The following is a 57,671-nucleotide window of genomic DNA, read 5'->3' as shown; positions in this document are numbered from 1 at the left end:
GGAATTCGAGGCGATTAATGCAAAAATCCAAGTCAAAACTGCTCTGCCGTTCATGTGATCTGGTGGTTCAGCTGCCTCCTTATCGCAAGGGCTTTCACTGTGTCTGCCCTCAGTGCCATTCCCTGCTTCGCTCGGGCTCCAAAAGCACTCTGGAAAACCTGGCCGTAGTTTCCATTGCCTCGGTCATCATGCTTTTTACCTCACTGACTCTGCCTTTTATGAGCATTTCCTCGTATGGCATCAGTCAGTCCATGTCACTTACCTCCATTGTCACAATTTTGAGCCGTGACTGGTCCATCCTGCTCTATCTGTGCATTCTCTTTACCTTTTTCTGTCCCCTGGTAATGCACCTTATTGTCATAGGCATAGTCTTTTTCAGGCTGCAGGTGACCAGACGCATAGCCAATATCTACATGTTCTGTCACCGCTTCTGCATGGTGGATGTGTTTATTCTGGGCGTAGTAGTAAGCCTGGTAAAGCTGGTGGCACTGGCCAAAGTGGACTTCCATGCAGGTTTTTATTCGGCCATTCTCTTTGCCATGCTCATGGTGTGGTGTTACAGCCGGGGCAGTCCTTACCGTATCTGGAATCTTCTGGAGCGCAATGATACTGAGCTGCGCCATGCCCATATTGGCATGCGCGGTATCGATCAGGGGCTTATCATGTGCCGTCACTGCGGCATGGTTTACAAAAGACGCAACCGTACGCTCAGCGCCAGTGAGCTCAACTCCCTGACCAGCGCTGACGACCGCTATCTTTATCAGGGAGAGGTGGAGTGTCCGCGCTGCCATCACTCCAATGACTACCGTGCGCCGAGCTGCTATCAGAAAACAATTGCTCTGCTGCTGGCTGCCGTAATTATCTACGTGCCAAGTAATGTTTATCCCATCATGGTCACTGACTACCTGGGAACAGCAACAGGCTCGAATATTATCGATGGTGTGATTTCACTGTGGCAGATGAATTCATACTTTGTGGCCATGGTTATTTTCATTGCCAGTATCTGCATTCCCATGCTCAAGATCCTGTGCATACTGTGGCTGCTTTACGTGTCCCATTACGGTTTCCGCCGCAATCCGGGAAGATTCAACAAACTCTACCGCGTCATTCTCTTTATCGGCCGCTGGTCCATGATTGACGTATTTGTGGTCATTATCATGTCTACGGTAGTGCGCATGTCCGGCCTGCTGACCATAAGCCCGGGTATGGCCATTATCTTCTTCAGTTTCACTGTACTGCTGACCATGATTGCCGCCGAGGAATATGATGAGCGCCTGCTGTGGGATCATGCCCTTGGTACCAGGCCACAGACCCTGTTAGATGACAGAGGTCATGTGATTGCAGATGATAATCCGGCTTCAGCTGCAGTATCTGCCGCTAAAACTGCAGCGGCCACAGCCACAGCTGCTGCCGCATCAGCCACAGCAGCAGCTGCATCTGCAGCCGTCACGGCCGCTGGCAGTGCTGCACAGGCAGCCTCAGCAGCCGTGCTCAGCCCCGGTCAGCGCCAGTCACTGGTACGTGCCTGGGAGCTTCTTCAGGGCGCCAGAGGCGCAGCTGACGCACAGACCTCTGATCCTGCAGCGCCCGCCCCTGCATCTGCTCAGGCTGCCGCTGAATCATCAGGTGCCGACAGGGCACCAGCTGCCACAGCAGCTGCTGACAGGGCATCAGCAGCCTCAAAAGCTGCAGATCAGGGCGCAGCTGCTGCCTCATCCACTGCAGATAAGGCTGCCCGGCAGGGCTCGGACTCAAAGTCTGACGGGCAGGATAAGAGCAACAGATAAACTCAGTAAGCCGAAAAACGTAGCCAGCCCGCAGTCAGGCCGCCAGAACTTCAGGCAAGACCATGGCAGGCGGCCGGGCAGATATAAAAAGGGCGCTGCAGCCTTACTGCAGTAAACAGAATTTATGGGCACTGTATCAGGTAATAGATCATGGCCAACTCTCAGAAAAACATAGTAACCAATGCCGTAGCTCAGGAAGTGGGCAGCTCCAGCACTGCTCAGGAGCAAAAGCCTAACCGCTTCTCCCTTATCTGGGTGGTGCCTCTGATTGCTCTTTTGCTTACCGGCGTGCTGATCTGGAACAGTACTTTTAACAATGGTCCTGTCATTCACATTACCCTGCCAAGTGCTGACGGTATCGAAGAGGGCAAAACCCTGATTAAGACCCGCTCGGTAACCATTGGTGTGGTAACTGATGTGGTGCTCTCTCCTGATTACCGCAATACCATTCTGACCGTACAGATGGACCGCAATACCGAGGACATGCTGCGTGCTGACACCCGTTTCTGGGTGGTCAAGCCACGTATTGAAAGTGCCGGTATTTCAGGCCTCGACACCCTGCTGTCAGGCTCATACATTCAGCTGTCCATGGGCACTTCAGATGCTTTCAGCACCGAGTTTACTGCCCTTGATGCGCCTCCTGTACGTCAGGCCAATGAAGAAGGCGTGATGATTTCCCTTTATTCCAATGATTCACGCAAGCTCAACAATGGCGATATTGTTACTTTCCGTGGCTTTAATGTAGGTGCCATTACTGATACCCGCCTTGATATCGACAATCAGCAGATTCAGTACCGCGCCTTTATCCGCAGCCCTTATGACCGCCTTGTCAATCTCAACACCAAGTTCTGGATCAGCTCAGGTATTGAGCTTGATATCAACATGGCCGGAGCCACTTTACGTACCGAATCACTGGACAACATGATGGTAGGCGGCATCACCTTCGACAACTTTGTCGACAATATGGATATCAGCTCCTCAGTACCGGACAATACCTCCTTCCGTCTGTTTACCAAACGTGCTGATGCCCGTGTTTCGGCCCTGGAAAACTCACTTATGTATGTGGTCATGCTTGAGGACTCCATCCACAGCATCAGACCGGGCTCACTTGTGTACTACCGTGGCGTCAAAGTAGGTGAGGTGGTAAGAGCCCCGTGGTTTGAAAACGGCTCTGATGTCTTCACCGCCAAGGCCCTGCCGGTTCTGATTTCCATAGACAGCAGCCGCAACAACAAGGAAGAGATAGCAGCAATTTTCAATAAAAATCTGAAAAAATCGGCTCTTTGTGCCCGTGTGGGATCTGCCAACATGGTTCTTAGCAACAATCAGATCGATCTGACTGTTGATCCCAAGAACAAGTGCACCTCATCGCGAGATATCTTCAAAATCAAGGGCACCACTACTCACAACGGCATGCTGACCTATAACAGCTATAATGTGATACCGCTGATCCCAATGCAGTCACTGAGCGCCCAGTTTGATGCTTTTATGGCCAAGATGAACGAGTTTGACGTAGCCGGTCTGTCTACAGAACTGCAAAACAGCCTGCGCGCCTTTACCTCAGCCATGAATGCCTTTACCGGCTCCAATGATGCCGTACAGCGCACTCAGGTAATTTCCAAGCTGGCCGATGCCTTTGCCAACTTCAACAATTCAGTAAAGGGCTATGGACCAGATACCAAACTCTATAAGTCACTGCATCAGAACCTCAATAACATAGAGCAGATCCTCCAGGATCTGGCTCCGGCCATGACCGAGGCAGGTCAGAGCCCGGCCTCCATACTCTTTGGCAGCCCGGCCGACCCGGTACCACGCGCCGCTGACAAATAGCCCACAACCAGCAGGCTGCCCAGCCATGGCCGCCACTGCCACAGCTACGGCATCCACTGCTACAGGAGCAGCAGCCGTACCGGCCACCGCGCATGCAGTGGCGGCCGGCGCAGTATCTGCGCCAGCACAGGCTGCAGGGCCGGCGGCCCCGTAAGCCTGGCCGCTTTTATTTCAACAACTGCGCAGCCTGCACCTGCAGGCACGTTAACAGGATTAAGGTAATGACTCTTACCACTTTAAGCTTCAGAGCACGCACTGCTGTTCTGGCTGCGCTGTGCAGCACCTCTGTAATGCTCTGTGCCTGTACCATGGGCGGTGAGCCGGTGCATTTTGACCGCTACAGCCTGACTCAGGATGTGCAGCCGGCTGCCTTTCAGTCCGGATACGATATAGAAGTTACCCTGGCAGCTCCGCTCACTCAGGGCGGGGTTGTACTGCAGATGAGCGATGTATCGCTGCGTCCGGCACGCAACTACCGTTACAGTGCAGAGCTGGACAATGAGCTGAGTGTGCTTTTTGCCGACCGTCTGCTCAGCAGCGACAAGGCCCGGATGCTCAGGGACTTTAAGATCAGAATCTTTGTTTCCAAGTTCCAGGGAACCATGGACGGTCACGCCCTGACGGCCATGTCATTAAGAGTACTGGACGCTCAGGACCAGTGTGTTTATGAGAACTCCTGCTCTGAAGACAGCTCCATGAAGGAAGACGGCTATGACGCCCTCGTTTCCGAGCTCAAGGCCAGCTACATCAGAATGTGCGACAAGGTTCTGGACGACCTGCCAGACCTCACTGCTCCAAAGTCAAAGCAAGCAAAGCCTGCAAAGCCAGAAAATGAAGCAAAGCCAGAACAGCAGGAGAAGGCATAGTCCGGCAATCAGCAGGACGCAATCAGCAGGACAGACAATAACTCCCGGATTTCACCCTGTAAAAAACAGTAAGGGCCGTACTGCCACCAGCGCATTACGGCCCTTACTTTATCCACACTAAGCACAGCAAAACCAGCTACACAAAAGCCCGCCACTCCTCACCATCCAGCGCCCACCAGGCTCTGACGCTTAGCCACAGCGCTGCACATCCATACCATAGTCATGCAGTCAGCAGACTAAGTCGCAATCTCCCTCATCACTACATAATCACGGCCGCATCACAGCCATCTCAAAGACGGCCCTGAGCGTTTCACTGAGCAACGCTCAAGCCAGCACACTCATACACATCCCAACAGCCACAAAAACCGCTCCAGCAGCGACCTGGAGCCTGCAAACGGCCATGACAGAGTCACTCTGCATCCTGTCACCCTGTCACCTGCAGCCAGCACATGGTCACCACAATGCCCTCCTGAGTCTCAATCACACTGGCCCATCCCCAATGGGCATACGGCAGCACCTCCTTCAAAAGCTCCTCTGCACGGTCATACTGCCCACAAATTCCAGCAAAAACACCCTCCAAAAAAACGTACCCGGCACAGGGTCAGATAATCTGTAAAACTTATGAGCACCTCGATCGATCACGGAATAGCTTTCTTACACTGTTTGTAAATTTTTCATATTGATGGATATTTAGGATAATAAGTATATCATACACCAAATTAACCTGAAATCAGGCTATAGACGCTAATACTGTTATTTTATGTGTAAATAATAAAAACCTGATAAATACAGGTAATAATGGTAATTATTGATGAATATAGCTGTATACATAAAATCATGCCATTACGGCATATATGACGTATCTAGATCAAGTCGAAATACAGGTGCAGATACAGCGAAGATCCCTACGGTGACCGCTCGGGAAGCGGACGTCAAAACAGGCCCTAAGAGCTTAAAACCACGGCAATTTCAACGAAAATGGGCCCATTTTCGCGAGAAATGCCGTGACTTTAATAATATCTAAGATAAAGAATATGTACGCCAGAGTGCTATAAAGGGCAGTTACAGTAATAAGACAATAATTTAGTCAAATCATATAACTAGATACAGATATCATAAGTGAATATCGATATAATTAAAAGTACACTATATTGATCTTTTATAGTTAAAGTCTGTGTATAATAAATATGACCAAATTTTTGTCAAAAATACCATGATCAGCCTGTGTAACATCTTTTATATCAGTCTCACCGATCTCCAAAATTTCAAACTCAATGATTTACATGGATGTATTGTATCTAGAGTGCTTAATTAATCCCTTATGAATCAGGTTTTAAAAGTCAGCACCATTGAAAAACAGTAAAATTGCTAATTTTGAGTTTCCCACAAGCTCTGACACCGTAACCTGCCCAGGGCTCCCCTCTGGCAGCTACATATCTTGCAGCCCGACTACAGCTCCTTGGGAGAACCTGGGGATCGCCAGGGCAAATCATGCTGCAGCCGTCATGGTGATCTTAAGGTGCCATACAGCGCTCTCAGACGACGCTGGGAGCCCTGCAGGCATCAACCTGGTGATTCCCAGCGACAGCACCTGCGCATGCGCTACAGCGCAGCTAAAAGCTGCCCTATGGTGGCGAACAGGCACCCTGGCATCGCCGCATGGTAAAAGACAGCTTTTAATATCTAGATCTGTTTTTAAAACAGCATATTTATCGTGCTTTCCGTGATTTTGCAGACATGTAGATATGCAAAAAGCAGCAATACTGAGTACTTTGGTGGGAAATCAAAGGAAATACAGTTGTTGCACTGTGCTCAGCCGCGATGAGATGCGACACATGGCCAGGAGCACCAGCCATGCCGAAGCTGGCAGAAAGGACGTGAAGGAATGCCTGCAGCAAGAGCGCCCAGCCTGGAGAAGCTGAGCTCAGGACTACGAACTCTTTCTCCAGTTACCACTTGAATCAATGAATGCTCTTTAGTATCTAGATCTATTTTATAAACATGATATTTACCGTGTTTATTTGAGCTTTTGCATCAGGCGCATATGCGAAATCTGCTGCTTTGCCATACTTTTCCCTACAGGGCTGGAAAGGGGGCTGCCCAGCTGCATTGAGAGGAGCCAGCAAGCCCATGGCGACCATCATACGGAGCCAGGGCATTACCCCAGGTGCGAGGACATACGCAGCAGGAGAGTTCAGCCAGGAAAAGCAGGAATACGAATTCCTTCTCCTGTCACCACTCGAATCAGTGAACACTTTTTAGTATCTAGATCCATTTTATAAACATGATATTTATCGCATTTGTTTGAAGTTTTGCATCAAGCGCATATACGAAATCTGCTGCTTTGCCATACTTTTCCCTGCATGCCTGGAAAGGGGGCTGCCCAGCTGCATTGAGAGGAGCCAGCAAGCCACTGGCGACCATCATATGGAGCCAGGGCATGAGACCAGGTGCGAGGACAAACGCAGCAGGAGAGCTCAGCCAGGAAAAGCAGGAATACGAATTCCTTCTCCAGTAACCACTCGAATCAGTGAATACTCTTTAGTATCTAGATCTATTTTATAAACATGATATTTATCGCGTTTGTTTGAGCTTTTGCATCAAGCGCATATGCGAAATCTGCTGCTTTGCCATACTTTTCCCTGCAGGGCTGGAAAGGGTGCTGCCCAGCTGCATTGAGAGGAGCCAGCAAGCCCCTGGCGACCATCATATGGAGCCAGGGAATGAGGCCGGATGCGAGGACATACGCAGCCATAGTGCTCAGCCGGGAAAAGCAGGTATACGAATTCCTTCTCCTGTCACCACTCGAATCAATGAGCGTTTTTTAGTATCTAGATCTATTTTTAAAACAGCGTGTTTATCGTATTTTTGTGAACTTTTGCATCAAGCGCATATGCGAAATCTGCTGCTTTGTCATACTTTTACCTGCAGGGCTGGAAAGGGCGCTGCCGCGCTGCATGGAGAGGAGCCAGCAAGCCCCTGGCGACCATCATATGGAGCCAGGGCATGAGACCAGGTGCGAGGACATACGCAGCAGGAGAGCGCAGCCAGGAAAAGCAGGGATACGAATTCCTTATCCAGTAACCACTCGAATCCATGAGCATTTTTTTAGTATCTAGATCTGTTTTTAAAACAGCGTGTTTATCGTATTTGTGTGAAATTTTGCATCAAGCGCATATGCGAAATCTGCTGCTTTGTCATACTTTTCCCTGCATGCCTGGAAAGGGCGTGGCAGGTGTCAGGAGGGAGGTCGGATTTTAGGAGGACATGAGGTGGGGGAGTGGCTGTCGGCCGAGGCCGACAGCGCGGGTTATTTGTCTGAGGCAGGTTCTTTGTCTGAGGAGGGTTCTTTGTCAGAGCTGATTTCCTGAGTCTGGGGCGGCTCCGGCTTGAGATAGGTAAGGGTTGCAGTAATGGTGTTCCACAGCAGTTCTGTACTCTTCTGTATGCTGTTGATCTCCACTACAGCGCCGGCTGACGGTGGCGCGAAAAGCTGGGCCAGAGGAGAGCTGTGTTTAATCCATACCGGGCCATGCAGTGAGTCTTTTTCATCTGTGCCACTCCCTGCCTGGCTCACTGATGCTCCAGATGTACTTGAGTCTTTGTTAAGACTTACTTTGTCCATAATATCGAAGATGCTTTCTTTGAACTCATTATTACCATGCTTTGCCATGGTGACAGCTTTCAAAGGGTCGACAGGGCGACTTTCAACGCGTCCCTGCAGGGCAATAACCATGGAAATGGGGCGCGTGTCATTAATGTCTTTGAAAATCACTTTGTGCTCATCCTGTACCGTTTTGAGAACCGTTCCAGGGGGAATACTGTTGTACCTTTCTACTGGCGGCTGGGGCTGCTTGCTGGTAACAGCTGAGGTCATGTTGATGACATATTTGTTAATCAGATCAGGCAGATAGTTTCTGATGATGTTATTAGCGCGTGAGTACTTTGAGTCCAGCACCACATAGTCATCATTGAGCTTTTCTGCCCAGTTATCGCTGCTGCGGGTAACCCGCATGACAAAGTCAGGATTGAAAAAGTTCAGATCCGCCCCATTGGAGCCCGTGGTGGAGCCATTGTTGTCAGTACGGAAAAGGGGCAGGCCGTTTTCAAAGTATGAGCCTGATATCACCGGCTGGTAGTACAGGTTAATGACTGTTCTGTACTTGAACAGGCGATAGGTATTTGCTGTGCTGTAATCAGGCTCATTGTTCTTCTGATGGAGCAGATACTCATAGCGCCACGATGGTGTGTATATATCTGCCTTGAAGCCCTGCTCCATGAGCATGCTCAAAATGGTGTACAGACAGTAGTACTCAAAGATACGGTCAATTGTAGAGCGTTCATGTATTACAGGTACAGGAGTACATGCAACCTCATAGCCGGTAAACCACTGGTCCATAAGCCTGTATATCCTGGAGCATGCTTCTACCTGAGTGTATGCAGGCCTGCATGCAGGTATCTTATACATAAGAGCCGGTTGGCTGCCAGTAGCCTGCTCAAGGGTGTCGAGTATCTTTTCAAGGCGCAGTACTGCCGATTCAAGAATGGCAATATCGGCGCTGAAGGTTTCATTACGTAGACGCTCTACAATAGCGTAAGGAGAGTTCAGTGCCTCAGCGGATGCGCCCGTATTCTCCATGTACCGGCCATCAGCTTCTGTGCTGTCAGTGTCATCAGCAGCTGAGGCGCTGCCATCTCCAGTACAGGCGTCACCTCCAGTATCGGAGTCATCTCCAGTACAGGCGCCGTTTGAGGTTTCTGAGGCTTCTTCTTTCAGGCGGTACTGAGCCACTGCTTTGAGGTTATTCCTGCTGACGGTAAGCACACTGAAAACAAAGCACATGATCTCATGGCAGGCATCAGCAAGAGCACTGTTATCAGCACCGTTTGAGGCGCTGTCTGTGCTGTCACTGGCAGCATCGGGCTGCGCGTTGTCTGCGCCTGCTGTATCGTCCTGCGCGCAGGCTGAAGCCAGTGCGGCAGCTGCAATGCTGTGAGCTGAGCGCTTATTTTTGAGCTCAGACAACTGCAGCATCTGCACAAGTGAAGTCAGATTCTGCTGACAGACATCGCAGATATGTCTGGTAAGGCGGGTATAGCCATAAAATGCCGGATACTCTGGCATGCCATTACTTATGCAGTCCTCTGGTCCACGGCCGGTGTACTTAATCTCAGGAAACATCAGTTCCAGGGCCGGTGACTGGGCTTTGGTGCTCAGTGTGGCGATCATTTCCCTGAGGTTGTCATTGTCGCGCTGGAATCGACCGGTACAGATAAGCCATGGAGAGTAGAGATGGCAGCGACGGTCGTCATCAAGAGTGATGTCCAGCTGCAGGCTGACAAGGTCATACTGCCTTAAAAAAGGCAGTTTCTGGTTCTGCAGGAAATGGCTGTTATCAGGAAATTCCCAGACAACCTGACGCATGCCGGTATCAGGGTCATAAGCTCCCGTAGAGCAGCGACCGCAGAACATGTCATTAATCTTGAGACTGATGACCTTAAGCGGACTTTGCTCATCAGTAGCGCGTCGTGCAGCGGCTTCCTCAATAAGGGCATTAAGCTCACTGCCCATGAGACGGGTCTGCTCTTCATCCTCCTCTTCATGACCGCCTTCTTTCAGGGCCATGTTCACAATAAGAGCCTCATTGAGTTTCATGTGAATATGGTAAGTGCCATTTTCATTAACTACAGGACATATACCCAGAGCACGGGCCGGACGGACAGGCTGTACAGTGGTCAAAGGCAGGCACAGAGCATTGCTTTGAACGCTGTTATCACTGCTCTCTGCTGTCGTGGCATAGCTGCTTTTGCCTGCATAGCTTTTAGCCCATGGGCGGGCTGCCTGGCAGATCCTTACCTCGCCTGCCACTTTGAAAGAAGACGGGCTTACTGTTTTACTCTGGCTGCCGTCGCCAGCGATGTTACCGTCAGCGGCGGCGCTGCTGCCGCTGCCGCTGCCGCCAGCGATGTTATCGTCATTGGCGGTGCTGCCAGCAGTGCCGGCGGCGCAGACGTTGCCAGAGGCTCTGTTGCCTGGGGCGCTGATGTCAGAAACTGTGCTGGCGGAGATATCAGCCTCACAGACAGATGCAGAGGAATTTACTGAGCCTTGGATTGAGGTCATGGCAGATCTGCCTCACTGGATATTAATCAGGAAAAGAATGAGTAGAACTTCAGTGGCGAGTGATTGTTATCAGCCATACGCCTGATATGGGCGGAGCACAGAGGCATTAAATCAGGAGTGCACTCTCCGGAAAGGGATCGCAGCAGTATCTCATAGCGGCGTCCCGAGCCTGAAATGGCTGGCAGTATCTTCTGGGCCACAGCGTAATCAAGAGCCTTCAGGGAGTTTTTACTGTCCGCTCCTGTCATCAGACGGCGCGCGGCTGAGCAGTAGCCACTAATCATGTTTATGGTACGGGCTGTCAGCGGCATGTTCAGCTCGGCCTGACTGAACAGTTCAAGCAAATCATCCCACTTGACCTCACTGTATTTCTCAAAGGCCGGGGTATTGCCCGGTCCAAAAGCACGGCGCAGCTGCTCCATGCTGACTGTGCCCGCCACAGGCATGTCATCATCGCTTACAGGATCAGGATGCTGCGGTGTCCTGTGAATGACCTTGAACTGGCCTCTCAAGCTGCCTCTTACATCAGACAGAGGTACCTTGAGGCTTATCACCCAGCTGCGTTCGAGCAGTCTGGTGCTCAGAGGAATATGGCAGGGGCTCTGACTGACGGTGGCGCAAAAGCGCATACTCTCAGGCATATGCAGATCGCGGCCACCACCAAAATTAAGTCTTAAAGGCAGGCCGTCGCAGCCTCTGAAAAAGGCAGAGAGGTAATGGTCCATGGAGCTCAGATCGGCATTATCAAACATCAGCACAAAAGGAGCCTGTCCATGGTATGCCATACGCGGGTGCAGCCTGTTATGCTCATGCTGAGCATCAAGATCACCAAGTGCCTCAAAGAGTGTGCTGTTAACAGGTTCAAGCTGGCGGCTTACAGGATTGAAATAGGCTATAAAATCCTTAAGAGAGCTCCATCCTGCCTCAACATCCACCTCGACAAAGCGTGAGGCTGTCAGTGGGATATCGGCAGCAGGGGCAGCAGGGGCAGCCTGGTAAGCCGGGACAGCCGGGTAAGCCAGGACAGCAGGTGCAGCTGCGGCGAACGGAGCCGCCTGAGCGGCCGGGACGGATGGAGCAGCCGGCAGCGCCCTGGTATTAACTGCATCAAGACCAAGAGCTTTTGCCAGAAGACGGCAGTGGGTGCTTTTGCCTGAACCGCTGCGTCCGGCAAATACTGTCATCATGCCCTGAGTAAGGCAGATCAGGTAGTTGGCCGCATCATCACGGTCAAGCTCAATACCCTCACGGGCAAAGGTCTTACACACTCTGGTGATAATTGCCTGGGCATCATTAAAAGCATCATCTTCCCTGATGCTGTCAGAGGGAATAAGCCGCATCCTGCTGTCAGTGCAGGCCGGGCCGGTGGCTGCGCCATAGACGGCACCCGTGCCAGATCCTGAGCCAGCAGCTGACGCAGTGGCAGCTGCAGCTGCCCGTGCTGCAACAGCGCCCGAGCCCACGCCTGTGCCCGCGCCCACGCCTGTGCTGTGGGCGGTGCTGGCAGCAGAGCTTTTGAGCTTATTGAGCTCCTGCTGATACCAGGCGGCACGGCCCTCCAGCTCTTTGAGCCTTGCTCTGGTCTGCTCAAGCTCACTTGTCCTCTGACTGAGCTCACGGCCGGCCCGCTCTAAAGCAGCATGCGCTGCAGCCGCCGCCTGATCTGCAGCTGTCTGAGCGGCTGCTTCGTCATTTTCCTGCAGCGGGGCGCCAGGGGCAGGCGCTGGCGCTGGTGTTTGCGCTTGCGCTGGTGCCGGCGCAGTCACCTGCTGCTGGCCGCTGCTGTGTGACTGCGCTCTGGCAAGCTTTTCTTTGAGGGTACGTATGGTCTGGATATAGGAGATGACCTGGCTCTGGTCGTAGTTATTAGTGCTCTCTGCATCAGTGTCCTGGCAGCCGGGCAGCTGCAGGGTGCCGTTGCTTATAACGGGCTGAACAGTGATGTTGGCATCAGTGGCCATGTGCCTGCCATAGCCAGGCTCATCGGTCATGAAGGCACTGAAGACAGGTTCATAAATGCTTTCCAGAGCGACACTGCCCACTGCACTGCCCACTGCAGTCTGGCTGTTTTGCTGTGGCAGAGGCATGCCTGAAAGGATAGCGCTGCCTGCTGACATGGGAGCCTTGTGATGGTAAAGAGCATTGCCATGCGCAATGCCGGGCGCAATACCAGGTGTACTGCCAGGGGCATTGCCTGGGGATGTGCCCGGAGCATTGCCAGGAGCTGTGCCCGGAGCATTGCCAGGGGCTGTGCCCGGAGCCTGGCTGTTGAGTGCTTCTGAGGCGCCTTGCGCACTGTGGGCATGGTCATTTTCGTGCACGGGCACTGAGTTGATGATAAAGCTGACTATGGTGCCTGCAAGGGCACCAGGTAAACCGGGAGCGCTGTCAGAGGTAAAGCGCAGCCTGAGGGCAGGGCATGAGCTTATCTGATACCAGCTGCTGTTGTCATAGACAAGGCAGGGAGTAAGGAGCATCAGGCAGCTGCCTGACTGATCACAGGCATCCTGTCCTGATGCCTGAGCGGCTGTGAGCCAGCCCAGAGCATGGCGGCCAGTTAGGTGGTTAAGGTTCACTCAAGTCTCCTTGTCATGCAGGCCATGGCATGCCTTATTGGATGCAGTAAGTCTGTTTCCGTACGCTTTGGCAGGCTGCGCCCGGGGGCAGCTGTCTGCAGCTAATGTTATCAGCTTTAAGCCTGTGCCTGCCTGTCATGGCTCATCAAAAAAGGCCCGGTCCCCATTGCAGGGGCCGGGCCTTTTTCAGTGCCGGGCAATGAGACCGGGCCTGACCATGCAGCTCCTGCAGGAGAACATGTCAGCAGCCCCAGCCTGCCGTCAGGCATGCCTGACGGCAGGCGTGCAGGGCGGGCTCTATCTACTTTCCTATACAGAATGTGGAGAAAATAATGCCCAGGATGTCATCAGAGGTGACCTTGCCTGTGATGGTACCCAGGTGATTCTGAGCCAGAGTGATTTCACGGGCGGTAAGTACCAGGTCGCCCAGCTCAAGCATGCCGCAGGCGCGCTCAATGGCCTGATAGCACTCATCGAGCTCACCCAGGTGACGACGGCGGGCTGAGAACACACCCTCTGTTGGAATGATGCCCAGAGCCTCCTGCAGGCGGCTGCGCAGCTGCTCAAGGCCATCAGCTGTTTTGGTGGAGGTGGACAGCTGAGGGTACTGGTTGAGCGGCTCGCTGCTGAGCAGCTTTGCAGTCTGATCATCAGCAGGCAGATCCTGCTTTGATTTGACCACAATGAGATTGCGCGGGTTATCAAAGACCTTCTTGATATGGTTGAGGGCCTCAATGGCATCAAGAGCCGGACGGGAGCTGTCTATCATCAGCAAAATCAGGTCGGCCTGACGCAGCTCATCAAGGGCGCGCTGAATGCCTATGGCCTCAATCTCATCAGACGGGGTATCACGAATACCGGCTGTATCGGTAATGGTTACGGGTATGCCGCCTATTTCTATGTTGACTGTCAGTACATCACGGGTAGTACCTGGAATATTGGTCACAATGGCCCTGTCAGCACCGGCAAGGGCATTGAGCAGCGATGATTTACCGGCATTAGGCTGACCTGCCAGCACAATGCGGGCGCCCTCATTGAGCTTTACACCCTGAGCGGCGATGCTCTGGGCATCACGGGCAAGGCCCAGCAGGGCAGTAAGCTCATCTCCAGCCTTTCCTGAGTCAAAGAAGTCCTCATGCTCCTCAGGGAAATCAAGGCAGGCCTCAATGCGTACTCTGAAAGTAGTAAGGCGCTGAGTAAGCTCATCAAGACGGCGGGCAAAGACACCGCTTAAGGATGCCAGAGCGGCACGGGCAGCGCTTTCAGAACCGGCAGAAATCAGATCCTCAACAGCCTCGGCCGCAGTAAGGTCCATACGGCCATTTAAAAAGGCACGGCGGGTAAACTCACCAGGCTCAGCCTGACGTACGCCCCTGATTTTGAGCACAGCGCTGAGCACTCTCTGAGGGACCACATTGCCACCATGGCCCTGCAGCTCGAGAACATCCTCACCTGTGTAGGAATGAGGAGCCTTGAAGTACAGCAGCACGCCCTCATCAATGACCTCATCGCCATCGTAGAACTTGCAGAAATAGGCATAGCGCGGCCTGAATGGATATACCTGACGTTCAGTAGCGGCGCGGGCGCTGTCAGCGCTTACTGCACAAGCGCCGCCACTGCAGGCGGCTGTGCCTGTATCGCTGGCAGCGCAGTCTCCCCTTGAGATACTGAAGGTGCTCTGAGCGGTGCCGGCGCCAGCTTTACCGGCTGGAGCGCTGGCAGCAGCGCAACTGGCAGGGGCGCTGCCATCCCTGGCTGCATCAGGGGCGCTGTCTGCCCATTTACCGGTTATCTGGCTTGCTGCGTACAGCGCGCCTGGTCCGGAGATACGGATAATGGCAATACCGCCACGGCCAGGGGCAGTGGCAATGGCTGCAATGGAATCGGCAAAGTCGGACATGTCAGCAGCTCCTGTGTGACAAAGAAAAAGCCTCAGACCTTTGCTGATTATCCTGCTGGGTTCAGCTTTGGGTCTGAGGCTTAATATTAAGCGCTTATGGCTGAGAATCAACAGTTATTGTTGATTAGCTCTTGAAGTGTAAGCCCTTCTTTTCCAGAGACTTGAAGATAATAACCTGCTGGAAAATGGTGAAGATGTTGGACACCAGCCAGTAAATGGTCAGGCCTGCAGGGAAGGTACAGAACATGAAAGTAAATACCAGTGGCATGGCCATGAAGACCTTCTTCTGCAGCGGATCAGTAGTTGGAGTTGGTGACATCTTCTGAATGGCATACATGGAAATACCGTACAGAATAGGGGTCACGAAGTATGGGTCGTAAACTGACAGGTCCTTAATCCAGAAAATGAATGGAGAGTGACGCAGTTCAGTAGACTCCATCAGAGTCCAGTACAGGGCAATGAAGATTGGCATCTGAACCAGTAATGGCAGACAGCCGCCCAGAGGGTTAACCTTCTCGCTCTTGTAAAGACGCATGGTCTCCTGACCGAGCTTCTGGCGGTCATCACCGCAGCGCTCACGCAGCTCCTGCATCTTTGGTGCAAGCAGACGCATCTTGGCCATGGATGTGTACTGGGCCTTGGTCAGTGGGAACAGAATGGCACGTACTACCAGAGTCAGCAGAATAATGGAGAAGCCCCAGTTGCCAATATAACCGTGGATAAACTCCAGGATCTTGAACAGTGGAATGGAGATGAACCATAACCAGCCGTAGTCAACGGTCAGATCGAGGTTAGGAGCGACTTTCTCCATCTCGTCCTGGCTCTTTGGACCGATCCACATTGAGGCCTTGAACTCATGGCTGGAGTGGGCATCGATCACAGCAGGCTCGGTACGGATACCGATAATGGCCTCAGCTCCCTTCTTTGCGGAGTTGGAGAAGATTACGTTTTTGACGCCCTCGGTGGTATCTCCAATCCAGGCAGATACGAAGTAGTGCTGAATCATGGCAACCCAGCCACCGGTGGTAGGCACGCTCAGAGGCTGCTTGTCAGCTGAGAGCTCTACCAGATCCTCAAGGGTGTTCTTCTCGTAACGGGTCTCGTCTGTGGAGTAGGCAGTACCACGGTAGGCACCGGCCACCATCATGGCACCACGCTGCTCATTAAGAGAGGCATCAACAGTCTGCTTTAACTGGCCGTAGAAAGCCATGGACAGATTGTTATCGGTGTTGTTGACCACGTCGTACTTGACGTCAACCACGTAGCTGCCACGGGTCAGGGTATAGGTCTTGGTGTACTCAACACCTTTCTGGGTGAAGTGCAGTACGGCGCTGACCTTGTCCTCGCCTTCCTTGAGCTCATAGCTGTCAGCTGTGGCGGTCCAGGTTGGACGGGCCTTGGAATCAGGACCGTTGGCACCGATTAAACCGGATTGTGACTGATAGACAAAGAGCGGATCATTCATCAGCAGGTGGAAAGGCTCATCCTTGAACTGCTCCTGCTTAACCTTGAGCAGTTTGGCGTCAACAATGTCACCGCCAACGGAGGAGATAGCGAGCTTCAGGGTGTCAGAGCTTAAGTTGACAAGCTTGCCTACGGAGCCCTGAGTGCTCTCAGCAGCGGCGATCTGCTCAATACGCTGAGCCTGGATCTGAGCCTGCTGCTCCATGTCGATCTTATCTCTTTCCCAGGCCCAGTAAATAAACAGGGTCAGGGTTAAAAAGAGAATGAAAAGTATGTTTCTTTGTTGTTCCATCGCAACAAACCGTTTTTAGCCCAATATAGATTTCGCACGTTGACATCACGGCCAGGCATTGCTGGTCAGCCCGTGCGCTCCTGCAGGAGAGGCTCTGGCAGAGTCTGTAAGCAGCGGTACAGTTCCATCGCATGACGGGCTTTCACCGTTCACATGATGCTTAAGTACTTAGCCTGTGCAGGAACTCGGCAAGTTTCTCTGAAACCTGTCAGGGGTGATGGTGTCTGTCTGGCGTTAAGTCATCCCCTTGCGGGAATGCAAAAGCCCTGGTCCAATGATGCAAAAAGCAAAAGCTGATGCTCAGAGCATGTGCCCGGAACATGTGCTTTTGCTTCCTGACAGCCATGATAAAAGTGGCGATTATTATACCCGCGCAGCGGCATTCATATGCACTTTCACCTGCAGCTTTACAGCGACAGAGATCACATCTTTCCATAACCGCAGGGTCTGTATTCAATGTGCTTTATGACAGGGAAGCATGATATGAGTTCTGAGCGCATCACAGGTCCTGCTGCTGGCAGATACAATGTCCTGCCGATGAAAGGAGCTTTTAATGTGACTTGTCAGATGACTGAGGGGAAACAGGATCGTCCACGCCGTCTGGCTGTGTCCTGGTCTTGAGGTCGGGATCGGTGTCCGACCTGCGAGGGACGGGATCGATGCCGCCTTCATTCAGGGGGTGGCAGCGTCCGATACGTCTGGCGCCAAGCCACATTCCCTTAGCAAGACCCCATTCTTGAATGGCCTCTAAGGTATATTGCGAGCAGCTTGGATAAAATCGACAATGCTGACCTAATAATGGACTTAGAAGTTTTTGATAGGTTCGGATCATTAAGATCGCCGACTGCCCAACTGGCGAGAGATTTGAGCCCATAGCCTGTCTAGAGTTGAACGTATATCGTGATTACTGATGTCACCTATGCCTGGTCGTGCTAAAAAGACCAGATCTACATTAGGAAGGGAATCTTGTGAGAGCCTGAAAGATTCTCTGACCAGTCGTTTGACGCGGTTGCGCCATACGGCTCGCTTCAGGACCTTTTTAGGGACAATCAGCCCGAGCCGTGGGGTGGTTTGCTCATTTTTGCAGGCAAGAATGAGCATGCCTTTACCACCGGCACGCACGGGCTTCTTAAATACCTGGTTATATTCCTCGGAGCTGAGCAGTCTCAGCTCACGGGGAAAAGCAGAATTAGGCATTTATCTTCAGATTAGACGCAGAGACGCTTGCGGCCCTTGGCACGACGACGGGAAAGAACCTTGCGGCCATCAGCAGTACGCATACGCTTACGGAAACCGTGGGTGCGCTTACGCTTTAAAACGTTTGGCTGAAAAGTACGCTTCATTTGAGTATTTCTCCAGAGGATGGCATTGTCATCCGACAGTGCCTTGGTAAGTATGCAATCCCAGACTCTGTTACCTCGTCAGGGCTGAGGCACCTCAGTATTCTGAGTACCGCGCAGCAGCCCGGCGCTGCAGTCTGGCACTGGATGCTTCAACAGCATTCAGCTAATCAAGTAGCGTGTCATCTCGGACATCTTCTGGATTAAAGAGTGGTAACGCGCCTGAGGCAACGAGCAGCTCTGATGGAGAAAACATCCGTCGTAAACACAGTCAAGGATCAGACGAGCATGCTCTGGGCCGTCGCCTGATCCTTGAGAAAAAATCTGGTGCAGTTTTACCCACCTGGCCCATAAATAAGCCATTATTGACGGGGCAAACTTACTGAAATGCACATTTTACAGTGTTCGTACGGTACAGATCAAGATTTTTCACAGTTATTTGGCTACTGTAAGTACGCTCATGACCACTCAGCCCTGAATTTCCCACAGGCATGCGCCCTGGACTGCTCAGGACACAGGTGCTTATTTAAGGCATTTTCATCCCTGTCAGTGCACCATTTATTCCCGGCAGATCTGCAGCCGGGAAAAAGTGGCGCAGCCAGGGTATTTTCTGTCACCGCCATCCTGGCCGGAAAATGAATCACCCCACCAGCAGGTCAATCACCAAAAAATCCCAAAACCACACGGCCATAAAATACACAGGCAATTTGTCCCGGCAGCCCGACAAAACAGCGCCGTGCACGTGCACGTGGTGAGATTTCATGACCGTGCACGTGCACGCAAACTTGTGGGGGACAAAATCACAGTACCTTTACATAAGGAAAAGCTCTATAAATTTTCATAAAAAGCATAACGATCTCAGCGCCCCAAAGCACTGAAATTCAATAAAAATAATAAAAGCAAGTATGCTTTATGAAATAGACAATAAAGCTGGTTACGCAGCTTATTATAAGAGCGCTTTCTAACCACCCCCCACGCTCCGCCTGTACGCCGCCTCGCGAAGCGTGCGCTGCGTGTGGTGCGTGCGCTGCGCCTTGCACCGCTGTCGCAGGGCGACCGTCAGCTGTAGCAGGATTTTGAACACGGCTCAGCCTTAGCCTGTTTAAGCCATTTTTCTGGCACCATGGGGCGCAGCTGCGGCTGCAGCCAGCTGCCGATCAGAGCGCATCGGCCTCCCTGAGCCGCACTCGGCCAGGGACTGTAAGGGCCGTTGAGGGCCGTTCAGGGCTTTGCAGGGACCTGCGGGCCGTACGGAGTTCCCCGTAGTGGCTGCAGTGGCGGCGCTGACGCCGGGAATCGCCAGGATCGGATTTGGGGCATTTGTTCAAAATAAATTCAAACTGTTATATTTTTTAATCAATAACAGTGAAAGCTCATAAACATGAGCTTAATCACGATTTTTTTGCCAGACCTGGCATTTATTTTGATCCTGGCTGTTCACAGGGCTTTTTCGTCGACGTGGAGTTTTTTTTCATCACAGAATGGCCTTTATTAGCCAAAGGGCGTAAAAATGGGCCGCCAGGGACGATAGAGCTGATAAAAATTGATCCTTTTTGCGCAGAAAAAATGCTAAAATGGGACACTTTGATTTCACTGGGACACACCAGGGAAATTTATTCACCAACGCTGCAGAGTTTTCCGCATTCGCCGGGAATCGGCAGTTCTCCTGAAGATCTGACCTGTTCAGACTCTCATCTTTTTACAGTGTCGTAATAGAGCTAAAGGAAAAGCGGTTTTCCTGTAATGCCCCAGGCATTATCAAAAGCTGCGACCTGATATCACTAAACCAGTGACCTGCCCGCCTCGGGCACTGATCTTTCACTGAACAAAATGCATTACGGGTGCTTTTCGTGTTGTTGGAGTATTGCGCCTGCCGTGCCGGACCATTGTCCACGGCCCTGGTAAGTGCGCCCTGAAAACAGCGTCTGGCGCGTAGTGCAAACAGATCAGATCAACTGGTAACCATGCTGCCACGGCCCTGACAGCCCTCAGGCGGCGTGATCAATTCAAACAGCCTTTTGCAACGGCGAACTTGCTATCGTGCGGTGCATGGCCATGGTGTCTGTTCAGGACTGGACAGCTCCATGACGGAAATTCGAGCTCATAACCTGTCTTGCAGGAATAACAGGGGATGCTGACGAGTTTCGGGCTGAGACCAGGTCCACTGTTCCATCAGGACTGCTGCGTACTCTGTTGTGCACATGTCTTCCGGTGGAGACAAGAACTGGAAGTTTCAAGGAGCGTCCTGCTCCCTCTGTGATTTCTTATTGGATAAGCTTGCATAAAGATTCCCGGTACACGCTTCTACTTCAAAAGCGGCACTGCCTTTTGTTGTGCTGTTTTTGAAGTAGGTGGCGGGGGTGATATGCAGAGGCTCTGGATGGCTTAAAGCTGGATGCAATCCTCTTTATTATGGCGCCGCGCCATTTTGCGCGTTGCCAGTGCCACAGAAGAAAACCTTGAAGCGCAGATAATCAGACTGTTTTTCACTGAAGTGGGCATGGTCTACGATGAGGATCTGAGCAAAGTTCGTTTTATCTGCCCAGGTGAATATGTGTACAGGACTTTTGCCCCGTACAGCTGGCGCTTTTATCTCGAACTGAAGGCTATTCTTGGTGTCAAAGATCTGGGCTTTTCCCTGGAGGCAGTGTCCTCAAGGGAGTATCAGCTGTTGCAGCGCAACGGCAGCCTGTGCGATCGTCAGACACTTGCAGGTATCAGCCTCGAGGTCGCCGATGGTGAAGACATCGGCTCTTCTGTGTTCGCCGTTTCTCCATGCATTGCCATGGATGGTGCCGTACCATCTGTGAACATCCCTATGGGCGCTGCCGGTGCAGCTGCTCACGCCTTCGCTCAACCTTTAACAGCTCACAGAAACACTTTTTCTGATAACCGCAGCTTCACCGCAGGCGGTAATACCCTTTCATCATTACATGCCACACAGCAGCCTCAGGCTGACTGTGCATCAGGCATGTCTTCATCTCATGCCGCGCAGCAGCCTCAGGGCGACTGCGCCAGCGGCATTTCTTCTTCAGGACAGTCACAGTCCTGCCGACTGAACTCAGCCTCTGCTGAGACCTCTCAGTCATCAGATAACAGTAATGAACTGCCAGTGGAGTCATCTTATCCAGAGCATGACACCATGGCAGTCCAGTCCGCATCTGTATCCACCAGTGAACCGTCAACCTGCAAGGATGGTTCGCAGGACGGTGCAGATGACACTGCCTGTCAGTACTCCAGCAATGTTTCAGCAAGTGCCGGCACGGCCTCATCTTTTGAGGCTGTGGGCACTGGTGCATCTGCAGATTACGGACAGGCTGACAGCAGTATGAACATGGAGGCCCAGGCCTTCATGGACGTAACTGCAGGTCGTACCACAGCAGCACATGGTGCAGCTGCATCCGGCAGCAATGCCGGATCTGCAGAGGCCATGGCTCACATGAGCTCCTCACTGGACCGCAACGGTGAGGCTGCTTACGGGCATGCCATGTCTGTGGCAGACAATATTGATCTGACAGCTCAGGAAAGTCATACCGCAGGCTTGCCTGATGCTGAGCAGAATGAAGCTGCACCGGTTAACCGCTCCGATGCAGCTTCTGCCAGTGGTGAAGCCGGTGCAGCCTGTGCTGCAGCCGGCTCTGTTGCCACTGAAGATCAGTCCGTACCGGCAGCAAATGCTTCGGCTGCCGGTGCTGCCTCCGATTTTGCTTATCAGGCAGAACTTGCTTCAATGAAAGCCGCAGCAGCGGCATCTGCAGACCCTCTGCGTATTGCCGGCTATGGCATGTTCGCTGAGTTTATGGCGCTTGCTGACGAGCAAATTGAAGATCTGCCAGCTGGCGGTCACTTTGCCGATCGTACTGAAATTGCTCCTGATTACAGATTCAGGCTCTATAAGAAATTTATGGCCTGGGCTGTCTCAAGAGGACTGATTGTTGATACCGGAAAGCTGTATTTACCTCAACTGGCCTTCCACGTAAATGAATCAGGCAATGAAGTAGTAACTGATATTTACGGCTCCTTAACCATTTACAGACCTGAGCAGATTGCAGAGTCTGCCGCCCTGTTTGAAGAGCAGAAGCGCAATAATACTGTCTACCCTTATCTTTACAGAGTCGTTACTGCTGTAACTGACGGCAGAGCTGATGTCCGTGCAGATCTGAGCAACTCTCTTGACAGTCTCACCAGAGCTCTGAGGCTTGGTTCCATGACTGAGGAGCAGCGTGCTGCTGCCCAGAATGACAGTGTTGGTCGCGCTCTTGTTGCTTTTGTAGAGCAGTATAAGGGCAACACTGCTGTCGTTGCCGGCTGGGCTGTACCTGAGCACAGCGCTCAGTCAGGTGAGTCATCCCCTGTTCAGACAGGTCAGTCACACCCTGCTCAGACAGGACAGTCATACCCTGCTCAGACAGGTCAGTCATACCCTGCTCAGACAGGACAGTCATACCCTGCCCAGACAGGACAGTCATACCCTGCTCAGACAGGTCAGTCATACCCTGCCCAGACAGGACAGTCATACCCTGCTCAGACAGGTCAGTCATACCCTGTTCAAAGCACCACTGCCATGGCATTTAATGCTGAGGACGTCACTGCTGTATCGTCAGCATACGGTGCCGGTCGTGATGCTCTGAGCATGAGACTTTCCATGGTATGGGATTCTGTCAGAAGGGATGCTTTCAACATCAAAGCCGAGCCTGCTGCAGAGCGCCAGAACGGAATGCTGGCTTTTGCCCGCAAGTGGGACAGCCATGGCTCTGATTTTGGCTTTATGCGCTTTGACGGTCTGTACACCGAGGGCTATACCATTGAGCAGTGCGTCAAGCACCGTCTGAGCCTCGAGGGACCTTATGGTCAGATGCCTTGGGACGGCGCTCCTGTCTTTACTTTACGTGAAGTCATCATGTGCTCTGCATGGGGCAGCCAGGTAATAGACAGCTACCGCAACTTCCGTACTGTCAGAGGCCTTGCCGCAAGGGACCTTACTGACCGTCGTGTCATTGCACGTCTTGCCGGTGCCAATTACGTGGCCTACAAGTGCCTGCTGTCTGACCTTATGTGTTATGACAGCTCATTTATCACGCTCAGACCTTTTGTACGTGACAAGCAGGCCAGCCGCCGCGAGTTTGCTGCTCAGTTCAACCTCAATACCGCCAAGGTGCCAGGACTGCCTAAGCGTGCTATTGAGCAAGGTATGTTCATGGCTGGCGTCAAGGTGGAGCAGGGCAGTGATTACTCACGTCCGTCTTCATCCAAGAAGGCCTACTATCCAAACATCCTACTGGCCAAGAGCTTTGGTATGTTCCTCTATCTTGAGAACTACCGTGTTCCGGCCACTGATCTGCGCAAGGCTACTGTCTACTGCATTGATTCACTGGAGATGCAGTTTGCAGCTGCAGCCGGTATCAATCTCAAGGCACCTGCTATCTACAGAGAGTGGACCTACGAAGACGCTGCTCATCAGGTTCATCATCTGGTCAGGTCAGGTGAGGATATCTCTCTTGCTGTTGAGAACGGTTACAGTTTCAATTACAGCGCTGATGCCGGGGAAGAAAACGTCCACGGTCTCAACGGTCTGTCTCTGGCAGAGCAGATTGAGCAGATCAGCGGCTGGAGCAGCGCACAGGCCGACGATTTTGATGAGGTCATGACTCTTGATGAGGCTTACTATGAGCTCTCTTCACGTGCTGCCTGCATTCGTCGTAATAAGGAGCTGCGCTTTGACGAGAGCGTGGCCATTTCAGACTTTATCTGGGCCGACATTACTCTCGAGGCTGCCAGCATTATTGCTGCCTCCCCAAGACCGGTAAATGTACGCGATCAGGAAATCTACGATATTGCCTGCGCCGCCGTTGCCCACTACGGCCCACGCACCAGCGCCGCCCCGGTCGCAGCTGTCGCTGCTCCAGTCGTCACCGCCATGGATGACCTTGCTGACCAGGGCGAAGACCCTGAGTCCGACGAGGTTCTGGCATCCTTTGACGGTGATGCCGACAACAACCAGGCAGCCATAACTGACGGTACCATTCTGGACATCAGACACGAGTCTGCTGATGACTCTCAGCCAGTTGCTGACCTTACAGCCGCAGGCCAGGACGACTGTGCCCAGGATATTAACGGTCAGGACGACACTGAAACTGCAACTACAGCAGCCGCAGCAGCAGCCGCAGCTGATGCTGAGGCCGCAACCGGCACAGCCGCTGAGGCCGCCGTTGCTGTAGCCGGCGATGAATTATCTTCTGAAAACTTGCTGACTTCGGGCTCCCAGACCCATGACGGTTCATGGAGCCGTCATGAGGTCTGTGAATCTGACAGTATCTGTGCTGCTGTTATGGCAGGTGCCGACAGTGCAGGCCAGAGTGCCTGTGATGTGGCTGCAGGTGCTGACGGTCGTGTTATCAACGTTGTAGACACTTCAGACTACAACAGCTTTGATACTCCTGTATTCAAGCAGTCTCCATGTGAAAATGAGGCTGTACTGGCCTTCTATGCCCGTCTTGCTCATGCTGAGCCTGTTGCTGTTGAAGGCATGTGTCTTGATGTCAACGACAAGGCCAGACGCGATGGCATGCTCGAGCGCGATTACCTCAGAAACGAGGGACAGTCCGCATCTGAAAAAGCTGCCGGCTGGCGTGCACCATTTGCTCTTACCAATGCTGACGGATCTGCTGTTCCTCTGCCTGAGGATCAGGCTGCTGATGCCGCCCATGATATGCAGTCAGGCTCAACAGGTGCTGAACCTGATGCCCTTATGGCCATGATCAATGAGCGCAGAATGAACATGGCTGCTGCCATGGGCCGTGACCTCAGTCTGGCCGGTGCCGTCAATGAGGACATTGCTGTTCAGGCTGCCCGTACCTGGGTTGCACCTTCTATCAATGTCGAGTCCGGTGCCAGCGCCGCCATGAGCCTGTTTGATGACTCTTTCCTGCCTTGTGCCGAGAACACTCACCATGCTGCCATTACCCCTCTTGAGGGTATGGCTGCCCTGAGCTCAGGCACATCTGCATCTGATCTGCAGGTAACCCAGAGCATTATTGGCGATGATCAGGCCTCTGTATCTGTATTTACTCCTGAGAGTGCTGACAGCTCTGCCCCGGCTGCAACTTCCGTATATGCAGCCATTTTAGGCGACCAGTCTTCTCTTCCTGCTGCCCTTGCATCCGGCATGGCCGATAAGGGCTTTGATGACAGATTTGTTCCTGAAAGCAAGTCTTCAGCAGCTGTGGATCTGGCAAAACTGCGCAGCTCAATTCCGGGCTCAGCAGTACCTGCATTACCAGGCACAACTGTAAAAGGCGTGGGCTTCAATGGTGCCAGCTATGATGAGCTGCGTGCCATGGAGTTAAGACTCAACGGTCTTAACGACGACCTTAATGAGCATATCTGTGCCAGCATCTGGGACACTTTCTATGTCGATCCTTCACTGCTGCTGCCGCACCGTGAAAATGTCACCCTGGAAAGCCTGGGTGAAATCGACACCAGATCACTTGAGGAACGTCTGCAGGACGACCTTAAGGCCGCATTCAGCCATCTGATTGTTGCCCCTGACAGCTTCCCTGGCTTTGAGCCGGCCGCCCCGGCTGACGCTCAGGCTGACTACCAGGCTGATGCTCAGGCTGCCTCCTCCGACACAGCTGAGCCAGCCGCCCAGGCAGCTTCAGCCGAAACTGCTGACGTTGCTCCAGCTGAGACCTCAGTGCCTGCAGAGCCTGCAGCCCCAGTTCAAGCTGCAGGGCCAGCCACTGCCACTGAGCCGGTTGAGCCTGCTGCACCAGCTGCACCAGCTGAGGCTGCAGAGTCAGCCCATAACGTTATGGAAAGCACCTGTGATGACAGCAGCGCTGCAGAGCAGCCAGCTGTTCAGGACGTACAGGAGCTGGTTGAGGCTGCTCATACTGCTCAGAGCACTGATGAGCACACTGCCCAGCAGGATACTGCAGATAAGGGGCACGATGATTTCGTTCCTGAGTACGTAGACCAGGACGCTTATGATTTTGGCAAGGCTGATTCCGGACAGTACGCAGCGGCCAGCGACATGGCAGCCGTAACGTCTGACGCTTTTGCAGCATCCGCAGCTGCACAGCCAGCTGTTCCTGCCATGGAGCAGGTCGCTCAGCCTCTGCAAGAGCACCAGCCACTGCCTGTGCCACAGACTCAGCCTCAGGCTGATCCATTTGGTGCTGCCCAGTACACAGGTGCTTATCAGCAGGATCAGAACAACGCTTTATTTACAGGTGCCCAGCCTCATACTGATGCTGCCTTTGGCCCTGATGCCTTTGCAGGCACCATACCTGTAATGCCTGAAAACCAGGTAATGCCACAGGATCAGCTCATGCCTGAGCAGCCTTTAACGGGCTCTCATATGCACAATGGCCCACAGGTCATGCCACAGTTTGGCGGCAATGGTGGATCACTTGAGGATCAGTTTGCTGCAGTCATGGCACAGGTAGAGAGTTATGCTAATGTGGATCTGAGTGCTCAGAACTTCCATCATGAGCAGATGCACGCGCAGTCTGCCTTCCAGGCTCAGGTACAGGGTTACAATCAGATGCAGCCACAGCTGCATAACAATGAGTTTGCACAGTATCATGATAACTGTCAGACTCAGATGCAGCAGGGCATGCACAATGGCATACAGCCGGTCATGCACAATGGCATGCATCAGAGCATGCAGCCATATGCTCAGGCCCAGCAGCCATATGCCCAGACCAGGCAGAACATCGATTTTGACCGCTTACAGCAGGCTCTTGATTACTCAGCTCAGCCATGGCTGCAAAACAACGGATCCGCTCAGAGCAATGCAGTTGTGAGTGAGCAGCCACAGCAAGGCATGCAGGCCGCTCCACAGGCTGCCGAGCAGCCACACCATGCCCCACAGCCTGCCGTGCAGCCACACCATGCCCCACAGCCTGCCGTGCAGCCACAGCCAGCAGCAGCTGGAGTCCCTGTGCAGCCTCAGCAGGCTCCACAGGATGCACATCCTGCCCAGGCAGCTGTACAGACAGCTGTGCAGGCTCATACTGCCGTGCAGGCTCAGGGTGCTGCAGAGCAGGCCTGCGGTGTTGCCAAGGGCGCTGGCGAGGCTCCGGTACTGGTGCCAGGTCAGAGATTGCACAATGGCCTTGTTGAGCTTACTGCCTTTGATATTGCCAATGCCCGTCGCATGTACGAGACTGCCCTGACCAGCCCTGATCGCAGTGTACTGCAGTCACCATACGCAGCTGTAAACCATGTGGCTGTGATGGGCCAGCAGTCTCTTATGCCAGGACAGATGCCTAATGTTGGTCTTGGTCTGCCAGGTGTTGAGTCTGGGGCTGCTGATGTTGCAGGTGTACCGGCTGAAGACAAGCTGCTTATCCCTGTAATTCCTGGCCGTGGCCGTGAGAACCGTCCTCGTGGACGTGCCTCATCCCTGCCAGTACCGGTAAACAGCTCACGCTTTAATGAGCTTTACGGTGATCTGTCTGATCCTGAGAAGTTCAAGGAAGCTGCAGCCCGCAGAGCAGGTGAGAGCACTTACAGCAAGGTGCTGTTCCCTTACATGCCTACTGCCGGTATCAGCGAGGCTGACCGCAGAATTTATGATGACTACATGGTGCTGCTCAATGCTCACTATCAGTCAGAGGTGCCTCTTGGTGAGGCTATCAGCTACAGTGACTTCAGGAAGCTCGGTGGCAGTGCTGCCACCAGAACTCTGCTGTCCTCAGAGCTGGCCCGACTGCCTGCCATAGAGGCTGCCAATGCCCGAATGAAGGCTCAGCAGGAGCGCCATATGCAGGATATGAACAACCTGCAGAATCTGGGCATTATGGCTGATGGTTCATGGGGCAATATGGTTCCTGATTACGCATGGCGTGATCCTTCAGATCCAACCCCGGTACTGCCAGAGGCTCCACTGCCTCCTGAGATGGTGGCCAACATGTCTCGCAGACGCCGTATGGCTGAGTCTGCAGGCATTCCAAAGAGTGCCTTTGAGCTGCCAGAGCGTGTCATCAACCCTAAGAAGACTTTTGAAAAGCTGTTCTTTGACAGCAACGGCCGTGCAGCCGTCAAGAGTGCTCTTGATATCTGTCAGGTAGCATCTCCTGATGTGTTCCACTGTCCAGTTCTGGTAACCGGAAGTTCAGGTACCGGCAAGACTCATCTGCTCAATGCCATTGCCAACCGTATCAGGTGTGAACAGCCTGATCTGAGAGTAGCTCTGGTAAGCAGTGATGACTTCATCAAGCACTTTGTGGAGTCCATTGCCGAGATGAACAAGAACCGTTTCTCAGACAAGCATGTATATCTCAAGGCTGCTTTTGAGGCTGTGGACGTATTACTGCTTGATGATGTGCAGGCCTTTACCAAGGCTGTAAAGTCACGCTGGACTGTCACCGATATCATCGACTTCTTCTCCAGCACCCCAGGCAAGCGTCTGGTGGTAACCTCAAGCATGAGTGCTGCAGAGCTGGCAGGCAGTGGTGTTGAGAGTGACATGATTTCACGTCTGACCTCAGGCATTACCGTAGATCTCAGCCTGCCTGATATCTTCTACCGTCGTCGTATGGTCAGAATGCTCAGCGATGATCTGCGTATCAAGCCAACTGATGAGTGTGTTGAATACATCTCATGGCACCTGAATACCAACGGTCGTGAAATTGAAGGACTGGTGCGTTCCATGGCTAACAGCATGGAAAGCATGACCATAGTAGATCTTGAGGAACTCAACAGGCAGATAGGCCGTATTGTTTCCGTTAAGGAAGAGGATTTTCCTGTAGAATCCGTCATCGCCCTGGTATGTGAGCACTTTGGTGTCTCCGTACAGGATGTGATGTCAGCAAGCAAGAAAGCCAACATTTCCATGGCCCGTTCCTTTGCCATGTGTGCAGTGCGTGACTGCGATGCATCACTGTCACTGACCGACATGGGACGTCTGTTCAAGAAAGACCATTCCTCTGTTCATGAGGCCATTGTCAGAACCAGACGCCGTATGGCCGAAAACGTAGAGCTCAGAAACCGCTACAGCTCGATTATTGAGAGCATTGAGAAGTTCAGAGCCGGATAATAATCAGACTCAGCTCATGCACAGCAGGTGATGAGCACAAGCAGATTCATGCTTGTCTGACCGTCCAGGTCAGGCAGGTTTCAATTTTTCACTGAGAAGGACTGTGGTCCGCATAATATGGATGCCATCGGTGTTCTGATGGCTCCCTGGGGATACAAATGAAATTTACTGTACCAGTACAGACAATTATTGACCCTGTTACCAGGGTTGCCAATATCTGTACCGCCAACAGCAACGGCAATCCAGACGATATGACCCTCTTTGTGTTATTCAAGGTAACCAGAGAGTCTCTGACCCTGACCGGTTCTGACAATAACGTACAGCTTAAGGCTGTGATTCCGCTGCCTGAGGGTGCATGTGAATCAGAAGGCTCCTTCTTAATGCAGGCCAGCAAGGCCAATGACTTCTTCAAGGTCCTGGGCAGTGGTGATGATGTCTGCATTGAGCTCAATGCTGAAAACGAGCAGATTAACATCGCATCCGGCAGTGCACGCTTCTCTCTGCGTGTCCGTCTGCTCCAGGATGAGGCTTCTTTCCCTACCTTTGAAAATGATGAGAGCGCTCAGGAAGAGGCCAGCAATTTCAGCATTGAAGAAAAGAAGCTGCGCTTCATGATCGACAAGTCCCTGTTCTGCGTGTCACGTGAAAACTTCCGTGAGTACCTCAAGGGCGTACGTTTTGAGCTCAAGGACAATGAGATGGCTGTCTTTGCTCTGGACGGTCACCGTATGGCTGCCATTGAGACCACTCTGGCCAACCCTGTAAGCAAGGAGATGCAGTTCTCCATGACCTTAAGGGGCGTAACCGAGCTGCAGAAGCTGCTCATTGCCAGCAGTGACACCATGCTCGATATCAGCGTTACCGACAGCATCATTTCCACCAGCGTGGGTGTTTTCACCATTTCCAACCGTCTGCTCAAGTGCAAGTACCCTAATGTACGCGGCGTTCTGCCAAGACAGTGTGAGCCTGAGGTCAGGGTTGAGCTTTCCAATCTAAAGACCTATGTAAAGCGTGTTGCTCTGTTCTCCAACAAGCGCTTTAACCACATCAACCTGACTTTTGAGTACAACAGCCTGGGTATCCACTCTCAAAACAGCGATCATGAAATCGGTTCTGCTCACATACCTATCGATTTCCCTGAGCAGGATGCTCACCGTGAGGTTAACCTCAACTCCGATTACCTCAAGGAGTTCCTGGGTGCCATTGAGACTGACAATGTAGTCTTCGGCTTCAGCCCTCCTTACAACAACACCATGATCCGCCCTGATGAGGAAATCAATGAAATGGGCGTCAGGGTTCGCTATGTTGTAAGCCACATCGTGGTTTAAACATAAGCGCAGGCACAGGACAGATACCCGGGCACAGTCTGTGACTGTGACCAGGGTGCCCCGGGACAGTTCTCTGGGCCCAGCCCCTGGACAGTTACCAGGGAGCAGGCTCACAGCCCGTGACTGTGACCATGGTTCAGGCCCTTTGCACTGACAGTGTGATGCCTGCTCAGAACGGTCATGACCAGTTATTATCTGACCGGTCAGAACAGGACCGGTTACGCAGCTGCTCCTGCAGGACAGGCCATTGCCTGTACTGCAGGGGCTTTGTTGTCATTTGGGAACAGCACTTTGAGCGCCATACTCAACAGTTGAGAGAGCAGCGATGTACATAAAGCGCCTGGTAATCAATGACTTTCGTAATCTGCAGTATGCAGAGCTGGAGCCTTCTCCGGGCTTTAACTTTATCTGCGGACCAAACGGCAGTGGCAAGACCTCAATTCTTGAGGCCATTCACTATCTGTCGCTGGCCCGTTCATTTCGTACCAGCTCATACCAGTACATGATTCGTCAGGGCTCTCAGCGCTTTAATATCTTTGCTCTGCTCAATGAGGACAATCAGCCAACAGACTGTACTCTGGGACTGTCACGTGCCCGTGGTGAAAAGCCGGTTATGAGGCTTAACTCCAATCCTGTTGCCCGCATGGTCGATTTGATTGACCATATCTGTGTGCAAATCATTCATCCTCAGGGTGTGGAGCTGGTTACCAGGGAGTCAGAGGGGCGCCGCAGCTTCATTGACTGGGGTGTTTACTACACCGATCCTGAGTTCAAAGCGCTGTGGCTCAACTACCGCAAGGTGCTCAGGCAGCGCAATTCGCTGCTGCGCCGCGAGGCTTACAAACGCAAGGGCTATGGCTCATTTGCCTCATATCCTGATTCCGATCCGGCTCTGTCCTCCATGGTGCCTCAGGGCAGACCTGAATGGTTCAGCCCAGGGGCTGACAGCATGTCTGCCGGGGCTGGTGTCTCAGGCCTGTCTGCCGGGGATGTCCTGTCAGGCAACCCTGATCTGACCGGCATGAGTACCGATGCCTCAGCCGCTCCGATCGAGGGCTGGGATGATGGTGCCGTCATGGGCGCGGGCTTTGTCGGTGCGGGCGCTGCCGTCACCGGCACATCTGGTGGCAGCACCTCAGCTTTCAGCAGATTTCTGGCAGCAGCCGCTGCGCCCCAGGAAAGCATGGCCCTGTCCGGCGCCACAGTACCGGCATCAGTGGCTGCATACGGCCAGGGTGCCGATCCAGTGGCTGGACCTGCAGCCATGGCTGATGCCATGGGTGGCGCGCCGCTGATGTCAGGCATAATGTCGCCTGCTCAGGAAATTTCCATCTGGGATGAAAGCCTTGCTCAGCTGTCTGAAAAGATTACCGAAAAGCGACTTCGTTACCTTGAAGATCTGCGGGTAATTCTGCAGGAAATAATTGGTCAGTTTCTGCCCGATTTCAAGATCAGATTTGAGCTTAATTACGGGTGGGATAAAAGCCAGGATCTGCGGTCGCTGATGGCCCGAAACCTTGAAAAAGACAAGGCTTTGGGATATACTTACTATGGTTGTCACAGGGCTGATCTGCGTATTAAAAACAACACAATTTCTGCAGGTGCAACCCTCTCACGTGGACAACTTAAAATGCTGGTTTATGCTTTGAGACTTGCCCAGGGCATGCTCCTCAAACAACAGACCGACAGGGCCTGCATTTACCTCATCGATGATCTCAATTCTGAGTTAGATGACAATTCCCAGAAAATATTGCTCAATACACTTCTGCAGTGTAATCATCAGGTCTTTATCAGCAATATTCAACAAGAGCTTCTCTTCCCCAAACACAGATCCGAATACAAGATTTTCAGCTTGAACAGGGGCATGGTCACTCCAGACCAGACCGCCTGAGCTGCATCATGTGCGCAAAAAAGAGGTCACCATGTCTGAGCAAGACGTCCAAGATAACTACGGCGGTAACAGCATCAAGGTTTTACATGGCCTGGAGGCTGTAAGAAAGCGCCCTGGCATGTATATTGGCGATACTGATGACGGCTCTGGTCTGCACCACATGGTTTTCGAGGCCGTTGATAACTCCATCGACGAAGCCCTTGCCGGATTCTGTAATCTCATCGAAGTAACTATCCACAAGGACGGCTCTGTTTCCGTAAAGGACAATGGCCGTGGCATTCCTGTTGATATCCACCCTGAAGAGGGCGTTTCTGCCGCTCAGGTGGTAATGACAGTGCTGCATGCCGGTGGCAAGTTCGACTCCAATTCCTACAAGGTTTCAGGTGGTCTGCACGGTGTAGGTATTTCCGTAGTAAATGCCCTTTCTGACCGTCTTGAGCTTACCATTCGCCGTCAGGGCAAGGTATGGCAGCAGGTCTACCTCAATGGCGGTGTGCCTGAGGCTCCTCTTGACGCCATTGCTGATGCTGATGACACCGGAACCTGCGTACGTTTCTGGCCAAGCCCTGAAATCTTCTCCATTACCACCTTTGAGTACAAGGTTCTGGAAAAGCGTCTGCGTGAGCTGGCCTTCCTCAACAGCGGTATCAGAATTATCCTGAGCGACGAGCGTGTTGAGGGCAAGACTCAGACTTTCTACCACGAGGGTGGCATTCTTGAGTTTGTTGATTACCTCAACAAGGGCAAGAACGTACTGAACAAGAAGATTTTCCACTGCCGCAGCGTCAACAAGGACAACATCCAGATTGAGATCGCCATGCAGTGGACTGATGCCTACAACGAGAGCATCTTCTGTTTTACCAACAACGTCCCTCAGAAGGACGGTGGCACTCACTTAATGGGTTTCAAGCGCACCCTGACCCGTACCCTGAACAACTTCCTTGAGGCCTCAGGCCTGCTCAAGAAGCACAAGGTCAGCACTTCAGGTGACGACTCCCGTGAGGGCCTGACTGCAGTTATCTCAGTCAAGATGCCTGATCCAAAGTTTTCCTCCCAGACCAAGGACAAGCTGGTCAGCTCCGAGGCTGCCAATGCTGTTGACGCTGCCATGGGTGACAGCTTCAACGATTACCTTGAAGAAAATCCAGGCGACGCAGAAGTTATCTGCATGAAGATCATCGAGTCTGCCCGTGTCCGTGAAGCCATGCGCAAGGCCCGTGATCTCAACCGCAAGAAGGGTGGTCTTGATATCAACTCTCTGCCTGACAAGCTGGCCTCCTGCCGTGAAAAGAATCCTGCCCTGTGCGAACTGTTTATCGTAGAGGGTGATTCTGCAGGCGGTTCTGCCAAGGGCGGACGTGACTCCAAGTTCCAGGCCATTCTGCCGCTGCGAGGCAAGATCCTCAACGTGGAAAAGGCCCGCTTTGACCGTATGATTCAGTCACAGCAGATTGGTACCCTGATTACCGCTCTGGGCTGTGGCGTAGGCAAGGACGAGTACGATCCTGACAAATTCCGTTACCACAACGTTATCATCATGACCGATGCTGATGTGGACGGTGCCCACATTCGTATTCTGCTGCTGACTTTCTTCTACCGTCAGATGCCTGAGCTCATTGAGCGCGGCTATGTTTACATCGCTCAGCCACCTCTTTACCGTTACCAGAAGGGCAAGCAGAGCGTCTATGTACAGAGCGACAAGGAAGCTCTGCAGTACCGCACCTCTCTGGCTCTTGATAATGCCAGCCTGCATGTTAATGCCGAGGCTGCTCCGGTAAGCGGCGTGGCTCTTGAGTCTCTGTTTACCGATTACAACAAGGTAATGACTGCGCTGCCTAAGATGTCTTCACGTATTCAGAAAGACATCCTGCTCAATCTGATGTACTACCCGCTCATTACCCGTGAGCTGCTGGCAAATCAGGAGCAGATGCAGGAGTGGATGGACGGTTTTGTTGCCCGTCTGCCATCCATTCCTTCAGAAGGTCTGCACTTCAAGGGGCAGCTGCGTCATGATGAACAGACCGGTTACTACTTCCCTGTCATCATTCACCATATCCACGGCATGGATTACGAGTACTGCCTGGATTCAGCTTTCTTCGATTCTGGCGACTACGGTCTGCTCAAGAATATGAACAGAAAGATCTGCGATCTGGTTGAACCGGGCGCATTTGTACGCTCAGGCAACAAGCAGTTCGAAGTAAGCAACTTCCACGAGGCCTATGAAACCCTGATGAAGGAAGGCTTCAGCGGCGTTAAGATTCAGCGCTACAAAGGTCTGGGTGAAATGAGTGCCGAGCAGCTGTCCGATACCACCATGAATCCGGCCTCCCGTACCCTGCTGCGCGTCAGCATAAGCGATGCTATCGAGGCTGACAGCCTGCTGACCAAGCTCATGGGTGAGGAAGTTGAAGAGCGTCGTAACTTCATTTCCGAAAACGCAGAGCGCGCCGTCCTGGATATCTAATCCATCAGGCGCAGGCGCAGGCACAGGCACATGCCTGTGCTCAGGCCACGTCCCTGGCTCCGGCCCAGACCCTGACCTTGTCCATAGCCATGGCTATGGCCAGGTCCTGCAAACAGCGCATAACCGGCCTGGCAGGACCAGAATCAAGGTGGGCAGCAGCCCGCTTCAAACAACATAAAGGCAGTTTCCCTGGTGAAGCTGCCTTTTTGCTGCCCGCTGTCCGGCGCCGGGCCGCAGGTATTGCCTGCACCAGGCAGCGGTCAGACTGCCGAGCGGCCGCCGAGCGGCAGTAGTTCGGCACACTGTGGCCGCTGTACGGCAGCATCCATCCATCAAATAATCTGTAAGAGCGCAGCTTGCTGAGGAACAAAATGCGGAAGTGTTCCCCGGTCTGGGTGCGTGCGGACTTACAGTTTCTCCTCAAACAAACCTCAGGTCAGACATGGCAACCATGCTCATGTCCGCTGACCCGTTCCCAGGACGGCTGCAACTTTTGCTGCAACAGCAGCCACAGCTGCAGCAGGGCTTTGCTGTGGTCAGTGCGCCAGCGCGTCGGTGCGTCAAAGCGTCAGTGCGATCAGCAGTCAGCTGCAGGGCTGAGTACTGCGGATCATGGCATTGTCTGAATAATGCCAGCATCTGACGTTTATGCTGTCTGCTGCGCGCGTGGAACAAAAAGCAATAATGTTCCCCACAAGCTCATTCGGTCATGGCTCCCCTGGCTGTGCCAGCAACAAAGTCCTTCCGGGAAAGGCCAGGATCTGTCTTTGCGCTCCGCGTCCTTGCGGCCTTGCGCCTTGGTAACGCACCTGATCCGTCTGCCCTCATGGCAGTATGGAGGGGAGCTTGCGGCGGGCTGTTACTCCAAAGTCCAGATATATGGTGTAGAACATTTTCCCACAATGTTCCACGGCCTTTGTGCGCCTGAAAAACACCATCCCTCCATGGGGCTGTTGCGCCCTGATCTCTGCTCATTTTTAACACCCATAACGACTGTTGCACGATATATGTATGGCAGTAAATGGCTTATATATGGGCAAAATTAACGCATATGTTGTATCTATGGAATAATTGTTCCACGTGGAACACCCGGGACAGGCCAGGTGTTTTTGAGGTCCTGGAAATACCCTTTCTTTACCCTTTCCCACAGGCTGATGTTCCACGTGGAACATTTTGGTATATTTCCCACAAGTAGTCCCTCACGCTGGGTAAATAATAAGAGATCTGTACAATTGTTCCACGTGGAACAAAAATCATGGAATTTTTCCCACAAGCAGATAAATGGCTTAAACAGGCTGAAAAATTTTTTAGAGCCGTCACAAATTTGATTTGCATCGGCATCCCACAAGTAAATAAAACGGGCAATTGTTCCACGTGGAACATTGCCCGATTTTTTTACTATCCCACAAGTTTTTTGCTGCGATGAGCTGCAATTTATTCCCGGCGTTTTCCCACAGCCTCAGAGCTGAAAGTCATGTGCGGGGATGATACCTGGCAGGCCCCATCTGTCCTGTCCTCATGGAATGTTCCACGTGGAACATTGGCCATAAAGGGCTTAAATAAGGGCATCCCACAAGCAACTGTTCCCAGTGCCCGGCAGCTGCGCTCTGCACCTCGGAGCCAGCGTTCTTTCTGTCACAAATAATTTCCCACAGGCTTACAGCAGCCTCCCACCCTGCGCTGTCGACCTGGGTACTGCCAGGTGGCCTGGGGCATTGTTCCACGTGGAACAAATGCAGCTAAAAATGAATTTGCTTTTGATAAACAGGCCCATCCCACAAGTAAAAATTTTTGCGATCAAAAGTAATCCACAAGTTGTAAGCAAATGCTTTTCACCTGGCGAAAATATTTTTCCCACAAGTTGAAATCAGCTGCTGCACCGCAATTGAATCAACATCCCACAAGTTAATCGCCGCAAAAAATTTGTCGTAGTCGCACACTATACCTGTCCCGACACATGACAGCACTTTCGCCCCACACAGGCATCAGCAGTGGCAGCAAACTGCCACCACAATTGAGTACGCCCTCAGCCAGTCAGAAAAAACTTTTTCCCACAACTTTTTGATCTCACAGCGCAGCACAAAATTGCTGCCAGCAAGTAAACGGTAACATTCCGAAAATCATGGCAATCCCACAAGAACAAATTCACTTTTCCCACAAGCAGATTTTCGGCATTTAAATCAGAATCCCACAAGCTCTAAACCTCATCCAGACCACCATCTCCAGTTCATCACCTGCCAGGCCTCATGTCCGCATTCGCAAACATTCCACAACCTGCAACAGCTCCGGTTATATATGTACTATAAAGTTTGTCCAATATGGTCTATAAACCATCGCGTGAGATGCAGGATAATATATTGATATAAATAAATGAAATAAGATGCAGGCGGACTGCCTGCATAAGCAAAGAGAAGGTTGTCAGGGGATATGAGCAGATTGAGACTGGACAGCAAATGCTGCGGCAGCTGATGCTGCAGCAGCACTTGCTGCTGCAGTCAAGGCCATGGCCAGCGACATGTATGGCCCTGCAGTGGCCCTGCAGGGCGCGCAGCGGCGCGTGAGCACTGTATGACTGATATGAGGTGGCCTTCACTGGACTATGCGCTGCAGCGCGCGCTGAGTGTGCTTTATGGCGCCTCAGTGCTGGCGGCCCGCACGATAGCAGGTCTCTGGGGCCGTGGCCGGGCATGACGCTGGCTGCCTGGTCTGGAGACAGCCGCTGGCTGGCAAGGTGCAGGCAGAGAGGCGGTAAGTTGCAGCAAAAAAGGGTGGTCCCTGAGGGGCCACCCTTTTTAAGGCCGGGAAAGTTATTACCCGGAAAAGCAGTCTGTTATTTTCAGTACAGGACGGAGATGTCAGCAGTACGGGAGAAAGCAAGGCTCAGCTGATTTAAGATGGCCAGACGGTTGTTCTTGATGGCAGCATCTTCGTGGTTAACCATTACCTTCTCAAAGAAGTTGTCAACATCGTCACGCAGCTCGGCCAGAGTGCTCATGGCCTTGTCGTACTCGCCCTTGCCATACAGATCGTTGATGACTGGCATGAGGCTGTTGAGATGGGTAACGAGCTTGCGCTCAGCGTCATCCTGCAGTAAGGACTCATCGATGGCAGCATCGTTGCGGCCGCTCTTTGCCTGGATGTTGTTAACACGCTTGTAGGCAGCAGCCAGATCCTCAGCTTCCTTGAGCTCCTTGAACTTGACTACGGCTTTGGCGCGCTTGTCAAAGTCGAGCAGGGAAACAGGGGAGGTGGACAGTACGGACTGGAAGATTTCAGCGCCGATACCCTGATCCTGGTAGTAGGCCTTTAAGCGGGCAAAAATGTAGTCACTGACATTCCTGGCAGTGTCCTGGGACTTTAACTTGTCCTTGAGGAACTCGCAGCCCTTGTTGATGATATCAACGAGGTTCAGCTCAAGACCGTTCTCGATAATGATACGGATAACGCCAATGGCTGCACGGCGCAGACCAAATGGGTCCTTGTCACCCTTTGGCATGAGGTTGATGCCCATGATGCCGATTAAGGTGGTGAGCTTTTCAGCCAGGCTTACGCAGATCTGAACCGGACGGGTTGGGATCTGGTCACCGGCAAAACGTGGGCAGTACTGCTCAAAGATAGCAGCAGCAACGTCCTTGTCCTCACCGTCGAGCTCGGCATAGTGCATGCCCATGATGCCCTGGGTATCGGTAAACTCGGTTACCAGAGTGGAGGCCAGGTCGCACTTGGCAAGGTGAGCGGCACGCTCACACAGAGCCTTGTCAGCACCTACCTGAGGAGCGATATAGGCAGCGATCTGGGAAACAATGCCGGAGCGGTAGGCAATGGTACCAATATCCTGCTGGTAGATAACGGTTTCAAGGCGTGGGAAGAAGGACTCCAGAGACTGCTTGCGGTCGGTTCTGAAGAAGAACTCGGCATCAGACAGACGTGGACGAACTACACGCTCGTTACCTGAAATCAGGGCTGTAGTGTCAGAAGGATTGATATTGGATACGAAAGCAAACTTAGGCAGCAGACGGCCCTGAGCATCGTAAATTGGGAAGTACTTCTGGTCACCCTTCATGGTGTATACCAGAGCTTCGGAAGGAACCTCAAGGAAGCGCTCCTCAAAGGAAGCCAGGAATACATGTGGGTTTTCAACCAGAGAGGTAACTTCCTCAAGCAGGGCATCATCAAGATCAGCCTTGCCATTTACTGAGTCAGCAAGACGGGTTACCTGATCCCTGATGGAGGCTTTACGCTCTTCAAAATCTGCAATAACAGCACCTTCGTTGCGCAGCTGCTCAACGTAGGTGTCGGCATTCTTTACGGTCAGCTCCTGGGCGCCCATGAAGCGGTGGCCCTTGATGGTGGTGGAGGACTTGATGCCCAGAATCTCACCGTCAAGCAGCTCGTTGCCGAAAATCATGCATAAGGTGTGAACTGGACGGACGAACTCATCACGCTTGTCGCCCCAGTGCATGAGCTTTGGAATTGGAAGAGCAGCAAGGGAGCGGGCAAACATGTCAGATACCAGAGTTCTGGTCTCAGTACCCTGCTTTACGGACTTGATGTACAGCCACTCACCCTTGTCGGTGGTCAGGCGCTGAGCGTCCTCAACCTTGATACCGTTGGCGCTGGCCCAGCCAATGGCGGCACGGGTAGGATTTCCGTCAGCATCAAAGGCAGCCTTAACGGCAGGACCCTTGACCTCAACCTCACGATCAGCCTGCTTTACGTCCAGATCATTGATGATCAGGGCCAGACGGCGTGGGGTGGCAAACCAGCGGGACTGGGAGTAGTTCAGGCCTTCGTTGTTTAATTCCCTGACGAAGTTCTCGTGCAGAGACTCAGCCAGCTTGCGCAGGGCCTTTGGAGGTAACTCTTCGGTACCTAATTCTAAGAGTAAATTTAACTTTTCCATGTTTAACCTGATAGCAACAGGGCAATTCAGAACTGATCGGTGCAGGGCAGGGATACTGGCCTTAGAGCACCATAAACCATTCACCTTATCCTGTTTTGCAGGCTCAACTGCCTGTACAGGATTAAATGGCAGATACATGGCTCAAAGGGATGGTGCAGGACTCAAATGGTCCCTGGCCTCAATGGGCTGATACAGACCACAGATGGTCCCTGGCCTCAATGGGCTGATACAGACCTCAAATGGTCCCGGGCCTCAATGGCAGAGCCCTGATGGGCTGACCCATGGCATAAACGGGCAAGGTCAGGACTGTACTGTCTGTAATCTGAATTGCAGAAATCTAAAACCGGGCTGCACGGTGCTGTGCAGGTATTGAGTGCACAGGTGCAGCAGCGTCACTAAGTCGGGCAGGTGCAGTCTGCTTATCTGCCGCGCTGGCACATTGGGAAGCCCAGTTCCTCACGGGACTTGTAGTAGGCTTCGGCAACAGACTTGGATAAGGTTCTGATGCGCAGAATGTAACGCTGTCTCTCGGTTACGGAAATAGCATGACGGGCATCGAGGAGGTTGAAGCAGTGTGCAGCCTTTAAGATGCGCTCATAAGCTGGCAGTGGCAGTGGCTTTTCAAGGGCCAGCAGATCGCTGCTCTCCTTTTCCATCTGCTCAAACATCTTGAAGAGGAATTCGGTGTCGGCGTGCTCGAAGTTGTAGGCAGACTGCTCAACTTCGTTCTGGTGGAAGACATCACCATAGGTGACATCGCCATTGGCAGTGTGGGCCCAGATCAGGTCGTAGATGGAATTCTTGCCCTGAATATACATGGCAAGACGCTCAAGACCGTAGGTCAGCTCGCCGGTTACAGGGAAGCAGGACAGACCGCCTACCTGCTGGAAGTAGGTGAACTGGGACACTTCCATGCCATTGAGCCATACTTCCCAGCCAAGGCCCCAGGCACCCAGAGTAGGGTTTTCCCAGTTGTCCTCAACAAAGCGGATGTCATTAACAGTTGGATCAAAGCCCAGCTCCTTTAAGGAACCAAGATAGAGGTCCTGGATGTTGTCAGGAGATGGCTTGAGAATTACCTGGAACTGGTAGTAGTGCTGCAGACGGTTAGGGTTCTCACCGTAACGGCCATCGGTTGGGCGGCGGGAAGGCTGAACATAGCAGCAGGAGATTGGCTCAGGGCCCAGAGAGCGCAGGAAAGTCATAGGGTGGGAGGTACCGGCACCAACTTCCATGTCAAATGGCTGGGCTACCATGCAACCACCGTGAGTCATCCAGTAGTCCTGTAAGGTAAAGATTAAACCTTGAAAGGTTTGTAGATCATATTTATTAGACATCGTATAAGTCCGACCACTAAAAATAAAACTGCTAGTCCACTGCCTTAAGCCATAAACAGGCATTCCAGGCCATGATAAAAGTACATTATTTTATCAGAAATGCTCAATAATGGCTTGCCTGTGCCAGATAGCTCCCACTCAGATATGGCCTGAAAAACAGCCTCCCGGCCCCATGGCCACGCCCAGGCTCCAGTACGCGTGATAATGCCCCCGTGAGCTTGCCCCGGCCTGCAGGGAGCCAGCCACAAAGGCAGATGCCCGGGGCAGTCCCATGTCCTTGCCATGGGCCAGTCCATGGGCCAGTCCATGGGCCCGACCGTGGGCCCGACCGTGGGCCCGACCGTGGGCCCGACCGTGGGCCCGGTCATGGGGCCAGCCGGGCCCACTGCTGTGCAGCGGCAGCTGTCAGGCTCCGCCCTTGCGGATTAAGAAGCGATGCGGATGCTCCTCATCGGGCATGCTGACCAGCTCATGGTCCATGAAGCTGCAAAATGCAGGTACATCGCGCAGCGATACAGGGTCATCTGAGCGCAGCTCAATGAGCTGTCCGGCTGCGCTTTCTCTTATGCATTTGCGCAGTAACATCAGAGGCTCGGGACAGGACAGTCCCATGCCGTCAACTAGTACGCTCTGTTCTTGCGTCTGTGCCATTTGCTCATCTCCATGGCCGTAAATTCTTCAATCATTCTGTACCTGGCCTCATACTCAAAGGGCTGGCTGTGGCCCCACTGAGGGCTATCCGGGCATTCTATCAGCAAACAATGCCCAACAAGTTTATCTGCAAGGCGCAGCGGCCACGGGCTCATGTCTGTTGCTCTGCCAGCGCCGGAACAGGCGCCAGGGCAGCACCTGTTGCCTGAGCCGGAGCGCGGCACTGGCAGCACCTGAGTCTGGGGGTACCGGATGTGCCAGGGACAGTACCTGGGGGCGGCAGGCCCGTCAGATACGGGCTCGGGCTACCGGATCTGGAAATTTTGACGGGCTGTGTTGATCTTTGATTTTTAGTTGCTATAATAGGCACCACTTTGATGCTGGTTTAGCTCAGTTGGTAGAGCACCTGTTTTGTAAACAGGGGGTCGTGGGTTCGAGACCTACAACCAGCACCATCCCCATGAAAGTCGCCTCTGGCGATTTTTTTATACCTGTATGTTGTATCTATGAAAAAGGCGTTTTAACCTTGTTGGACGTGTGACATGTGTGCTGCTTTTGGGGACTTTACTGTCATCATGGGTGAAAATGTTCAAAAACGCTTTATATTATGTGAAGAACAGAGTAGCATGGCTGGTATTCCCGGAGCCTGACACAGGGTTATCCCGGATGGTTTCAGGCTGATAAATATCAGATCTGGACATGGAGAGCATGTGCACAGCAAGGCCGCTCCCGTGAACAAAAGGTATGCATTGATTCTGATTTGAAAAGCAGCTTCCAGTTGGTGTCTCAGGGCTGCAAATACATCACTCACCTGTTTAGTCTGCGCGGAATGCAACTGTCAGCTGCAGATGGTACGCTGTCTTGTTTTAATTATTCTGATGCCCGCAAACACCACGAGTATCAGAGCGCGCCGGATCATTAAACTGAGGAAAACATGCAGTAACTGCAGGTGCTGCAATGTTCTGGCTGAGGGGAAAATAACAGTCAGAAAAACAGGACTGTCAGGCATGATACATGCTTGAAAAAAATGGGTCCTTGCACGGGTTCATATGTAACCTGAGCTGTCCTGCGCCGGCTTTCATCCCGTAACAATGCCTGCAATAAGAGAACATCCTTTTGCCTTCCCCTGGCATTTTGACAGTTTCTCAACCTGAATTATAATTTTTATGACAGTAGGGATGCTGTCTGTGGCGCCCCGGCGCCAGCATCAGTCCGTGAAAGCTCTTCATCAGAGGTGCCTGGGACTGGTGTTCTGCCCCTGGTTCTCATTGCGAAATGAAGAGAAGTCAAACTAGACCCGTGTGAGGCTCCGTCTCACCCCATGTCTAATATCCTGTCGGGGCACAGGGTAAATTGAGGCCCGTACGCTCATCAAAGTCAGTACAGGTCATGTGGGATTCTTTCTGTTACAGCTTATGTTCTGCCTTAAAACATGGTAATCAGCGGACAGTAACAGGAGATTTAGTATTCTGCGGGGATATCATCTTATGAAGAAGAATTTATTAGCTTTATCCGTTGCTTCAGCTCTGTTAGCTACTGCTTCCGTATCTGTTGCTGCTGTTTCCGACACCGGTTACTTCGGCGGCCGTTTAGGCTATGCTTTTTCCGAGTGGAATGGCAATGATGCCGACTTATGGCACAGCACCGACAAGAAGGGTATCGGCGGCGGTATCTACGGCGGTTACAGCTTAAGCAGCTGGTTCAGCCTCGAAGGTGCCTACAACTACTTAGGTGGTTTCAAAGCCGAGGACAACGCAGGTGAGAGCAAGAGCATCAGCCTCCACGGCCCAGAGTTATCTGCCCGTTTCTCCTTACCTTTAAACGACAACGGCGCTGACCTCTTCTTACGTGGCGGTGTAATGTACGCTCTGGCCACCGACGACGGTAACGGCTTCGTTCCAGTTGCCGGTATGGGTGTAAGCTTCATGCCTGCCGACAGCCTGTCCGTACGTGTTGGCTACGACCGTTACTTCGACGCTTATGACAGCGATGAGAAGACTCAGGGCATCGACTTTGACGTTAACTACATGTACGCCGGCTTAAGCTTCGTATTTGGCGGCAAGTCTGACACTCCAGTTGCTGAGCCTGTATCTCAGACTGTTACCACCACCTACACTCTGGACGCCAACACCACCTTCGGCTTTGACAGCGCTGTTGTAAGCCAGGAGGGTCAGGATGCTATCAACCAGGTTATCCTCGAGACTCAGAACTCCAACCTGCAGTTCGTACAGTACAACGTAACTGGCTACTCCGATCGTATTGGTAACCCAGACTACAACCAGAAGCTCTCCGAGCGTCGTGCTGCTGCTGTTGCCGAGGTTCTGGTTGCCAAGGGTGTAGCTCAGTCTGACATCTCTGCTTCCGGCCTGGGTTCAACCGCTCCAGTATCCACCGGCTGTGATGATAAGATGGCCCGTAAGGACTTAATCAAGTGCCTGGCTGCTGACCGTCGCGTAGAAATCAACGTAACCGGTACTGCTGCCAAGACTGAAGAAGTTAAGAAGTAATAATTGCTTAACTTCAGCCCTGCCCTGACTGGCAGGTCATAAAAAAGCCCCTGAAGTCTCAGATTTCAGGGGCTTTTTGCTGCCCGCAAAATTTCCCGCCCAATCGCCCAGCCCAGCCATGCCCGAATAGCTCTTTTCAAAACCGGCCAGTGCAACGCGCTGCAACCGGGCTCTTCCCACTAAGGCACAGTATGTATCAGCGTAAGCTGCCATATCTGGCCTCAGAGCCATATGAGGGCAAAGGATAAGGCCGGCATGCCTGGATAAGGCTGGCATGGCTGGACAGGGCAGGCATGCCTGGATAAGGCTGGCATGGCTGGACAGGGCAGGCATGCCTGGATAAGGCTGGCATGGCTGGACAGGGCCGGCATGCCTGGATAAGGCCGGTATACCTGGACAGGGCTGGTATGGTTCGCTAAACAATTGTTGAGTGAATCGGGGAGACTGCAGAGTAGTTATGGGGCCTTTTGCTGCGTTTTATAGAGTATATTCAGGTAACAAGGGGCTGTGCAGGCTCATTGCAGATTGAATTTCAGGTACTTTTGACAGCAAATTTCTGCAGTTTTAGTTTGAGAGAAGGGCACGGGTGGTATTTGGTTATGGAGCTGAAACTGGGCTTTTTTCAAGTATAAAATAGCCTGTTTAAGCTGTTTTACATCAGGGATGATTCTGTTGCACCATAATGCAGATAATAGATTGGGATTTTTGGCAGAAAGAGCACGTAACAATGTGGTCCCAGAGGCTGTGTTCTCAGGCGGTATTGATTCAATTAATTTTGATTAAGTTAAAACTTTTGATAAGTAACTCACAAAACGGATGTTCACTTAACAAAATTTTAATGAACTCGTTTATATTAGAGTGAATGGTTCCGTATTTACCCTGTGCCCTCTGCTGGAGTTTTTATGAGTAACCTCGAAAACGAGACTATTCTCAATCAGTACAAGATAATTGTGGACATGATAGGACTGTTCTTCAAGGACAGCGTGGAAGTGGTACTGCACTCACTTCGGGACCTCGACAGGTCAGTTGTATATATCCACAACGGCAAGAAAACCAACCGCACCCTGGGCTCACCCGTAACCGACAAGGCTCTGAGAATCATCTCCGAGTACAAGGCCACCCGCAAGCGTCTGTTCGGTCCTTACAAGACCATATCCTGTGATGGCCATGCCATGAAGTCTGTAACCACAGTGATTGTTAATCACAGCAATGAGGCCATTGGCCTGCTGTGCGTCAACCTTGATCTGGAAACTCCTGTGCAGGAGCTCTTTAACATCATGTGTGCCGACTTTGAACAGTCACCTGAGCACAGCAGCAACGATAACGAGTACTTTGCAACTGATACCTCTGATCTGCTCAATGCTCTGGTAAACCAGATTAAAAATGAGGTTCAGAACGACAATTCAGTACCTCACCGTCAAAAGACCCGTGCCATTGTGGTGGAGTTACAAAAGCAGGGTCTGTTCAACCTGAGAAATGCCATCCCGGTCATTTCCGAGATTCTCAACCTCTCCAAGGCTTCCATTTATCTGCACCTGCGTGCCATCAAGAACAACGAAGCCGGAGATGAGGACAAGGACTGAGCTCAGCCACAGCTCCAGAGTCAAGCAACAGCTCCAGAGCAGTGTTTCGGCCAGCGGGCCGAAGGTACACAGATCTCTGAGTCGTCCTTCAGGCGCCATTGCGCTGCTTACATGCTCCATTGCGCATGCAGCGCCGCTTACATGCGGCTGTGGCGCTGCTTAACACGCGCTGTAGCGCATATTCACATGCTTTAACTGCAGGACTGATAACAAAAGTGACCAGTTATCAGTCTGCCATCCAGCTGCCAGTGAGAAAGAAAATATGGCCCGGTGGCCTGTGCCCATGCCGTAACTGCCCGATAAGTCGGGCCATATCAAATGCCATGAAGCATCTGCCCTATGACCATGCCTGATGCCCATGCCTGATGCCAATGCCTGGCCAATGCCTGATGCCCATGCCTGATGCCCATGCCTGATGCCTGAGTCTTGTGACCTTGAGGAGGCCCCAGGCGGCTGTGCTCAGCCGCTCAGGTCGCCAGCACAGCTGCCCGGGCGCCTTCGGGGCTGATTGTCATGCAGGATCAAAAAAACGCTCTGAGCCATAAGGCTGCAGAGCGTTTTTTATTGAGTGCGGCGCGGGCGCCTGAGGAGCCGGGTGACAGCTCAGCTCCGTGGGATGCCATACTCCTTATTTGTCGTAGGCATCGGTCAGGACGATTTCCTCAACACCGTCTTCATCGTCACCGGCACGTTCAGCAGCGCTGATAACCTGGCGGTAGTAGTCGATGGTGGCGTTGTCAGGGTTGTCCAGAGCCTGGGTGAAGATATGTCTGATCTGCTCAAGTACGGTGGCGCGAACTATGAAGACAATCTTGGAGACACGCTCGCCATTTGGCCACTCATCAAGCTCGCCTACAGGATAGAGCTGCCCCTGAACACCGTGAATGATGACAGGCTGCTCACGGCCTTCGATATCGATAATGCCCTTGAGGCGCAGGATGGAGTCACCATACTGCTGCTGAACCAGGTTGATGGCAGCAAGAAGAGCCAGAGAGTTGATTGGCTCAGCGCGCATGATGGCAAAGCTTTCGATATTGGTGTGAGCAATGATCTTAGGCTTTGCTACAGCAGCATCAAATCTGGCCTCAGCAGGGCGCAGCGGAGAGGCAAGGCTGATACCGCCTGCATCCTTGCCCGGTACCTTGATATCCAGCCAGTCTTTGACCTGAGCATTGTTCTGGCGGCTGAACTCCTTGTAAGGACCGATTTCATGAATGATCTTTGGAGTGATCTGACCCTTGACTACAGGATGGAGCTTTGCTGAAGGGTTGATGCTGCGGGCTACCTCACCTATGGCATCGATTTCCTCAGCGTCGATAAGATCGGTTTTGGAAATCAGAATGATGTCAGCAAGAGCAATCTGCTTTACGGCCTCATACTGCTTTTGCAGCTGCTCGCGTACGAACTGGCCGTCGAGCACGGTAACAGTGCCGTCATAGCGGAAGGTCTCAACGCAGAAGTCATCGTTGTTGAGTGTTGAAATAACGCCGGCCGGATCAGCAAGACCAGTGGTCTCAATCAGAACACGGTTGAACTTTGGAATCTGACCTTCTGAGGCCTTGATGTAGTTGGCAGCCAGAGACTGGATAAGCTCACCCTGCAGGGTGCAGCAGATGCAGCCTGAGCCCAGCAGCACAACGGTATCGTCAACTGACTGTACCAGCTCGTGATCGAGGCCTACATCACCAAATTCGTTGATGAGAACCAGGGTATCTTTAAATTCCGGAGTGTTTACCCAATGGTTCAACAAAGTGGTTTTGCCACTGCCTAAGAAGCCAGTGATGATATTAACCGGGATACGAGTATCCACTACTTCCTGCATATCTGACATGGGTATTACTTCCGAAAAATAAGACTGTCTTCTTTGCCAGGGACGCTGAGATTGAGTACGTGCCCAGTGCATGAGGGCATAACTTCCAGCGGACGCAGCGTTCCTGCCTTATGGCGTCTGTGCCGCATGTGCCAGCGCCGCATATGGGCCCGTATATGCCAGCGTCGCATATGCCAGCGTCGCACATGGTGCGTCGTATATGCCTGCGCCGCACATGAGGGCGCAGTACCTGCATCGCCGTATGGCTGTCAGCAAGCGCCTGGAGCGCAAGAGGCAGGCTGCAGGAGCGGGCGCATGGGCGCGGGGGAGTTGCTCCTGGCCGGTCAAAGATGACGGGGAAAATAAAGTGCACTGAAGCAGCGCCCTGATTAATGAGTCAAATCCCTGAGATTTTCGGGGCAAACTCACTGATACATGGGGCAAAATCCCTTAAATATGGGGGCGGCCGTTCAGTTGCCTGCAGCTTATTGTACTACCAAAATCCTTTTGGATATAAAGAGCGTCCTGATAGTAGCTTTCAGTTACCACTTCTGTAGCTTTCAGTTGCTGATCCATGAGCCTGTAAAACAGCAGCGCCCCGCTCCTGCACTGCAGTGTACAGGAGGCGGGGCGCATTGGAGCCGGGCTGCAGGAACCTGATGGGGTGGCTGCAGAAAGTCTGCAGCAGGCAGTAAGGGCCATATAACAGGACTGTTACTGACCTTCGCCGTTGAGCAGGAAGTTCAGGGCCTTGAGCATGGCTGGATTACGATAGCTGTCATCCTCATTGAGAATATCATGGTAGGCGTGAGGGATGAGCTCGAATTTTGGAGGCACGGTGTCATTGGCGTGGCGCTTACAGAACTCACGGGCAGCCTCAGTGGATACTACCATGTCAGCACCTGCGGACAGACAAAGCATAGGGAAGTCAAAGTTGCACTTGATCTTGTCAAGGCGCTGCTGAGCCTGCATACAGCACTTTACAAACTTGTATGTAGGGCCGGCCAGAGCAAGCTGCGGATGAGATACGTAGTAGTCATGGTAGGCGTCATAGCGTACCGGGCTGTGAGAATGGATGTTCTCTTCAAATGGCAGTCTTACGTACTCTCGGCCGTGAGCTGTGTATGACAGGGCAAATGAGCGTATATTGCACAGCAGCTTGAGAATAGGGTAGACCACCTTTGGGGCCAGCATGTTTGGAATGCCAAGGAAAGGGCAGATAAGAGCCAGGGCCTTTGGCTTGTAAGGGAAGCGGGTGTTGAAGCAGAACTCAAGGGCAATCAGACCACCAAGAGAGAAGCCCAGCATCTTGTAGCCAGGACCTACATCAAGGTAGGAAAGCATGTTTTCAAGGTCAACACGGTAGTGCAGGAAGCGCTCAATATGGCATTTGTTGGAGTCATAGAGCACCATGGAGGACTGACCCTGACCACGGACGAAGCAGACCAGTACGCGCAGGCCCTTATCACGCAGATGCCACAGCAGCTCAGCGTACTTGTGCTCGGTCTCGGCGCGGCCGGCGATGATTACCAGGGTATTGCTGGAGTCCTCAAGGGAGACTCCCGGAGCGCCCTGAGGTGCTTTGAGCTCAACAGCACTTAAAAAGAGGTTATCAGATACATGAATGCGGTGATGCTTGAGATCGTTTTCAAAGAAGGCATCAATTTGAGGGTAGAGCTCGGCAAAGGACTCTTCGGTTCCAATATTCTGCAGATCAATCATAACCATAACTCTCTTTATGACCATACTTACATCACGCAACTGCTGCAATTCTGTCAGAGCCTGAGATTATGCTTTTTTATTATTGACTGGGCAGATTTGAGCATGCGTCCTGAACAGTAATTGTCAGGCAGGGATCAGTTCCCTGAGGTTACCTGCTACTGATCCAGGTATGGTCCTTAATTGGTTTCCTGTCAGTATTACTAAATCATAGCATAACAGCCCACAGCTGTGGGCCGGGCGCCAAATGCGGCACAAAAATTATCCCGTGGATGCACAGGGCCTGCGGCGCACAAAACAAAGGGGCCCTGACATCTGTCTGTCAGGGCCCCGTGTTATGCCGGACGTTGCCTGTGGCAGTGGTCCTGGCTGCTGCGCAGACTGTGCTGCGCCAGAAGCTGCATGCGACTGCCGATCAGCGGCGGCGGAAGATTCTGATGATGTTAGGAACGGCCTTGATGCGGCGGATAATGCCGGCCAGATGCAGGCGGTCTCTGACGGTAATGGTCAGATTGATAAGGTAGGTGCCGTCATCCTTGACCTCGGAGTTGATGGCATCGATCTGCGATCCGCCAATGTCTACGGCATTGGAGATTTCGCTCAGTATGCCCTGGCGGTTTTCCAGCTCAATACGTAAGCCGGTCTGGAAGTCGAGGCTGGCAGTTACCGTGGTATCCCATTCCACACTCATGTACTTCTCCGGATCTCGTGATACGTCACGGATGTTGGAGCAGTTGGCGTTGTGAATTACCAGTCCCTTGGAGGTGATGTGACCCATGATCTCATCACCAGGAATAGGCATACAGCACTGAGCAAAGGTATATGGCAGACCGCCGGTACCGGTAATTGGCTTGCCCTCGTCGCTGGCAAAGAGATCGTCTCTGAACTTCCTGGCCACTACCACGGCAAGGATATTACCAAGGGCAATATCAATGAGCATGCTGTTGAGATCAGGCTGCTTGAACTCCTTGAGTACAGCACTCATCTTCTCCTCAGGAATCTCCTCAATACGTACGTCCTTAAGCACATTCTGCAGCAGACGGCGTCCAATGAGTACGCATTCCTGGCTCTTGAGGCCCTTGAGGTACTGTCTGATCTTGGAGCGGGCGCGCGGTGTTACCACTGAGGAGAGCCACATGGCGTTTGGCTCGGCGCTTGGCGAGGTAATAATCTCTACGCTCTGGCCTGACTGCAGAGGACGGCCCAGTGGGAACATGCGGTGATTGACGCGGGCGCCGATACAGTGCTGACCGATGTCGGTATGCAGAGCATAGGCAAAGTCCACAGGGGTGGATCCGGCTGGCAGATCGAAGATCTTGCCATCTGGGGTAAAGACGAAGATAGAGTCAGGGAAGAGGTCGGTCTTAACGGCCTCAATGAACTCCATGGAGCTTGAAGCGCTCTGCTGAAGATCAATGATGTTCTTAATCCACTGTTGAGCATTCTTCTGAGCAGTAGTTGATGTAGGCTCACAGCCGTTTTCCTTGTAAGACCAGTGAGCAGCTACGCCTCGGGCAGCCATCTGATCCATAAACTCGGTACGGATCTGAATCTCGATAGGGATACCGTGAGGTCCGATAAGGGAGGTGTGCAGGGACTGGTAGCCATTGATCTTGGGAATGGCAATATAGTCCTTGAAGCCCGATGGACGTGGCTTGTAAAGGTTGTGCATCTGACCCAGAACGCGATAGCAGGTGTCTACATCATCAAGGATGATACGGAAAGCGTAAACGTCCATGATTTCACGGAACTGCAGTTCCTTTTTGACCATCTTCTTGTAGATGGAGTAGATACGCTTTTCACGGCCCAGGACGCGGCATTCGATATTGACCTCTTTGAGGCGGCGGTTAATGGCATCAAGAATATTGTTGATAACTTCCTTGCGGTTGTTACGGGCGCGGGTAACTGCAGCCTTGAGCACGCGGTAACGCATGGGATACAGAGCGGCAATGCCCAGCTCTTCGAGCTCAATCTTGATATCGGAAATGCCCAGACGGTTGGCAATAGGGGCAAAAATCTCGAGGGTTTCGCGGGCGATACGCTTACGCTTGTCAGGACGCAGAGAACCAAGGGTTCTCATATTGTGGGTACGGTCAGCAAGCTTGATGAGAATGACACGAATGTCTCTGGTCATAGCCAGGATCATCTTGCGGAAGTTCTCTACCTGGGCTTCACGGTAGTCATGGAAACGCAGTTTATCAAGCTTGGTTACGCCGTTTACCAGGTCCTGTACGGTGCTGCCAAATTCCCTGCTTATGTCTTCAGGAGTGACGACGGTATCCTCAACGGTATCGTGAAGCAGGGCGGCGATAATGGATTCCTTGTCCAGGTGCATCTGGGCAATGATGGTGGCAACAGCAATAGGATGGATGATGTAAGGTTCGCCGGAGGCACGCTTTTGTGGAGCGTGAGCCTTGTCTGCAAGCACAAAGGCTCGGTCAATGTCTCTCATGTTGTCAGCTGACAGATATGAGGAGGCCAGGTTGTGCAGCGGCAGATAGTAATGGAAGTTTTCAGACTCCATAGCCTCAGGAATTGGGTCAGCTATGACATGCTCCTGCTGGGTACCCTGAGCGCGGTCATGAGCAATCTGGGCGCTGAGCTCCAGGCTTTCAGAAAAGCCGCCATTATCACGGGCATTAACATTGGTGGAGTCGAGGAAGGGGACATGATCCACAGGATCACGGGCAGAGCCTGTGGCTATGGCAGAAAGGGCGGCTGCGGTGGTTCCAAGGCAGGCGGTGCCATAATGTTCACCGGGGGCAACTGCTGCACTGCCCACACTGCTAGGACCTGAAGTAATGATATTGCTTTGAGAAACCATAAGTAATTTCCAACCACCAAAACTCTGCCGCGAGTGTGACGCCGCAGTACCATGCCGCCAGGCTGCAAAAGACAGGAAAGTTCTTCCAGTAAACCCTGCAGCAGCGGCCCCGTGCCTTTTCCATAGTGTGACAGCATGCTCTGCAAGGCCAGATCAAAGCATGTGTCATGTGAGCGCTCGCCGGCGCTTTGCCGTTTGTAGCTGCAGTGCGCAGCACCGGGCCTGCACAGCACGCCGTGCCGCGTCTGCCTTGCCAGGTCACTGCCTGGCGCTCACAGTAAATCGTTCATTGGGATGCTGTTTTGACAGGCCTCAAGGGCCGGCTCAAATTAAGGACAGCTCATCTAAGTATACCTGAGCGCGGGCCTGTCTTTGTGCTTATAAGCGGCAATAACACGGTCAGCTCTCAATAATAAGAACATTTTCCATTTGCTGACCTGCTACAGGTGTGCTCTCATGGGTTTTATCTCCCGGGAAAATGCTCTGCATCCGTCATAAATAAGGGCTTTGTCAGTTTAACTTAACAGGGGCAAATCAGGACAAAAAACGTTTTCACCATAAAGGAATCAGTGCACAAAAAATGTGCAGACCCCTGTCGGCAGAGGCCGACAGGGGTCTGTTGAGGTCCGTCAGGACTGAAATCTCTGGCGCGATGTTATCAGTTGAACATCTCAACGCCATCGATAGGAGCAAACTCATTGTCTGCTGGGAGCTTGGCATTGTCGCCGCGCATTAAATCCTTGCGGTCCTGCTTGTCGAGGAAGTCTTCAGAGATGAGACCGGCTTCGATTTCGCGCAGGGCGATTACGGTTGGCTTGTCATTCTCTTCATCAACTAAAGGCTTGCTGCCGTTCATTGAGATTTGACGGGCACGACGGGCAGCGATGAGAACCAGGTCAAAGCGGTTGCCTACTTTAGCCACAGCATCTTCAACTGTAACTCTAGCCATGATGTATTACCTCAAGTTAGTTGCCTCATGAAAAGCTCTCTTCACGGGCTACCAGAACAATTAAAAATCAGTGGTGTGACTCAACAGGCTGATCTTTGCTGCGTCAAACAGCAAAAAGCCGTCATTCCTGAAAGGAACGGGCTGTTTTTGATCACAGGGAAAAACCGGAGAGGAAAGCAGGGTTCCGATTATATGATGCACTGCATGGCCGGTGGGCGCATGGGCCTGTTCTGTCAGGTGGCGCCGGCCGTATACAGGCAGGGCCGGGAGTATGTGTTCTCCCTGAATCCTGGAGGGTACCGTATCTGCTGTCTGCAAGGCTGTCTTAAGCATTATCTGCAGATAAGAAACGGTATGCTGTCAGCAACGGGCATTGTCTCATGGGCGCAGCGCGCCGGTATGGACCTAATATCCTGAGCCCGTTCATAATTTACTGCTAAAAGCCATTCATTTTAACAGAAAAACACGGTCCAGATCGGTAACGGTCCGATAAAGGACAAATTTTTCCCGCCCGGATAACATGATGCAGCCGGGCTTTACAGCCCGGCCAGACTGCATACTGTGGCTCAGCAGCGCCTGGGCCATATTCTTAGCATGCTTATGCCCTGGGCGGGCGCTGCCTGCGTGCCGCCTCTGGTCTCAGGCTCTGATGGCCTGATACCAGGGGCCTGCCGGTGGTAAGGCTCAGATTATTTTTCTTCGCTGTCGGTGCCACTGCCGCTTGCAGCTGCAAAGGCAGCCTGCAGGGCGCTGGCGCAAGGCAGCCAGGCGGCCTCGTAATCACGGGCCTGCTGCTTCATGTCATCAAGCAGCTGCTGGTTATTGCTGCGCAGGCTGTCAAGGCGGGCGCGGTGAGACAGGATGATGCTGCGCAGAGTAATCAGGCTTTCATCAAAGTCGTCATTAACGATGACATAGTCGTATTCATCGTAATGGGAGATTTCGGACATGGCCTGAGCCATACGCTTGTTGATGACATCGACATCGTCCTGACCACGCTTGATAAGGCGCTGTCTTAAGGTATTCAGAGATGGAGGCAGGATGAAGATCTTCACGGCCTCAGGTACCTGCTCCTTGATAATGCGGGCACCTTGCCAGTCAATGTCAAAAAGCACGTCCTTGCCCTGATTAATCCAGTCCATGACTATCTCACGTGAGGTGCCGTAGTAGTTGGAGAAGACGCGGGCATACTCAAAGAAAGCATTACGCTCAATCAGCTTTTCAAACTCTTCGGTGCTTACGAAGTGGTAGCTCTCATGGTCAACCTCACCTGGACGTGGATCACGGGTGGTATGAGATATGGACAGACGCAGGCTGTCATCGAGGTTGAACTTGTTCAGCAGAGCATTGATCAGGGATGACTTGCCAGCTCCGCTGGGGGCGGAAACGATGTAGAGGGTGCCTTGAGACATGAATGATTTCTCCAGAGTTCTGTGTCCAGGAGTTCCTGACAGCAGGTCTTAACCTGATGTCCTGCCGCACAGGCAGCCTGGTATGGCCAGGATGACAGTCTGGCCCCGATAAATACTGTTATGACGGGCGCTGCCAGGTTGAGCACATGGCTGGCGCCACGGGCCTGCAGCCTGATGATCCTGGCTGCACCTGGCCACCCCTGGGCGTGGACACCGTCAAGTGGCGGCGCCAGCACCCGCCGCATGACGGACAGGTCAGGGGGGACGTGGGAGTCTTACTCGCCGTCTGCAGGATCGTAATCGTCGGCTTCAACGCCGTGGAAAGTGGTGAACCAGCCTGAAAGGATGGAGCGAACTTCATCGAGGCCGATTTTGTTCCATGCTGAAAAGGCGATAACAGTGAAATTGCCGCCAAATTCAGAGAGCATGTCCTTTACTTCCTTTACGGCTTCACGGCGCTTGTTGACGCCGAGCTTGTCAGCCTTGGTAAGCAAAATCAGAGCTGGAAGATTGGCAGCCAGGGACCAGTCTATGATAAGACGGTCGTGGTCCTTAAGCGGATGGCGGATATCCATGGTTACTACTATGCCGCGCAGCGCCTTGCGCTTTTGCAGGTATTCGGACATGGACTTCTGCCACTGGCGCTTCATGCTTTCAGGTACGGCAGCGTAGCCATAACCTGGCAAATCTACCAGGGAGCAGCCCTTTTTAACCTCAAAAAGGTTGATAAGACGTGTTCTGCCAGGGGTACGTGAAGTCTTGGCAAGATGGTTCTGATCGCAGATTGCATTTAACGATGAGGACTTTCCTGAGTTGGAACGTCCGGCAAAGGCAATTTCAGCTCCCAGATCGTCAGGCAGACGATGAAGATCCGGGGCACTGGTAATAAAGCGGGTCTGGCGAAAATCAATGCCTGGTGTGCTCATCTCTATACCTCGATTAGGGTCAAAAATTTTCGTAAGTATACGACGTTTTATCCCGGCTGACCAAGTGCCGGGCATCAATGCTCTGCCTTGAACATAGCCTCCCCGGCCGCCCGGTCACAGGCGCTGCCTGGCAAGGCCAGGAGGCATAGTGACAGGGTCATACCCGGTGCAAGACAGGCATGCCATCTTCAGGGAAGGACTGCCTTGCAGTACTGTCCGGGCCGCGTGGTGCGGCCAGTCATGTTATTGCGCGCCCTGGCAGGCACCAAAATTTAAGGCAGCTGACGCCGTAGCGTGCAGCTGCCTTTTAAAGCCTTCAGGGCAGGCAGGTTATGACCTCAGCCTGCCATGGCATGGTTCCGGGCCGGGGCTCGTACCAGGCTGTGAGCCCTGAGCGGAGCAGATACCATGCTGTGAGGCCTTGGCGGGGCTGATAACAGGCGGTGAGACCCGGGACGGGCGCCAGGTAGCGTAAATTAAACGATACCGGCCTGAGCCATGATTTCCTCAGGGGTTAATGGCTGATCGGCAGGCTCAAGGTCACGGGCGAGCTTGAACTCGGTGTGATCCATGGCCAGCTCGAGGTAGAAAGCGTTGCCAAAGGCGGTAAAGAAGGTGATACGGGAAACTTCAGGGTGATCCAGGGTCATGTTGATGTTGATCTCAACCTGGTGAGGCAGGGACAGCATCTTTGGCTGAGACTGGTGAATACGGCCGTTTAAGGTGGTACTCATCTTGGCAGTGAAGTTACCTACCATCTGGTTCATTAACTCACCCAGGGTGTTTGAAACTTCCTCAGAGGTGTAGTTGGTGGCCAGGTCGTTGTCAGAAAGGCCCATGAGCTTCATGTAATTGCTGTAAAGCTCCATGGCGGTTTCCTTAGGGAAGTTCAGCACCACCATTCCTGAGAAAGTGCCGGTGAACAGTACAAAGGTACCGATATCAGGGCGCAGGGTGGTGTTGTTGATCTTCTGGATCATCGGGGTAAAAGAGACTTTATCGTTGGTGGCTGCGGTTAAAACGTCACAAACGCTGTCGCAAAGAGAAAGCAGGATATCATCACAGGTAATGACCTGGTGCTTGGAAATTAACATTAAACAAGCCTCTAAAACATCAAAAAAATCTTTGAGCCTCACCTGAAGTCGCCGTAAGTGACCTGACTTTGAAACTGTTGCGCGGGGGCGCGGGAGGTGAGAGCAGTGACCGTGTTATTCAGGCAGACCACACCACTTTGCCTGGATCCTGAAATATCAGGCAGGCAGGCACAGAAAATGAGCTTGGATGTGCTGTATCGACCCTTAAGTAATTAATTCTCTATTCCGGCAAATTAATACAGACTGACTGCGGCTTTGTCAGCTGCCGCCTGCTCATGCTTATTACTGAGGCTGCCGGCCGGTCAGAGCAATGTCTGTTGATCTGAATACTTATGGCTGATGCAGACAGGACATGAAGTCCGTATGGTATTTAATCCTCAGTGGAGCATGTCGGCTGCTGCTCAGGGAAGACTCACTGTCATGGCAGCTGTTTCCTGATTGCCGATCAATATATTGTTCTTACATTCCGTCTTACTTCGGAAGCTCTTCATACCTGCTCAGGCGCAGGCACGTTATGTTATCGGGTCACGCTGATAGCCTTGTTGACAGAGCACGGCAAGTGCTCTTAACCCACGGGAAGCTGATAGCTGGAAGAGAAAAAACCGTATCTAGATAACACTTCAAAGGTGATATTTTAGCGGTAACTGCAATTAACTCAAGCGTAAACCACTATATTTTACACAAATTGACATAGTTTATTTTATCAAAAGACTTACATACACAAAGTATGTGAATATTTTCATATCGCACTGAGCGATATACAGGCCAAAGGAGCTTTCGCAGAAGGCTGCGGCCTCAGACCAGGCATAGTCCTGAATAACCAGGCAGATTCAGGCAGGCAGAGCTGTTTGAGCATTACCTTGCAGGCAATCCAAGTATGGATGAGACGGCGTGGACGTGATTTGGGTATACGGGTATGGATGATATGAGAAAGCAGCGCAGGCCGGGAGGATGGACGGTTCCAGGTGGCAGGGGCAGGGGACAGTGGCAGGTTTCAGATGGCAGGGGACAGGGGCAGGCTCCAGGTGGCAGGGGGCAGGTTGGGGC

The 57,671-nt window shown here is 52.5% G+C and carries 28 protein-coding genes, 1 tRNA gene and 1 pseudogene; 12 read left to right on the top strand and 18 right to left on the bottom strand.

All coding sequences use genetic code 11. The annotated features are described in order from the left end of the window. Nucleotides 1-17 precede the first annotated feature (17 nt). The 3 genes from MXE39_RS09240 to MXE39_RS09230 all read left to right on the top strand — a co-directional run bounded on the left by MXE39_RS09240 (nucleotide 18) and on the right by MXE39_RS09230 (nucleotide 4,483). A complete protein-coding gene (locus tag MXE39_RS09240; protein ID WP_246976289.1) occupies nucleotides 18-1,787 on the top strand; it encodes a PqiA/YebS family transporter subunit in 1,770 nt (589 codons plus the stop codon). Between the two features lie 150 nt (nucleotides 1,788-1,937). Next, a complete protein-coding gene (locus tag MXE39_RS09235; RefSeq protein WP_246976286.1) occupies nucleotides 1,938-3,617 on the top strand; it encodes an MlaD family protein in 1,680 nt (559 codons plus the stop codon). 221 nt (nucleotides 3,618-3,838) lie between these two features. Further along, the gene (locus MXE39_RS09230; RefSeq protein ID WP_246976283.1) at nucleotides 3,839-4,483 is read left to right on the top strand and encodes an ABC-type transport auxiliary lipoprotein family protein; all 645 of its coding nucleotides are present in this window, start codon (nucleotides 3,839-3,841) and stop codon (nucleotides 4,481-4,483) included. 3,310 nt (nucleotides 4,484-7,793) lie between these two features. Here MXE39_RS09230 and MXE39_RS09225 read toward each other — a convergent pair. From MXE39_RS09225 to rpmH, 7 genes are all read right to left on the bottom strand, one after another. Next, nucleotides 7,794-10,607 carry a hypothetical protein gene (locus MXE39_RS09225; RefSeq protein WP_246976280.1) on the bottom strand — a complete coding sequence of 938 codons (2,814 nt, stop codon included), beginning with the start codon at nucleotides 10,605-10,607 and terminating at the stop codon, nucleotides 7,794-7,796. Nucleotides 10,608-10,633: 26 nt separating this feature from the next. Further along, a complete protein-coding gene (locus tag MXE39_RS09220) occupies nucleotides 10,634-13,183 on the bottom strand; it encodes a hypothetical protein (protein WP_246976277.1) in 2,550 nt (849 codons plus the stop codon). 301 nt (nucleotides 13,184-13,484) lie between these two features. After that, entirely contained in the window at nucleotides 13,485-15,083 is a 1,599-nt protein-coding gene (gene mnmE, locus MXE39_RS09215) for a tRNA uridine-5-carboxymethylaminomethyl(34) synthesis GTPase MnmE (protein ID WP_246976274.1), read from the bottom strand. Nucleotides 15,084-15,207: 124 nt separating this feature from the next. Next, a complete protein-coding gene (yidC, locus tag MXE39_RS09210; protein WP_246976271.1) occupies nucleotides 15,208-16,839 on the bottom strand; it encodes a membrane protein insertase YidC in 1,632 nt (543 codons plus the stop codon). Between the two features lie 550 nt (nucleotides 16,840-17,389). Then, nucleotides 17,390-17,713: a membrane protein insertion efficiency factor YidD gene (yidD, locus tag MXE39_RS09205; RefSeq protein WP_246976268.1), complete on the bottom strand. Its 324-nt coding sequence runs from the start codon at nucleotides 17,711-17,713 to the stop codon at nucleotides 17,390-17,392. Beyond that, nucleotides 17,671-18,036, bottom strand: a complete 366-nt coding sequence (gene rnpA / locus MXE39_RS09200; protein ID WP_246976265.1) for a ribonuclease P protein component — start codon at nucleotides 18,034-18,036, stop codon at nucleotides 17,671-17,673. The genes yidD and rnpA overlap by 43 nt, the downstream gene beginning before the upstream one ends. Nucleotides 18,037-18,047: 11 nt before the next feature. Then, on the bottom strand, nucleotides 18,048-18,182 hold the full coding sequence (gene rpmH, locus MXE39_RS09195; RefSeq protein ID WP_246976261.1) for a 50S ribosomal protein L34: 135 nt from the start codon (nucleotides 18,180-18,182) through the stop codon (nucleotides 18,048-18,050). 1,362 nt (nucleotides 18,183-19,544) lie between these two features. On the opposite strand from rpmH, the gene MXE39_RS09190 reads away from it, so the two are divergent. After that, the gene (locus MXE39_RS09190) at nucleotides 19,545-19,892 is read left to right on the top strand and encodes a hypothetical protein (RefSeq protein ID WP_246976258.1); all 348 of its coding nucleotides are present in this window, start codon (nucleotides 19,545-19,547) and stop codon (nucleotides 19,890-19,892) included. Between the two features lie 353 nt (nucleotides 19,893-20,245). On the opposite strand, the gene MXE39_RS09185 is transcribed toward MXE39_RS09190, so the two are convergent. After that, entirely contained in the window at nucleotides 20,246-20,416 is a 171-nt protein-coding gene (locus tag MXE39_RS09185; protein WP_246976255.1) for a hypothetical protein, read from the bottom strand. 158 nt (nucleotides 20,417-20,574) lie between these two features. On the opposite strand from MXE39_RS09185, the gene MXE39_RS09180 reads away from it, so the two are divergent. The 4 genes from MXE39_RS09180 (at nucleotide 20,575) to gyrB (ending at nucleotide 34,909) form a co-directional block, all read left to right on the top strand. After that, nucleotides 20,575-29,226 carry a DnaA/Hda family protein gene (locus tag MXE39_RS09180; protein WP_246976252.1) on the top strand — a complete coding sequence of 2,884 codons (8,652 nt, stop codon included), beginning with the start codon at nucleotides 20,575-20,577 and terminating at the stop codon, nucleotides 29,224-29,226. 158 nt (nucleotides 29,227-29,384) lie between these two features. Then, the gene (gene dnaN, locus MXE39_RS09175; protein WP_246976249.1) at nucleotides 29,385-30,554 is read left to right on the top strand and encodes a DNA polymerase III subunit beta; all 1,170 of its coding nucleotides are present in this window, start codon (nucleotides 29,385-29,387) and stop codon (nucleotides 30,552-30,554) included. Between the two features lie 325 nt (nucleotides 30,555-30,879). Then, the gene (locus MXE39_RS09170) at nucleotides 30,880-32,445 is read left to right on the top strand and encodes an AAA family ATPase (protein WP_246976246.1); all 1,566 of its coding nucleotides are present in this window, start codon (nucleotides 30,880-30,882) and stop codon (nucleotides 32,443-32,445) included. Nucleotides 32,446-32,476: 31 nt separating this feature from the next. Further along, nucleotides 32,477-34,909, top strand: a complete 2,433-nt coding sequence (gene gyrB / locus MXE39_RS09165; protein ID WP_246976242.1) for a DNA topoisomerase (ATP-hydrolyzing) subunit B — start codon at nucleotides 32,477-32,479, stop codon at nucleotides 34,907-34,909. A 2,836-nt stretch (nucleotides 34,910-37,745) separates the two neighbouring features. On the opposite strand, the gene glyS is transcribed toward gyrB, so the two are convergent. The 3 genes from glyS to tusA all read right to left on the bottom strand — a co-directional run bounded on the left by glyS (nucleotide 37,746) and on the right by tusA (nucleotide 41,800). Continuing rightward, nucleotides 37,746-39,812, bottom strand: coding sequence for a glycine--tRNA ligase subunit beta (gene glyS, locus MXE39_RS09160; protein ID WP_246976239.1), 2,067 nt, complete (start codon nucleotides 39,810-39,812; stop codon nucleotides 37,746-37,748). A gap of 419 nt (nucleotides 39,813-40,231) precedes the next feature. Continuing rightward, nucleotides 40,232-41,149 (bottom strand): glycine--tRNA ligase subunit alpha, encoded by a 918-nt coding sequence (gene glyQ / locus MXE39_RS09155; protein WP_246976236.1) that lies wholly within the window; start codon nucleotides 41,147-41,149, stop codon nucleotides 40,232-40,234. Nucleotides 41,150-41,554: 405 nt separating this feature from the next. After that, nucleotides 41,555-41,800, bottom strand: a complete 246-nt coding sequence (gene tusA / locus MXE39_RS09150) for a sulfurtransferase TusA (protein WP_246976234.1) — start codon at nucleotides 41,798-41,800, stop codon at nucleotides 41,555-41,557. Nucleotides 41,801-42,179: 379 nt separating this feature from the next. Here tusA and MXE39_RS09145 point away from each other — a divergent pair. From MXE39_RS09145 to MXE39_RS09135, 3 genes are all read left to right on the top strand, one after another. Then, a tRNA-Thr gene (locus MXE39_RS09145) sits at nucleotides 42,180-42,255 on the top strand. Nucleotides 42,256-43,287: 1,032 nt separating this feature from the next. Beyond that, nucleotides 43,288-44,307 carry an OmpA family protein gene (locus MXE39_RS09140; RefSeq protein ID WP_246976232.1) on the top strand — a complete coding sequence of 340 codons (1,020 nt, stop codon included), beginning with the start codon at nucleotides 43,288-43,290 and terminating at the stop codon, nucleotides 44,305-44,307. A 902-nt stretch (nucleotides 44,308-45,209) separates the two neighbouring features. Then, nucleotides 45,210-45,890 carry a PAS domain-containing protein gene (locus MXE39_RS09135; RefSeq protein ID WP_246976229.1) on the top strand — a complete coding sequence of 227 codons (681 nt, stop codon included), beginning with the start codon at nucleotides 45,210-45,212 and terminating at the stop codon, nucleotides 45,888-45,890. A gap of 628 nt (nucleotides 45,891-46,518) precedes the next feature. On the opposite strand, the gene MXE39_RS09130 is transcribed toward MXE39_RS09135, so the two are convergent. The 4 genes from MXE39_RS09130 to rpoZ all read right to left on the bottom strand — a co-directional run bounded on the left by MXE39_RS09130 (nucleotide 46,519) and on the right by rpoZ (nucleotide 53,192). Beyond that, a complete protein-coding gene (locus MXE39_RS09130) occupies nucleotides 46,519-47,721 on the bottom strand; it encodes a GTP-binding protein (RefSeq protein ID WP_246976226.1) in 1,203 nt (400 codons plus the stop codon). 693 nt (nucleotides 47,722-48,414) lie between these two features. Beyond that, complete coding sequence (locus MXE39_RS09125) at nucleotides 48,415-49,446, bottom strand: alpha/beta fold hydrolase (RefSeq protein WP_246976223.1); 1,032 nt, start codon at nucleotides 49,444-49,446, stop codon at nucleotides 48,415-48,417. Nucleotides 49,447-49,834: 388 nt separating this feature from the next. Further along, entirely contained in the window at nucleotides 49,835-51,943 is a 2,109-nt protein-coding gene (gene spoT / locus MXE39_RS09120) for a bifunctional GTP diphosphokinase/guanosine-3',5'-bis pyrophosphate 3'-pyrophosphohydrolase (protein ID WP_246976331.1), read from the bottom strand. A 958-nt stretch (nucleotides 51,944-52,901) separates the two neighbouring features. Then, nucleotides 52,902-53,192, bottom strand: coding sequence for a DNA-directed RNA polymerase subunit omega (gene rpoZ / locus MXE39_RS09115; protein WP_246976219.1), 291 nt, complete (start codon nucleotides 53,190-53,192; stop codon nucleotides 52,902-52,904). Nucleotides 53,193-53,219: 27 nt separating this feature from the next. Here rpoZ and MXE39_RS09110 point away from each other — a divergent pair, with 27 nt between their 5' ends. Beyond that, nucleotides 53,220-53,609 (top strand): hypothetical protein, encoded by a 390-nt coding sequence (locus MXE39_RS09110; RefSeq protein ID WP_246976216.1) that lies wholly within the window; start codon nucleotides 53,220-53,222, stop codon nucleotides 53,607-53,609. Nucleotides 53,610-54,034: 425 nt separating this feature from the next. Here the strand turns inward: MXE39_RS09110 and gmk are convergent. The 3 genes and pseudogenes from gmk to MXE39_RS09095 all read right to left on the bottom strand — a co-directional run. Beyond that, a pseudogene (gene gmk / locus MXE39_RS09105) lies at nucleotides 54,035-54,604 on the bottom strand (guanylate kinase); the annotation flags it as partial. 275 nt (nucleotides 54,605-54,879) lie between these two features. After that, the gene (yihA, locus tag MXE39_RS09100; protein ID WP_246976210.1) at nucleotides 54,880-55,530 is read right to left on the bottom strand and encodes a ribosome biogenesis GTP-binding protein YihA/YsxC; all 651 of its coding nucleotides are present in this window, start codon (nucleotides 55,528-55,530) and stop codon (nucleotides 54,880-54,882) included. A 476-nt stretch (nucleotides 55,531-56,006) separates the two neighbouring features. Beyond that, complete coding sequence (locus MXE39_RS09095) at nucleotides 56,007-56,624, bottom strand: DUF3334 family protein (protein ID WP_246976207.1); 618 nt, start codon at nucleotides 56,622-56,624, stop codon at nucleotides 56,007-56,009. Nucleotides 56,625-57,671 lie beyond the last annotated feature (1,047 nt).

Source organism: Anaerobiospirillum sp. NML120511 (genome assembly GCF_023050955.1).
In the GTDB taxonomy this organism is placed as follows: Bacteria; Pseudomonadota; Gammaproteobacteria; order Enterobacterales; family Succinivibrionaceae; genus Anaerobiospirillum.
Note: the sequence above shows the minus strand (reverse complement) of the source record. Positions and strands in the feature narration are given on the sequence as shown.

Coding starts and splice junctions, on each gene's coding strand:
- MXE39_RS09240 (WP_246976289.1), top strand. CDS start 18: ATGCAAAAATCCAAGTCAAAACTGCTCTGCCGTTCATGTGATCTGGTG.
- MXE39_RS09235 (WP_246976286.1), top strand. CDS start 1,938: ATGGCCAACTCTCAGAAAAACATAGTAACCAATGCCGTAGCTCAGGAA.
- MXE39_RS09230 (WP_246976283.1), top strand. CDS start 3,839: ATGACTCTTACCACTTTAAGCTTCAGAGCACGCACTGCTGTTCTGGCT.
- MXE39_RS09225 (WP_246976280.1), bottom strand. CDS start 10,607: ATGACCTCAATCCAAGGCTCAGTAAATTCCTCTGCATCTGTCTGTGAG.
- mnmE (WP_246976274.1), bottom strand. CDS start 15,083: ATGTCCGACTTTGCCGATTCCATTGCAGCCATTGCCACTGCCCCTGGC.
- yidC (WP_246976271.1), bottom strand. CDS start 16,839: ATGGAACAACAAAGAAACATACTTTTCATTCTCTTTTTAACCCTGACC.
- yidD (WP_246976268.1), bottom strand. CDS start 17,713: ATGGGCTCAAATCTCTCGCCAGTTGGGCAGTCGGCGATCTTAATGATC.
- rnpA (WP_246976265.1), bottom strand. CDS start 18,036: ATGCCTAATTCTGCTTTTCCCCGTGAGCTGAGACTGCTCAGCTCCGAG.
- rpmH (WP_246976261.1), bottom strand. CDS start 18,182: ATGAAGCGTACTTTTCAGCCAAACGTTTTAAAGCGTAAGCGCACCCAC.
- MXE39_RS09180 (WP_246976252.1), top strand. CDS start 20,575: ATGCAATCCTCTTTATTATGGCGCCGCGCCATTTTGCGCGTTGCCAGT.
- dnaN (WP_246976249.1), top strand. CDS start 29,385: ATGAAATTTACTGTACCAGTACAGACAATTATTGACCCTGTTACCAGG.
- MXE39_RS09170 (WP_246976246.1), top strand. CDS start 30,880: ATGTACATAAAGCGCCTGGTAATCAATGACTTTCGTAATCTGCAGTAT.
- gyrB (WP_246976242.1), top strand. CDS start 32,477: ATGTCTGAGCAAGACGTCCAAGATAACTACGGCGGTAACAGCATCAAG.
- glyS (WP_246976239.1), bottom strand. CDS start 39,812: ATGGAAAAGTTAAATTTACTCTTAGAATTAGGTACCGAAGAGTTACCT.
- glyQ (WP_246976236.1), bottom strand. CDS start 41,149: ATGTCTAATAAATATGATCTACAAACCTTTCAAGGTTTAATCTTTACC.
- tusA (WP_246976234.1), bottom strand. CDS start 41,800: ATGGCACAGACGCAAGAACAGAGCGTACTAGTTGACGGCATGGGACTG.
- MXE39_RS09140 (WP_246976232.1), top strand. CDS start 43,288: ATGAAGAAGAATTTATTAGCTTTATCCGTTGCTTCAGCTCTGTTAGCT.
- MXE39_RS09135 (WP_246976229.1), top strand. CDS start 45,210: ATGAGTAACCTCGAAAACGAGACTATTCTCAATCAGTACAAGATAATT.
- MXE39_RS09130 (WP_246976226.1), bottom strand. CDS start 47,721: ATGTCAGATATGCAGGAAGTAGTGGATACTCGTATCCCGGTTAATATC.
- MXE39_RS09125 (WP_246976223.1), bottom strand. CDS start 49,446: ATGGTCATAAAGAGAGTTATGGTTATGATTGATCTGCAGAATATTGGA.
- spoT (WP_246976331.1), bottom strand. CDS start 51,943: ATGGAGTCTGAAAACTTCCATTACTATCTGCCGCTGCACAACCTGGCC.
- rpoZ (WP_246976219.1), bottom strand. CDS start 53,192: ATGGCTAGAGTTACAGTTGAAGATGCTGTGGCTAAAGTAGGCAACCGC.
- MXE39_RS09110 (WP_246976216.1), top strand. CDS start 53,220: ATGAAAAGCTCTCTTCACGGGCTACCAGAACAATTAAAAATCAGTGGT.
- yihA (WP_246976210.1), bottom strand. CDS start 55,530: ATGAGCACACCAGGCATTGATTTTCGCCAGACCCGCTTTATTACCAGT.
- MXE39_RS09095 (WP_246976207.1), bottom strand. CDS start 56,624: ATGTTAATTTCCAAGCACCAGGTCATTACCTGTGATGATATCCTGCTT.